The organism is Lacisediminihabitans sp. (assembly GCF_036404185.1).
Taxonomy (GTDB): domain Bacteria; phylum Actinomycetota; class Actinomycetes; order Actinomycetales; family Microbacteriaceae; genus Lacisediminihabitans.
This window is the reverse complement of the sequence record NZ_DASWPB010000172.1, coordinates 1-53,079: the sequence shown is the minus strand read 5'-3', so window position 1 is coordinate 53,079 and position 53,079 is coordinate 1. Positions and strand designations below refer to the sequence as shown.

The 53,079-nt window shown below is 69.2% G+C and carries 62 protein-coding genes, 2 tRNA genes and 1 riboswitch (1 of these 65 only partly in view); of the genes, 38 read left to right on the top strand and 26 right to left on the bottom strand.

Annotation, left to right across the window (positions count from 1 at the left end; genetic code table 11):
* Nucleotides 1–83, top strand: partial view of a cation:proton antiporter gene (locus VGC18_RS12505; RefSeq protein ID WP_331097853.1) — the end only. The gene continues 1,498 nt to the left of window position 1, outside the view; the window shows 83 of its 1,581 coding nt (coding positions 1,499–1,581); its start codon lies beyond the left edge, outside the window; it ends in the stop codon at nt 81–83.
* Between the two features lie 33 nt (nt 84–116).
* Here VGC18_RS12505 and VGC18_RS12500 read toward each other — a convergent pair whose 3' ends face one another.
* Entirely contained in the window at nt 117–1,055 is a 939-nt protein-coding gene (locus VGC18_RS12500; protein ID WP_331097851.1) for a helix-turn-helix domain-containing protein, read from the bottom strand.
* 100 nt (nt 1,056–1,155) lie between these two features.
* Here VGC18_RS12500 and VGC18_RS12495 point away from each other — a divergent pair, with 100 nt between their 5' ends.
* The 3 genes from VGC18_RS12495 to VGC18_RS12485 are packed head-to-tail and all read left to right on the top strand — an operon-like array spanning nt 1,156 to nt 3,481.
* Nucleotides 1,156–1,671 carry a hypothetical protein gene (locus VGC18_RS12495; protein ID WP_331097849.1) on the top strand — a complete coding sequence of 172 codons (516 nt, stop codon included), beginning with the start codon at nt 1,156–1,158 and terminating at the stop codon, nt 1,669–1,671.
* Nucleotides 1,672–1,712: 41 nt separating this feature from the next.
* Complete coding sequence (locus VGC18_RS12490) at nt 1,713–2,855, top strand: sensor histidine kinase (protein WP_331097847.1); 1,143 nt, start codon at nt 1,713–1,715, stop codon at nt 2,853–2,855.
* Nucleotides 2,852–3,481: a response regulator transcription factor gene (locus tag VGC18_RS12485; RefSeq protein WP_331097845.1), complete on the top strand. Its 630-nt coding sequence runs from the start codon at nt 2,852–2,854 to the stop codon at nt 3,479–3,481. Before VGC18_RS12490 ends, VGC18_RS12485 begins: the two co-directional genes overlap by 4 nt.
* A gap of 16 nt (nt 3,482–3,497) precedes the next feature.
* Here the strand turns inward: VGC18_RS12485 and VGC18_RS12480 are convergent, their stop codons facing one another.
* Nucleotides 3,498–4,511 (bottom strand): aldo/keto reductase, encoded by a 1,014-nt coding sequence (locus VGC18_RS12480; RefSeq protein ID WP_331097843.1) that lies wholly within the window; start codon nt 4,509–4,511, stop codon nt 3,498–3,500.
* 142 nt (nt 4,512–4,653) lie between these two features.
* Here VGC18_RS12480 and VGC18_RS12475 point away from each other — a divergent pair, with 142 nt between their 5' ends.
* Nucleotides 4,654–5,571: an AraC family transcriptional regulator gene (locus VGC18_RS12475; protein ID WP_331097841.1), complete on the top strand. Its 918-nt coding sequence runs from the start codon at nt 4,654–4,656 to the stop codon at nt 5,569–5,571.
* Between the two features lie 159 nt (nt 5,572–5,730).
* Here VGC18_RS12475 and VGC18_RS12470 read toward each other — a convergent pair whose 3' ends face one another.
* Together VGC18_RS12470 and VGC18_RS12465 are read right to left on the bottom strand one after the other, a co-directional pair.
* Nucleotides 5,731–6,792 carry a hypothetical protein gene (locus VGC18_RS12470; protein ID WP_331097839.1) on the bottom strand — a complete coding sequence of 354 codons (1,062 nt, stop codon included), beginning with the start codon at nt 6,790–6,792 and terminating at the stop codon, nt 5,731–5,733.
* Nucleotides 6,793–6,795: 3 nt separating this feature from the next.
* On the bottom strand, nt 6,796–7,290 hold the full coding sequence (locus tag VGC18_RS12465; protein WP_331097837.1) for an FBP domain-containing protein: 495 nt from the start codon (nt 7,288–7,290) through the stop codon (nt 6,796–6,798).
* An 84-nt stretch (nt 7,291–7,374) separates the two neighbouring features.
* On the opposite strand from VGC18_RS12465, the gene VGC18_RS12460 reads away from it, so the two are divergent.
* The 13 genes from VGC18_RS12460 (at nt 7,375) to VGC18_RS12400 (ending at nt 17,018) form a co-directional block, all read left to right on the top strand.
* Nucleotides 7,375–8,049: an HAD family hydrolase gene (locus VGC18_RS12460; RefSeq protein WP_331097835.1), complete on the top strand. Its 675-nt coding sequence runs from the start codon at nt 7,375–7,377 to the stop codon at nt 8,047–8,049.
* Between the two features lie 9 nt (nt 8,050–8,058).
* Complete coding sequence (locus VGC18_RS12455; protein WP_331097833.1) at nt 8,059–8,604, top strand: YbaK/EbsC family protein; 546 nt, start codon at nt 8,059–8,061, stop codon at nt 8,602–8,604.
* Between the two features lie 75 nt (nt 8,605–8,679).
* Nucleotides 8,680–9,138 carry a hypothetical protein gene (locus tag VGC18_RS12450; protein WP_331097831.1) on the top strand — a complete coding sequence of 153 codons (459 nt, stop codon included), beginning with the start codon at nt 8,680–8,682 and terminating at the stop codon, nt 9,136–9,138.
* A complete protein-coding gene (locus tag VGC18_RS12445; RefSeq protein WP_331097829.1) occupies nt 9,135–10,364 on the top strand; it encodes an NRAMP family divalent metal transporter in 1,230 nt (409 codons plus the stop codon). Before VGC18_RS12450 ends, VGC18_RS12445 begins: the two co-directional genes overlap by 4 nt.
* A complete protein-coding gene (locus tag VGC18_RS12440) occupies nt 10,361–10,741 on the top strand; it encodes a hypothetical protein (protein ID WP_331097828.1) in 381 nt (126 codons plus the stop codon). Before VGC18_RS12445 ends, VGC18_RS12440 begins: the two co-directional genes overlap by 4 nt.
* Nucleotides 10,728–11,057 carry a PRC-barrel domain containing protein gene (locus VGC18_RS12435; RefSeq protein ID WP_331097826.1) on the top strand — a complete coding sequence of 110 codons (330 nt, stop codon included), beginning with the start codon at nt 10,728–10,730 and terminating at the stop codon, nt 11,055–11,057. Before VGC18_RS12440 ends, VGC18_RS12435 begins: the two co-directional genes overlap by 14 nt.
* Nucleotides 11,058–11,111: 54 nt before the next feature.
* Complete coding sequence (locus VGC18_RS12430; protein WP_331097824.1) at nt 11,112–12,626, top strand: DUF7059 domain-containing protein; 1,515 nt, start codon at nt 11,112–11,114, stop codon at nt 12,624–12,626.
* Between the two features lie 99 nt (nt 12,627–12,725).
* Entirely contained in the window at nt 12,726–13,103 is a 378-nt protein-coding gene (locus VGC18_RS12425) for a VOC family protein (RefSeq protein ID WP_331097822.1), read from the top strand.
* 122 nt (nt 13,104–13,225) lie between these two features.
* The gene (locus tag VGC18_RS12420; protein ID WP_331097820.1) at nt 13,226–14,731 is read left to right on the top strand and encodes an MFS transporter; all 1,506 of its coding nucleotides are present in this window, start codon (nt 13,226–13,228) and stop codon (nt 14,729–14,731) included.
* Nucleotides 14,732–14,782: 51 nt separating this feature from the next.
* Nucleotides 14,783–15,607, top strand: a complete 825-nt coding sequence (locus VGC18_RS12415) for an SDR family oxidoreductase (protein ID WP_331097817.1) — start codon at nt 14,783–14,785, stop codon at nt 15,605–15,607.
* An 89-nt stretch (nt 15,608–15,696) separates the two neighbouring features.
* Nucleotides 15,697–15,864, top strand: a complete 168-nt coding sequence (locus VGC18_RS12410) for a hypothetical protein (protein ID WP_331097815.1) — start codon at nt 15,697–15,699, stop codon at nt 15,862–15,864.
* Between the two features lie 8 nt (nt 15,865–15,872).
* Nucleotides 15,873–16,139, top strand: a complete 267-nt coding sequence (locus tag VGC18_RS12405; RefSeq protein WP_331097813.1) for a hypothetical protein — start codon at nt 15,873–15,875, stop codon at nt 16,137–16,139.
* Nucleotides 16,140–16,184: 45 nt separating this feature from the next.
* Nucleotides 16,185–17,018: a DUF3097 domain-containing protein gene (locus tag VGC18_RS12400; RefSeq protein WP_331097811.1), complete on the top strand. Its 834-nt coding sequence runs from the start codon at nt 16,185–16,187 to the stop codon at nt 17,016–17,018.
* Here the strand turns inward: VGC18_RS12400 and VGC18_RS12395 are convergent.
* Nucleotides 17,015–17,650, bottom strand: a complete 636-nt coding sequence (locus tag VGC18_RS12395) for a DUF1345 domain-containing protein (RefSeq protein WP_331097809.1) — start codon at nt 17,648–17,650, stop codon at nt 17,015–17,017. The genes VGC18_RS12400 and VGC18_RS12395 overlap by 4 nt on opposite strands.
* 145 nt (nt 17,651–17,795) lie before the next feature.
* Between VGC18_RS12395 and VGC18_RS12390 the strand changes: the two genes are divergently transcribed.
* Together VGC18_RS12390 and VGC18_RS12385 are read left to right on the top strand one after the other, a co-directional pair.
* Nucleotides 17,796–18,374 (top strand): hypothetical protein, encoded by a 579-nt coding sequence (locus VGC18_RS12390; protein ID WP_331097807.1) that lies wholly within the window; start codon nt 17,796–17,798, stop codon nt 18,372–18,374.
* Complete coding sequence (locus tag VGC18_RS12385; protein WP_331097805.1) at nt 18,371–19,276, top strand: nucleotidyl transferase AbiEii/AbiGii toxin family protein; 906 nt, start codon at nt 18,371–18,373, stop codon at nt 19,274–19,276. Before VGC18_RS12390 ends, VGC18_RS12385 begins: the two co-directional genes overlap by 4 nt.
* Here VGC18_RS12385 and VGC18_RS12380 read toward each other — a convergent pair.
* Nucleotides 19,229–19,795 (bottom strand): hypothetical protein, encoded by a 567-nt coding sequence (locus VGC18_RS12380; RefSeq protein WP_331097803.1) that lies wholly within the window; start codon nt 19,793–19,795, stop codon nt 19,229–19,231. The two genes, VGC18_RS12385 and VGC18_RS12380, sit on opposite strands and share 48 nt — an antisense overlap.
* Nucleotides 19,796–19,994: 199 nt before the next feature.
* Between VGC18_RS12380 and VGC18_RS12375 the strand changes: the two genes are divergently transcribed.
* Together VGC18_RS12375 and VGC18_RS12370 are read left to right on the top strand one after the other, a co-directional pair.
* Nucleotides 19,995–20,177 (top strand): PspC domain-containing protein, encoded by a 183-nt coding sequence (locus VGC18_RS12375; RefSeq protein WP_331097801.1) that lies wholly within the window; start codon nt 19,995–19,997, stop codon nt 20,175–20,177.
* A 293-nt stretch (nt 20,178–20,470) separates the two neighbouring features.
* Nucleotides 20,471–20,959 (top strand): GNAT family N-acetyltransferase, encoded by a 489-nt coding sequence (locus VGC18_RS12370; protein WP_331097799.1) that lies wholly within the window; start codon nt 20,471–20,473, stop codon nt 20,957–20,959.
* On the opposite strand, the gene VGC18_RS12365 is transcribed toward VGC18_RS12370, so the two are convergent.
* Nucleotides 20,956–21,432, bottom strand: a complete 477-nt coding sequence (locus VGC18_RS12365; protein WP_331097797.1) for a DNA starvation/stationary phase protection protein — start codon at nt 21,430–21,432, stop codon at nt 20,956–20,958. The genes VGC18_RS12370 and VGC18_RS12365 overlap by 4 nt on opposite strands.
* Nucleotides 21,433–21,567: 135 nt before the next feature.
* On the opposite strand from VGC18_RS12365, the gene VGC18_RS12360 reads away from it, so the two are divergent.
* Nucleotides 21,568–22,545 (top strand): aldo/keto reductase, encoded by a 978-nt coding sequence (locus tag VGC18_RS12360; protein WP_331097795.1) that lies wholly within the window; start codon nt 21,568–21,570, stop codon nt 22,543–22,545.
* Here the strand turns inward: VGC18_RS12360 and VGC18_RS12355 are convergent.
* A complete protein-coding gene (locus tag VGC18_RS12355; protein ID WP_331097793.1) occupies nt 22,542–23,123 on the bottom strand; it encodes a TIGR03086 family metal-binding protein in 582 nt (193 codons plus the stop codon). The two genes, VGC18_RS12360 and VGC18_RS12355, sit on opposite strands and share 4 nt — an antisense overlap.
* Before the next feature lie 232 nt (nt 23,124–23,355).
* On the opposite strand from VGC18_RS12355, the gene VGC18_RS12350 reads away from it, so the two are divergent.
* Complete coding sequence (locus VGC18_RS12350) at nt 23,356–24,297, top strand: cation diffusion facilitator family transporter (protein WP_331097791.1); 942 nt, start codon at nt 23,356–23,358, stop codon at nt 24,295–24,297.
* A 93-nt stretch (nt 24,298–24,390) separates the two neighbouring features.
* Here the strand turns inward: VGC18_RS12350 and VGC18_RS12345 are convergent, their stop codons facing one another.
* The gene (locus tag VGC18_RS12345) at nt 24,391–24,948 is read right to left on the bottom strand and encodes a YceI family protein (protein WP_331097789.1); all 558 of its coding nucleotides are present in this window, start codon (nt 24,946–24,948) and stop codon (nt 24,391–24,393) included.
* Between the two features lie 88 nt (nt 24,949–25,036).
* Nucleotides 25,037–26,044, bottom strand: coding sequence for an aldo/keto reductase family protein (locus VGC18_RS12340; protein ID WP_331097787.1), 1,008 nt, complete (start codon nt 26,042–26,044; stop codon nt 25,037–25,039).
* A 102-nt stretch (nt 26,045–26,146) separates the two neighbouring features.
* On the opposite strand from VGC18_RS12340, the gene VGC18_RS12335 reads away from it, so the two are divergent.
* Together VGC18_RS12335 and dinB are read left to right on the top strand one after the other, a co-directional pair.
* Nucleotides 26,147–26,701: a DUF1697 domain-containing protein gene (locus VGC18_RS12335; RefSeq protein ID WP_331097785.1), complete on the top strand. Its 555-nt coding sequence runs from the start codon at nt 26,147–26,149 to the stop codon at nt 26,699–26,701.
* 26 nt (nt 26,702–26,727) lie between these two features.
* Nucleotides 26,728–28,062 carry a DNA polymerase IV gene (dinB, locus tag VGC18_RS12330; RefSeq protein WP_331097783.1) on the top strand — a complete coding sequence of 445 codons (1,335 nt, stop codon included), beginning with the start codon at nt 26,728–26,730 and terminating at the stop codon, nt 28,060–28,062.
* Here the strand turns inward: dinB and VGC18_RS12325 are convergent.
* The 4 genes from VGC18_RS12325 to glgX all read right to left on the bottom strand — a co-directional run bounded on the left by VGC18_RS12325 (nt 28,052) and on the right by glgX (nt 35,053).
* A complete protein-coding gene (locus VGC18_RS12325) occupies nt 28,052–28,615 on the bottom strand; it encodes a hypothetical protein (protein ID WP_331097781.1) in 564 nt (187 codons plus the stop codon). The two genes, dinB and VGC18_RS12325, sit on opposite strands and share 11 nt — an antisense overlap.
* A 176-nt stretch (nt 28,616–28,791) precedes the next feature.
* On the bottom strand, nt 28,792–30,540 hold the full coding sequence (treZ, locus tag VGC18_RS12320; protein WP_331097779.1) for a malto-oligosyltrehalose trehalohydrolase: 1,749 nt from the start codon (nt 30,538–30,540) through the stop codon (nt 28,792–28,794).
* Complete coding sequence (gene treY / locus VGC18_RS12315) at nt 30,537–32,855, bottom strand: malto-oligosyltrehalose synthase (protein ID WP_331097777.1); 2,319 nt, start codon at nt 32,853–32,855, stop codon at nt 30,537–30,539. Before treY ends, treZ begins: the two co-directional genes overlap by 4 nt.
* Nucleotides 32,855–35,053 carry a glycogen debranching protein GlgX gene (gene glgX / locus VGC18_RS12310; RefSeq protein ID WP_331097775.1) on the bottom strand — a complete coding sequence of 733 codons (2,199 nt, stop codon included), beginning with the start codon at nt 35,051–35,053 and terminating at the stop codon, nt 32,855–32,857. The genes treY and glgX overlap by 1 nt, the downstream gene beginning before the upstream one ends.
* A 129-nt stretch (nt 35,054–35,182) precedes the next feature.
* On the opposite strand from glgX, the gene VGC18_RS12305 reads away from it, so the two are divergent.
* A complete protein-coding gene (locus tag VGC18_RS12305) occupies nt 35,183–35,638 on the top strand; it encodes a nitroreductase family deazaflavin-dependent oxidoreductase (protein ID WP_331097773.1) in 456 nt (151 codons plus the stop codon).
* Between the two features lie 27 nt (nt 35,639–35,665).
* Here VGC18_RS12305 and VGC18_RS12300 read toward each other — a convergent pair whose 3' ends face one another.
* Both VGC18_RS12300 and VGC18_RS12295 read right to left on the bottom strand, forming a co-directional pair.
* Nucleotides 35,666–38,149 (bottom strand): glycoside hydrolase family 2 protein, encoded by a 2,484-nt coding sequence (locus tag VGC18_RS12300; RefSeq protein WP_331097771.1) that lies wholly within the window; start codon nt 38,147–38,149, stop codon nt 35,666–35,668.
* Between the two features lie 28 nt (nt 38,150–38,177).
* Nucleotides 38,178–39,221 (bottom strand): LacI family DNA-binding transcriptional regulator, encoded by a 1,044-nt coding sequence (locus VGC18_RS12295; protein WP_331097769.1) that lies wholly within the window; start codon nt 39,219–39,221, stop codon nt 38,178–38,180.
* 81 nt (nt 39,222–39,302) lie between these two features.
* Nucleotides 39,303–39,414: riboswitch (TPP riboswitch) on the top strand.
* 64 nt (nt 39,415–39,478) lie between these two features.
* On the opposite strand from VGC18_RS12295, the gene VGC18_RS12290 reads away from it, so the two are divergent.
* From VGC18_RS12290 to VGC18_RS12270, 5 genes are read left to right on the top strand one after another with little or no spacing between them, the layout of a single operon-like run.
* The gene (locus tag VGC18_RS12290; protein WP_331097767.1) at nt 39,479–40,099 is read left to right on the top strand and encodes an ECF transporter S component; all 621 of its coding nucleotides are present in this window, start codon (nt 39,479–39,481) and stop codon (nt 40,097–40,099) included.
* An 8-nt stretch (nt 40,100–40,107) separates the two neighbouring features.
* Complete coding sequence (locus VGC18_RS12285) at nt 40,108–41,604, top strand: ABC transporter ATP-binding protein (RefSeq protein ID WP_331097899.1); 1,497 nt, start codon at nt 40,108–40,110, stop codon at nt 41,602–41,604.
* Nucleotides 41,601–42,383 carry an energy-coupling factor transporter transmembrane component T gene (locus VGC18_RS12280; protein WP_331097765.1) on the top strand — a complete coding sequence of 261 codons (783 nt, stop codon included), beginning with the start codon at nt 41,601–41,603 and terminating at the stop codon, nt 42,381–42,383. The genes VGC18_RS12285 and VGC18_RS12280 overlap by 4 nt, the downstream gene beginning before the upstream one ends.
* Nucleotides 42,380–42,910, top strand: coding sequence for an ATP-binding protein (locus VGC18_RS12275; RefSeq protein ID WP_331097762.1), 531 nt, complete (start codon nt 42,380–42,382; stop codon nt 42,908–42,910). Before VGC18_RS12280 ends, VGC18_RS12275 begins: the two co-directional genes overlap by 4 nt.
* A gap of 10 nt (nt 42,911–42,920) precedes the next feature.
* Entirely contained in the window at nt 42,921–43,784 is an 864-nt protein-coding gene (locus tag VGC18_RS12270; protein WP_331097760.1) for a sulfurtransferase, read from the top strand.
* A gap of 8 nt (nt 43,785–43,792) precedes the next feature.
* Here the strand turns inward: VGC18_RS12270 and VGC18_RS12265 are convergent, their stop codons facing one another.
* The 7 genes from VGC18_RS12265 to VGC18_RS12235 all read right to left on the bottom strand — a co-directional run bounded on the left by VGC18_RS12265 (nt 43,793) and on the right by VGC18_RS12235 (nt 47,453).
* Entirely contained in the window at nt 43,793–44,143 is a 351-nt protein-coding gene (locus VGC18_RS12265; protein WP_331097758.1) for a metallopeptidase family protein, read from the bottom strand.
* A complete protein-coding gene (locus tag VGC18_RS12260; protein WP_331097756.1) occupies nt 44,143–44,616 on the bottom strand; it encodes a DUF2017 family protein in 474 nt (157 codons plus the stop codon). The genes VGC18_RS12265 and VGC18_RS12260 overlap by 1 nt, the downstream gene beginning before the upstream one ends.
* Nucleotides 44,613–44,906, bottom strand: a complete 294-nt coding sequence (clpS, locus tag VGC18_RS12255; protein ID WP_414672885.1) for an ATP-dependent Clp protease adapter ClpS — start codon at nt 44,904–44,906, stop codon at nt 44,613–44,615. Before clpS ends, VGC18_RS12260 begins: the two co-directional genes overlap by 4 nt.
* A gap of 49 nt (nt 44,907–44,955) precedes the next feature.
* Nucleotides 44,956–45,031 (bottom strand) — tRNA-His (locus VGC18_RS12250).
* 51 nt (nt 45,032–45,082) lie between these two features.
* Nucleotides 45,083–45,724 (bottom strand): oligoribonuclease, encoded by a 642-nt coding sequence (orn, locus tag VGC18_RS12245; RefSeq protein ID WP_331097752.1) that lies wholly within the window; start codon nt 45,722–45,724, stop codon nt 45,083–45,085.
* A 44-nt stretch (nt 45,725–45,768) separates the two neighbouring features.
* Nucleotides 45,769–47,016: an MFS transporter gene (locus tag VGC18_RS12240; protein ID WP_331097750.1), complete on the bottom strand. Its 1,248-nt coding sequence runs from the start codon at nt 47,014–47,016 to the stop codon at nt 45,769–45,771.
* Complete coding sequence (locus VGC18_RS12235) at nt 47,016–47,453, bottom strand: MarR family winged helix-turn-helix transcriptional regulator (RefSeq protein WP_331097748.1); 438 nt, start codon at nt 47,451–47,453, stop codon at nt 47,016–47,018. The genes VGC18_RS12240 and VGC18_RS12235 overlap by 1 nt, the downstream gene beginning before the upstream one ends.
* Nucleotides 47,454–47,517: 64 nt before the next feature.
* Here VGC18_RS12235 and VGC18_RS12230 point away from each other — a divergent pair, with 64 nt between their 5' ends.
* The 3 genes from VGC18_RS12230 to VGC18_RS12220 are packed head-to-tail and all read left to right on the top strand — an operon-like array spanning nt 47,518 to nt 48,323.
* A complete protein-coding gene (locus VGC18_RS12230; protein ID WP_331097746.1) occupies nt 47,518–47,739 on the top strand; it encodes an SCO4848 family membrane protein in 222 nt (73 codons plus the stop codon).
* A gap of 9 nt (nt 47,740–47,748) precedes the next feature.
* Nucleotides 47,749–48,027, top strand: coding sequence for an oligoribonuclease (locus VGC18_RS12225; RefSeq protein WP_331097745.1), 279 nt, complete (start codon nt 47,749–47,751; stop codon nt 48,025–48,027).
* 20 nt (nt 48,028–48,047) lie between these two features.
* On the top strand, nt 48,048–48,323 hold the full coding sequence (locus tag VGC18_RS12220; RefSeq protein ID WP_331097743.1) for a thioredoxin family protein: 276 nt from the start codon (nt 48,048–48,050) through the stop codon (nt 48,321–48,323).
* Between the two features lie 103 nt (nt 48,324–48,426).
* Here VGC18_RS12220 and VGC18_RS12215 read toward each other — a convergent pair whose 3' ends face one another.
* Nucleotides 48,427–48,999: a DoxX family protein gene (locus tag VGC18_RS12215; RefSeq protein WP_331097741.1), complete on the bottom strand. Its 573-nt coding sequence runs from the start codon at nt 48,997–48,999 to the stop codon at nt 48,427–48,429.
* 198 nt (nt 49,000–49,197) lie between these two features.
* Here VGC18_RS12215 and VGC18_RS12210 point away from each other — a divergent pair.
* Nucleotides 49,198–49,270 (top strand) — tRNA-Arg (locus VGC18_RS12210).
* A 557-nt stretch (nt 49,271–49,827) separates the two neighbouring features.
* Here VGC18_RS12210 and VGC18_RS12205 read toward each other — a convergent pair.
* Nucleotides 49,828–50,718, bottom strand: a complete 891-nt coding sequence (locus VGC18_RS12205) for an oxidoreductase (RefSeq protein ID WP_331097739.1) — start codon at nt 50,716–50,718, stop codon at nt 49,828–49,830.
* A gap of 63 nt (nt 50,719–50,781) precedes the next feature.
* Between VGC18_RS12205 and VGC18_RS12200 the strand changes: the two genes are divergently transcribed.
* Together VGC18_RS12200 and VGC18_RS12195 are read left to right on the top strand one after the other, a co-directional pair.
* A complete protein-coding gene (locus VGC18_RS12200; RefSeq protein WP_331097737.1) occupies nt 50,782–51,363 on the top strand; it encodes a TetR/AcrR family transcriptional regulator in 582 nt (193 codons plus the stop codon).
* On the top strand, nt 51,360–52,277 hold the full coding sequence (locus VGC18_RS12195; RefSeq protein ID WP_331097735.1) for an NADP-dependent oxidoreductase: 918 nt from the start codon (nt 51,360–51,362) through the stop codon (nt 52,275–52,277). Before VGC18_RS12200 ends, VGC18_RS12195 begins: the two co-directional genes overlap by 4 nt.
* Nucleotides 52,278–52,468: 191 nt before the next feature.
* On the opposite strand, the gene VGC18_RS12190 is transcribed toward VGC18_RS12195, so the two are convergent.
* Nucleotides 52,469–52,942 carry a hypothetical protein gene (locus VGC18_RS12190; protein ID WP_331097733.1) on the bottom strand — a complete coding sequence of 158 codons (474 nt, stop codon included), beginning with the start codon at nt 52,940–52,942 and terminating at the stop codon, nt 52,469–52,471.
* Nucleotides 52,943–53,079 lie beyond the last annotated feature (137 nt).

Genomic DNA, 53,079 nt, shown 5'->3' with positions numbered 1-53,079 from the left:
GCGCGGTGAGGGCCATCCTCGCGTCGATCGACGCGGAGGAGATCGCCGTCAGGGCGCTCTGGCGCCGCTCCGGCGGCACCTAGCCGTTGGCCGGCCGGGAGCCGACCGGCGCCTCGTCACCGTCCGGTGTGACGTCGCGAATCGATCGGGATGGGCTCGACGAGCGACCGGTGGGAATCCTGATGTGTCTCGCCGCGCGCGATCGCCGAGAGCCGGCGCATGGCCGCATCGGACGGGGTCCCCGGCTCGGCGTGGAACACCACGAGCACCTGCCCCGCCGTCGCCTCGACCCCGAACTTCTCATAACGCAGGTCGAGCTCGCCGACCAGCGGATGGCGCAGCAGGGCGGTCCCGCCTCCCGTCGGACGCACATCCGGTGACGCCCAGAGCTGCCGGAACCGCTCGCTGCGCAGGGACAGGTCGCCGACCAGCTGGGCCAGGCGCGGATCGTCGAGCTCCGGTCCGGCGATGGCGCGCAACCCCGCGATGCTCCTCGCCGCCAGCTCCTCCCAGTCGCGGTGGAGCGTGGGCGAGGCCGGGTCGAGGAAGAGCGTGCGGAGCAGGTTCTCCCCGGGCGAATAACCGGGGCCGAGGGCGCGGGCCAGGGCGTTCGAGGCGAGCACGTCCATGAGCCCGTCCCGCACGACGGCCGCCTGCCCGCTCCAGGCCTCGATCAGGGCGACCAGGCTCTCGCCGACCGGTCCACGTCCGATTCCGCTCGATTCGACCGCGTCGGTCCCGGCCAGGTCAGGGGCGGATCCCGCGCGCCGACGGCCGCTGGCCGGATGGGCGATCCGGTGCAGGTGGGCGGTGGCATCCGCGTCGAGCCGAAGCGCCGCGGCGAGCCTGTCGAGGACCTCGTCCGACGGACTCCGATCGAGGCCCTGCTCGATCCGCAGATAGTCTTCGACGCTGATCCCGGCGAGAAGGGCGGTCTCCTCCCGGCGCAGGCCGCGCACCCGCCTGCGGCCGCTGCTGGGCAGTCCGACGTCGTCCGGCGTGAGAAGCTCGCGCCGGGATCGCAGGTACTCTCCCAGCTGGTTGCTCGATTCCATTGGACCACCCTACGCATCCGACCGCTTGACCGCCCTGGGAGTCTCGATCTCCACCCTGGGGTGGTTCCTCCCGTCGCGGGCGCCACGGGAGGCTGGGGTCATGACACTCCAGACCGTCGCCAACGTCCTCCTTCTCCTCGTCCTCGTGGGGTGGATCGCCAGTCGCCAGCTGAGATGGCAGCCGGTCGTGGTCTCCCGCATGTGGCGCCTGCCGATCGCGCTCGGGATCGTCGGGCTGATCACCCTGTCCGGCCAGTCCGCCTCCGCGATGTCGAGCCTCGACGTGGCGGTGCTGGTGATCGAGCTCGTCGTGGCCCTCGGCCTCGGCGCGCTCATGGGGTCGATCGCCCGGTTCCGCCGTCTGCCGGAGGGCCGGCCGGTGAAGGGCAATGGGGCGGATGCGCCGGAGTTCGAGAGCCGCACGGGCTGGCTGGGGGCGGTGCTCTGGGTGCTGCTCATCGCCGTGCGACTCGGCATCGAGGTCTGGGCGACCCAGGCAGGGTCGGCGATCGCCGCCTCCACCGGTGTCATCCTCATCGTGATCGCCGCGAATCGGATCGCGCGCACCGCCGTCTTCGCCGCCCGGATCGCCGCACTCGAGTCGGTCGCCGCCTGAGCCCCATGGCGGCCCGGCCCGATCGAGCGGATGATGGTCAGGTGAACCCCGTCGCACGACGCCCGCTGGGCCTTGGCGACTGGCTCGGCCTCTTCGGCGTCGCCATCGTCACCTTCTACCTGACGACGGAGTTCGCGACCGTCCTCCCGGCCTGGGTCGTCGTTGCCGCCTACCTGGCCGTCGCCGCCTGGCTCGGGCTCGCCGTCGTGCCGCGGAAGTGGACGGCGCTCGTCGGTGCCCTGCTGCTGACGGCTGCCGTCTGCGGGGCGCTCGCCGCGACCGCCACGGCCGGTCTGCTGATCGTGCCCGTCGCCGTGGCCGTCATGCGGGCGGTCTCCGATCTGGCGAGGCCGATCCGGCACGGCGTGGCCCTCGCCCTCCTGGCCGTCGCGCTGGTCGCCGTCGGGGCGACGATCCTCGTGCTCCCCGTGCTCGGCCTGCTGTCGATCGAGGGCGGCATCGTCATCGCCCTGTTCGCCGGCGTGAGCAGGCGTCAGTTCCGTGCTGCGGAGCGGCAGTCCCGCAGGCTGCTCGAGGAACGTGTGGCCATCCGGGAGGAGCAGGCGAGGGCGCGGGTGCTCGCCGAGCGCCAGGCGGTCGCGCGGGACATCCACGACGTCCTCGCGCACAGCCTCGGCGGGCTCGTCATCCAGCTGGACGCGGTCGAGGCGCTTCTCGAGGCAGACAGGATCGCGGATGCCGCACGGCGCGTCCACGACGCCCGCGCCCTCGCGGTCGACGGCCTGGTCGAGGCACGGAGGGCGGTGGACGCGTTGCGCGACGGCGGTCCGCTCCAGGGGCCGCAGGATGTGATGGAGACCATCGAGCAGCTCGTCCGCTCCCATCGCTCGCTCGGCAGCGCCGTCGAGCTCGGGGTGTCGGGGGAGCCCTGGCCACTGCCGCCCGCCACCGCCACCGCGGTGGCCAGGACAGTCCAAGAGTCGCTCACCAACGCCCGCAGACACGCGCCTGGCAAGCCGGTGACCCTGCGGCTCCGTTGGCGGCCAGACGGGATGGACCTCGAGGTGGTCAATCGGATCTCTTCCCCGTCGTCGGCGACCCCCGGCGGTGGCCACGGCCTCACCGGCATGGCCGAGCGGTTCCGCGCCCTGCCGGACTCCCGGTTCTCGGCGGGAGAGCGCGACGGCCGCTTTGTCGTCTCGGCCTCCGTGGGCGCGCCGTGACCGGCATCCGGATCCTGGTCGCCGACGATCAGGCGACCGTGCGCGACGGCCTGGTGACCGTGCTCTCCCTCGTTGACGGCTTCGAGGTCGTCGGGGTCGCTTCCGACGGCGCGGAAGCCGTCCGTCTCGTCGGAGACGAGGCGCCGGACGTCGTCCTCATGGACCTGAGGATGCCCGTGCTCGACGGCGCCGCGGCGACCGCCGGCATCCTCTCGGTGTCTCCCTCGACGGCGGTGCTCGTCCTGACGACCTATGCGGACGACGAGTCCATCCTCGGCGCCCTCCGTGCGGGCGCCCGCGGCTATCTGACGAAGGACGCCGGGCGGGCGGAGCTGGAGTCGGCCATCCGATCGGTCGCCCGCGGCCAGGCGACCTTCGCCCCCGAGGTCGGGGCGAGGCTCGTCGATCGGTTGACCGGGCCGCCAGCACCCCTCGGCGAGCGGTTTCCGCAGCTCACGCCGCGGGAGGCCGAGGTGTTCTCGCTCGTCGCACGGGGGCTGAGCAACTCGGAGATCGCCGCCAGGGCCTTCATCTCCGTTGCCACCGTCAAGACGCACATCAACTCGCTCTTCGCCAAGCTCGGGGTGCGCGACCGCGCCCAGGCGATCGCGCTGGCCCGTGACTGAGAGCGGGCCCCGCCGGTCACCGGCGACGGAGCGCCGAATCGAGCAGGGCGGGGGAGTCCGCGTTGTAGTTGTCGGCGGGATCGACGTCCGTGCCGGGCGGGACGACCGCATCGATGGCGTCGAGCTGGTCGTCGTCGAGGGTCAGGTCCGCCGCGGTGAGCAAACCATCCAGCTGCTCCCGGGTCCGCGGCCCGATGAGCACGGAGGTCACCGCGCGGTGCGACAGGACGAAGGCCAGCGCGAGCTGCGGGAGGGTCAGACCGCCCTCCTCGGCGATGGCGGTCAGTCGCGCGACCGCATCGGCCTTGGCGCGTCCGCTCGGCGTGGAGGGATCGTACCGGGACGGCAGGCCGGATGCCCGATGGCTCGAGGAGATGCCGCTGCGGCCGGAGAGCCAGCCGCCGGCGAGGGGACTGTAGGTGAGGACACCCATGGTGTACTTCTCCGTCGTCGGGAGGACGGCGCCCTCCAGCCGCCGGGTGAGGATCGAGTATCGGGGCTGCTCGGTGAGGAAACGCTGGTACCCGTGCCTGTCCGCCGCCCACTGCGCCTCGACGATCTTCTCGGCGGGGAAGGTCGAGGATCCGATCGCGCGGACCTTGCCGCTCCGCACGAGGTCGGTCAGCGCCGAGAGCGTCTCGCCGACGTCCGTCCGGTAGTCGAACCGGTGGAGCTGGTAGAGGTCGATGTAGTCGGTCCCGAGGCGGCGCAGGCTGTCCTCGACCGCGCGGGTCATCCACCGGCGCGAGCCGCCCGACCGGTTCGGATCCTCGCCCATCGGCAGGCCGAACTTCGTGGCGAGCACGACCTCGTCGCGGCGTCCCTTCAGCGCGGCCCCGACGATCTCCTCCGACTCGCCCGCCGAGTAGACGTCCGCGGTGTCGATGACGTTGATGCCGGCATCCAGGGCGCGGTGGATGATGCGGATCGACTCATCGTGATCGGGGTTGCCCATCGGGCCGAACATCATCGCCCCCAGGGCGAACTGGCTCACCGACAGGCCGGTGGCACCGAGGATAACGCGTTTCATCGTGTCTCTCTCCGATTTCTCATGGTGTCTCCATGCCATCACGGGGCTGTGGTTCCTCCTAGACCGATGGTGCCCCGGCCTTGCACGATCCGGTCAAGGTCGCCGGATCGTGGCAGCCGCGGCTTGCCAGGCGACGCCCGGAGTGCTTCAGTGGGGTATGGACGCGATCGACGACCTGCGGATGCTCATCGAACGTCACGCGGGCGGAGGGGTGAAACGCACGATCCTCCCCGGCGTCAGCATCGCCTCCGCGATCGAGCCGACGGAGACGATGAGCGGGATGTCGGAGCCGTCGCTCGCGGTGGTCGCGCAGGGCATCAAGGAGACCTCCGTCAACGGAAGGCCCTATCGGTACCGGGCGGGCGAGTTCCTGGTCGTCTCGGTCGACCTGCCCGTGACCGGGCACATCGTCAGTGCGAGCGCCGACGAGCCCTTCTCCGTATTCAGCATGTCCCTGAGGCCGGCCATGATCGCCGAGCTGCTGCTCGAGTCGAACACCGTCCGCGATCGGCCGCCCGCCTTCTCAGGCCTCGCCGTCAGCGCCGCCGCCCCCGACCTCCTCGACCCGATCGCGCGGCTGCTGCGGCTGCTCGATCGGCCCGACGACATCCCGGTGCTCTGGCCGGCCTACGAGCGGGAGATCGTCTGGCGACTGCTCACCGGTGAGCAGGGGGGCATCGTGCGGCAGATCGGGCTCGCGGACGGACGTCTGGCCCAGATCTCGAGGTCGATCCGCTGGATCAGGCAGCACTCCACCGAGACCATCCGCATCGACGACCTTGCGGCCATGGCTGGGTTGAGTGTGTCGTCGTTCCACCGTCATTTCCGGGCGGTGACCTCGATGACCCCGATCCAGTTCCACAAGCAGATCCGCCTGCAGGAGGCGAGGACCCTGCTCATGACGAGGCCGCACGACGTCGCGGAGATCGGCTACCTCGTGGGCTACGACAGCCCGTCGCAGTTCAGCCGGGAGTACCGACGGGCCTTCGGCGAGCCGCCCGGGCGGGATGCGGCGCGGCTCGCCTCCGCCGAGGATGCGGCTTCCCGGCTAACCGCGTAGTGTCATGGCTCACGGGGAGCCGTCCGAGCTCCCGCCCAGAGGAGCCCCCCCCATGGCCGACAAGTCACCGAAAAAATCCAGTGCGAAGACCGTCGCCTCGAAGTCCCTCAAGGAGAAGCGCGCGGACAAGAAGACCAAGGCCGCCTCGAAGTCGCGCGACTAGGCAGCGCTGACGACCGCCTCGTGCAGGTCGAGTAGCAGCTCGGTTCGATCGCGCGGCCCGCGGCCGAAACCGCACTCCGTCGCGACGCCGAACGGCGGGACGAAGGCCGCCGCCGTCGCCGCCCGACGCAGTGCGCCCGCGACGCCGTCCTCGTGGTGCAGCAGGCCGAGGTAGATCTCCGTCCCGTCCGGCCAGTCGACAGTCGCCAGCGGTGCGAAGTAGGCCTCGTCGTGCCTGTCGATCGGCACGGGCAGGTGGACCCAGGTGATCGGGCGTGCGGCGCCCGCGAAGAGCCCGGTCAGCACCTCGGCGAGCCGCCCGGCATCGGTGGGCTCCGTGAAATGCTGTTCCTCGACGTCGCCGTAGCAGAGGTGGTAACCCACCTCGACGTCGGCGGGGACGGCGGCGGCCTGGCGCAGCCCCCGTTCGATCACCCCGGCCAGGATCTCCTCGTGGCTGTCGCCGAACCAGGAGGTGAGGCGGAAGCCACGGATCTCGGCCGAGTCGAGCAAGCCGAACTCCAGGGCCGTGTCCCACTGGATGGCGAGCTGGTCGTGGGGGATCGCCTCGAGGATGCGGTCGAGCTCGCCGAAGAGCGCGCGCTCGTACACCGGTTCGACCGCCGCGCGGCTGGACTGGATGAAGAAGCTGCCGACGACGCCCGCCGGGGTCGGCAGGCTGACCTGGAATCGCACGGCGGAGGGGATGATCCCCTCCGACTTCAGCCGCGCGAAGGTCGCATAGGAGTCGATCGCCGCCTCCGCGTACCCGAGAGTCGGGAAGACGAGCCTTTCTGGCTCGAATCCCTCGTCGAGGCTCAGCGGTCTGGCATCGAAGCGGTCCCTGATGTAGAAGGGTCGCTCGCCGACGCGGCTGAGCCCCGCCGTGCGGTCGAAGTAGTCCTTCTGGAACTGGATCCAGTAGTAGCGATCGCCGACCTCGCCGTCCGGCAGCCGGTGGAGGCGGGGGCCGAGACGCTCGCTGACCGTGCGGAACGTGGTCTCCGCGTCGGGAAGGTTGATGCTGCCGACGAGATGGGCGGCGGGGAGGATGGTCATGGTTCAGGCCGTTTTCATGATGTCGGCGGTGAACGACTGCACGCGGCCCAGGAGGCCCTCTGCTCTGCGTGCGACGATCTCCGCCGGGTCGGGCTGCATGGGCAGCTTGGGCGGGGTGATCCGGATGATGAGGGAGCAGGCGAGGTCGGCGCAGATGTACATGCCGACGGTGTTCCCGTCGCGGCCGGCCTGACCGGCGCGCGGCGCGGAGAACAGGGCCACCTGGTCGGAGGGCTGCGGGGTGTGGCAGAGGGAGCACATCGCGGAGATCCCCGGGCGCATGCCGGCGCCGGATGCGCGGAGCACGACCCCGACGGGCCGGTCGTCCAACCAGTGGACGAGATATCCGCGCAGGGGGGCCTGATGATCTCTCCAGCCCAGGTACTCGCGCTCGTCCCAGAGCACCTCGTGCAGGCCGGGAAGGGGCATCCTGTCGATCTCGCCACGCGTGGCGTTGACGATGCTGGAACGGATGTCGGTTTCGCTGAGCGGTTTCACGATCTCCTCGACGGGGCGGTAGTCGTTAAAGCGTAGTCGCGCATCCCCCTTGTCATGGTCCCATCGCCGCCTACCCTGGCGGACATGACGGAAGACAAGGCACCAGCCGTGCTGTTCGACATCGACGGCACGCTCGTCGACTCCAACTACGCCCACATCGCTGCGTGGAGCCGTGCGCTCGCGGACGTCGGGGCTCCGGTGGACTCCTGGCGCATCCATCGAGCCATCGGCATGGACTCCCAGAAGCTGCTCGGCACCCTGCTCGGGGATCGGGCGGAGGAGCTCGGCGAGCGGGCCTCCGCGCTGCACGGCGAGCACTACGCGGCGGCGGCCGGCGCTCTGCGGGCCTTCGCCGGGGCGCGGGAGCTCGTGGCCGCCGTCGCGGACCACGGCCTCCAGGCGGTGCTGGCGAGTTCGGCCCCCGAGGACGAACTGGCGATGCTGCGCGCGGTGCTGGACATCGAGGGCGAGGTGACGACCGTCACCTCCGCCGGCGACGTCGGTGAGGCGAAACCGGCGCCGGACATCGTCGAGGTCGCCCTCCGTAGGGCCGGCGTCCGACCGGAGCGGGCGCTCATGATCGGCGATTCGGTGTGGGACATCGAGGCGGCAGCGCGTGCGGGGGTCCGGTGCATCGCCCTGCTCAGCGGGGGGACCGGAGCGGGTGAGCTGACCGATGCCGGCGCGGTCGCGATCTACGACGATGCGGCCGATCTCCTCGGCCGCTTCGAGAGCAGCCCCCTGGTCTCGCTCGAATAGGCTGGTCGGGTGTTCACCCTGGGAACCCTGACCAGCGTCCCCGCGTCAACGCGGCCCGACCTGTTCGCCGCCCCGACGGGTGCGATGCTCACCGCCCTCGGCCTGCTCGACGAGGTCGGGGTCGCCGACATCGACCCCGCCGTCTCCGACACCGCGGCGACCAGGGACGAGTTCGGGCTGGATCCCAGCACGCTGGCCAACTGCGTCGTGGTGGGCGGCAGGCGGGACGGCATCGAGAAGATCGCGGCCTGTGTCGTGCTGGCGAGCACCAGGGCCGATGTGAACGGGACGGTCAAGCGGCTGCTCGACGTGCGGAAGGCATCCTTCCTCCCGATGGAACGGGCGGTCGAGCTCACGGGGATGGAATACGGGGGGATCACCCCCATCGGCCTGCCGGCGGACTGGCCCGTCTACGTGGACGGCCGCGTGATCGAGGAGCCTGTCGTGATCGTCGGCTCCGGCGTGCGCCGATCGAAGATCCTGCTGCCGGGGGCGCTCCTGGCGAGGATTCCCGGGGTGAGGGTCATCGAGGGCCTGGCGAGGGAGATCGCCTGACCGGCGACCGTTACTCCTCATTCGCCCGTGTGCAAGGCGTTGCAGCCGAAATGACGGCCATGGCATCGTGAGGGCATGACCCGGGACACGAGGTGGATCGCCATGGCCGGGCTGGTCCTCCTGGCCGGATGCCTCGCCGGCTGCGTGCCCACGGAGGGCGGCACGCTCGGGGACCTGACTCGCACGGCCCAGAGCGCGACCTCGGGGCTTCAGTCCGCGCGGCTCGCCTTCGAGTCCTGGGCAGACGGGAGATCGACGTATGCCGTCGCCGACACCGCGCTGTCCGACAGCCTCACGGAGCTGACCGGGGCGCAATCGAGCGTCGAGGAGATCGACGTCACCACCGGCACGGAGCGGCGATCGCGGGCGGAGGCCATCGGGGAGCTGGCTGCAGGCGCCTCGGCGATCGTCTCCGCGCGAGAGACCATCGCCCACACGGCGGGCGCCCCGGCGGAGGCCGCCGTCCGTTCTGCCCTGAAGGCCTCGGCGGGGCGGCTGCAGAGACTGTCGACGACGTTGGGACGGCTCTGGTGAAGAAGATCCTCGGGCTCGCGCTCGGCGTGCTGACCGCCATCGGCGGCTTTCTCGACATCGGCGACCTGGTGACCAACGCCGTCGTCGGCTCCCGGTTCGGCCTGTCCCTGGCCTGGGTGGTCCTCGTCGGCGTCGTGGGCATCTGCCTCTTCGCCCAGATGTCCGGGCGGGTCGCCGCGGTGAGCGGAAGGGCGACGTTCGAGATCATCCGCGAGCGCCTCGGGCCGCGAGCCGGGGTCGCCAACCTCGGCGCATCCTTCCTCATCAACCTCATGACGCTGACGGCGGAGATCGGCGGGGTCGCCCTCGCCCTCCAGCTCGCCTCCAGCGTCGGGCCGCTGCTGTGGATGCCGGTGGCCGCCTTCGCGGTCTGGCTCGTCGTCTGGCGGGTGAAGTTCAGCGTCATGGAGAACGTCACCGGGCTGCTCGGCCTCACCCTGATCGTGTTCGCGGTCGCCCTGTTCCTGCTCCACCCCCACTGGGCGGCGCTCGGATCGCAGGCGATCCACCCGGCCGTGCCCTCCTCCGAACACGCATCCACCTACTGGTACTACGCCATCGCCCTCTTCGGCGCGGCCATGACGCCGTACGAGGTGTTCTTCTTCTCTTCCGGGGCGGTGGAGGAGAAGTGGTCGGTCAAGGACCTGTCCCAGTCCAGGGTCAACGTGCTGGTCGGCTTCCCGCTCGGCGGCTTCCTCTCCGTCGCGATCGCCGCCTGCGCCGCCGTCGTGCTGCTGCCTCGCGGCATCGAGGTGGACTCGCTCTCCCAAGTGGTGCTGCCCGTCGCGGAGGCGGGTGGCAAGCTCGCCCTCGCCTTCGTGGTCGTGGGGATGGTCGCCGCCACCTTCGGCGCGGCGCTGGAGACCACGCTGTCGAGCGGCTACACGCTCGCCCAGTTCTTCGGCTGGTCCTGGGGCAAGTTCCGCAGACCCGCGGAGGCGGCCCGATTCCACGTCGCCATGATCGTCTGCCTCCTGATCGGGATCGGGGTGCTGATGACCGGCGTCGACCCGGTGCTGGTTACCGAGTACTCCGTGGTGTTCTCCGCGATCGCCCTCCCGCTGACCTACCTGCCGATCCTCATCGTCGCCAACGATCCGCAGTACATGGGCGACCACGTCAACGGGAAGGCGACCAACGCGATGGCGATGGTCTATCTGGTCATCATCGTGGTGGCCTCCGTCGCCGCCATCCCGCTCATGATCATCACCGGGGCGGGCGAATGAGCCGGGCGCCGGAGGAGAGGATCGTCGACGCGGGACTGAACCTGCTCGACCGGCAGGTCCTCGACGTCGATGGAGTGCCGGTCGTCGTGGTGAGCGACCTCGAGCTGAGCGACGTGCCGACGGGGCCTATCCCGGCCGGGACGACCGCCCCGGTCATCACCTCCCTGCTCAGCGGGCCGGTGCTGGCGACGCGGATCTTCGGCGGGAGGCCGCCGGCCTCGCGGCTGCATCGCATCGCCTGGGGCGACGTGCGAGCCGTGGACATCGTCGTCTCCCTGCGGGTGTCCGCGGACACCCTCGACGTGACCTGGGCGGAGCGCTGGCTCGGCGAGCACGTGATCGGACGGATCCCCGGGGGCAGACATGATCCTGAGTGACCTGCTCTCCGTTCCGGTGCGCGACGTCCAGGGCCATCGGATCGGCGAGGTCATCGACGCCAGGTTCGCCATCCCGGCAGACATCGCCGATCGCCCCGCGGATGCGCGCCTCGTCGGGTTCATCGTCGGGCGGCACACCCGCTCGTCCTTCGGCGGCTACGAGCGGACGAAGGTCAACTCGCCGTGGCTCATCGCCCGGTTCCTGGCCTGGCGGCACCGGGGATCGTTCCTCGTGCTCTGGGAGGACGTCGAGCGGCTCTCGCCGGAGGCCGTCCGGCTCCGTCGCGGCTACCATCGGCACCCGTCCGACCTCTGAGCCCGCCGCGGCCGTCCCTTCACCTCGATCGTTGCGTGGGAGGATGGGCCAGCCATGCAGACAGCATCAGACGAGCAGCAGTCCTCCCTCACGGCGGCCCTCCGCCTGGATCTGACCCGCGCCTCCTACGGCGTCGAGACGCTCGGCCGGCTGTGGGGCGACGAGGCGGATGCCGCGCTGCACCGGGCGCAACGGGTGCCGGCCATCCGGGCGCTGCGTGCGCATCCGGTCGTGCCCGCCTCGACGCTCGCGACCGCCTTCGTGCTCGGGCTGCCCGTGCCCCGGACGGACCTCGCCGCCGCGCTGCCGAGGCTCGGCGTCGACGGGGCGGTGGCGCTCGGGCTGGTCGAGGCGGGAGAGACCGTCGTCCGCCCGCTGCTCGACCTGCGGCCGTACAGCTTCGTGGATGCGCAGGGGGTCGGCAGCTGGTGGATCGCCAGCGACCTCGGCGAGCTGTCGACCGGCGGGGCGCTGCGCGAGGACCACGTGCTCGGGGTGGGTGGTGCGTCGATGACGCTCAGCGGGCTCATGATCGGCGCCCCCGTCGACCGGGCGCTCGATCTCGGCACCGGCTGCGGCATCCAGGCCATGCATGCGGCGAGACACGCCGGCCTCGTCGTCGCGACGGACATCTCGCGGCGCGCACTCGACATCGCCCGGCTCAACGCGCAGCTGAACGGCATCGAGAACATCCGGTTCCGGCTCGGCAGCCTGTTCGAGCCGGTCGCGGGGGAGACCTTCGGCCACATCGTCTCGAATCCGCCCTTTGTGATCACCCCGCGCGGCGGCGACGTGCCCTCCTACGACTATCGCGACGGCGGCCTGGTGGGCGACGCGCTGGTCGCCTCGGTGATCTCGGGACTGTCCGATCACCTCGAGCCGGGCGGGATCGCCCAGCTGCTCGGCAACTGGGAGTACCGCGCGACCGCCGACGGGCTCGACCGCGTGGCCGGCTGGACGGATGGCACCGGACTGGACGCCTGGGTCGTTGAGCGGGAGCGACAGGACCCGGCGCTGTACTCGGAGACCTGGATCCGGGACGGGGGAACCCGGCCGGGCGGGGAGTTCGATCGTCTGTACGGCGCGTGGCTCGACGACTTCGAGGCCCGCGGCGTGACCGGGGTGGGCTTCGGTTATCTCACCCTGCGCAAGCCGAGGGGGACGGTCGCCCTTCGCCGGTTCGAACGGCTCGACGGGCCCATCGGTTCGGGCCTCGGACCCCATCTCGAGGCCTCCATTGCCGCCCACGACCGGCAGGCGGCCCTCACCGACGAAGGCCTCGGCCGCGGGGTGCTCACGGTGGCCGGGGACGTGACCGAGGAGCGGCATTACTGGCCGGGAGCGGAGGACCCGACCGTGATGGTCCTGCATCAGGGCGGCGGATTCGGCCGCTCGATCTCCCTCGATACCGGCCTCGCGGCGCTCGTCGGCGCCTGCGACGGCGAGCTGAGCCTTCGGGCGATCGTCGCCGCCATCGCCCAGCTGCTCGAGGTAGACGAGGCCGCGCTGTCGTCCGAGCTGCTGCCCCGCGTCCGCGAGCTGCTGGTCGCCGGCATCCTGACGTTCTAGGCCGCGCCCTGCGGCGGGTGCCGTGGAAGGAGGCGACGGAGGGGCGCGCCGGCCGATTCCGTGGCATCCTGGGAAGCCACCGAGCTCAGGGAGACAACGATGTTCACACCCGACAACGCGTTCAGCGGCTTTTCGATCGACGACCTGGAGGCGGCCAAGCGGTTCTACGGCGACACCCTCGGACTGACGGTCAGTGAGAACCAGATGGGCTTTCTCAACCTCACGCTCGGCAGCGGGGCGGTCGTGCTGGCCTACGTCAAGCCGGATCACAGACCGGCGAGCTTCACCATCCTCAATTTCCCGGTCGACGACGTCGAGGCGGCGGTCGACGACCTCAACGGGAGGGGAGTGGTGACCAAGATCTACGGCGAGGGATCGCACACGGACGACAAGGGCATCGCCCGCGGCTGGGGGCCGGACATCGCCTGGTTTCGCGACCCGGCGGGCAACGTCCTCTCCGTGCTGAAGGCAGGCTGAGTCCTCCTCTCCTCCCGAATCGCCCGCTGTGCAAGGCCCTCCACCGATCGTTTTCCCGGGAATAGGTTGGATGGCGGTTGCAGTCGACCTCGCGGATGACGTCGGCGGGGAGGAAGAGCATCGTGGCACGCGCGCAGACGGCGGGAACGAACAGGGACGTGGACAGCCTGGTCCCGGCGAGGATGGACCGGCTCCCCTGGACGAGATTCCACTGGTCGGTCGTCGTCGGGCTCGGGGTCGCCTGGATCCTCGACGGCCTCGAGATCGAGATCGTCGCCTCCGCCGGATTCCAGCACACCCTGCAGATGGACTCCGCCCAGGTCGGGCTGGCCGGGACGGTCTACCTCGTCGGCCAGGTGGTCGGAGCGCTCGTCTTCGGCCGGCTCTCTGACAAGCTGGGTCGCCGCAGGCTGTTCATCCTGACCCTGCTCATCTATCTCATCGGCAGCGGGATCGCGGGCTTCTCCCCGACCATGACGTTCCTCTTCGTGTTCCGGTTCATCGCGGGCATGGGCATCGGAGGGGAGTACGCCGCGATCAACTCGGCGATCGACGAGCTCATCCCCTCGCACTATCGGGGCAGGGTCGATATCGCCATCAACGGCACCTACTGGGGCGGGGCGGCGATCGGCGCCGGCGCGAACCTGTTCCTGCTCAACCACGCGCTCATCGCCGAGAACTGGGGATGGCGGATCGGCTTCTTCATCGGCCCGGTGCTCGGCCTCATCATCATCTATCTGCGCCGGCACATCCCGGAGAGCCCGCGATGGCTGATGACCCACGGGCGCGAGGAGGAGGCGGAGAAGACCGTCGACGGCATCGAGCGACGGATCGAAAGCGAGGGCACCACCCTCGAGGAGGTCGACCAGAGCAAGTCACTGAGGGTCTCGGCGAGCGGCAGCCTGCCGTTCCGCACCATCGCCAGGGTCTTCTTCAGGAAGTATCCGAAACGGACCTTCGTCGGCGCGACGATGATGATCACCCAGTCGTTCCTCTACAACGCGATCTTCTTCACCTACGCCCTCGTGCTGCAGAACTTCTATCACACCGACTCGAGCTCCACGCAGTACTACTTCTTCCCGTTCGCGATCGGCAACCTGGTCGGTCCGCTCGTCCTCGGGCACCTGTTCGACGTGTGGGGCCGGCGCAAGATGATCTTCCTCACCTATGCGCTGTCCGGCGCCGTGCTCGCCGTCTCGGCCGTGCTCTTCGACGCCGGTGCCCTGACCGCGACGACACAGACGATCTTCTGGTGCGTCTCGTTCTTCTTCGCCTCCGCGGGGGCGTCATCCGCCTACCTCACGGTCAGCGAGATCTTCCCGCTCGAGCTGCGCAGCCAGGCGATCTCGTACTTCTTCGCGCTCGGTCAGATCGCCGGGGCGGTCGCCCCGCTCGTCTACGGCATCCTCGTCGGGGATGGCAGCGACCGCGGGCCGCTCACCGCCGGCTACTTCCTCGGTGCGGGGATCATGATCCTGGGAGGGGTCATCGCGCTGATCTTCGGGGTGGATGCCGAGCGCAAGTCCCTCGAGGACGTCGCCGAGCCGCTCTCCGCGGTGGGGGCCACGGAGACGGGCGGGGAGACGGAGAGGGGAAGCGCAGAGCGGGACGGCCGGACGGGCATATAGTCGCCCCGGCGGGGCTTAACCCCGACAACAGGATTCTTTGAAGGAGGCCGAATGGCTGGCAAGGTGTGGTTCATCACGGGCACGTCCCGGGGTTTCGGGCGGGAATGGGCGATCGCGGCCCTGGAGCGCGGCGACCGGGTTGCGGCGACGGCGCGGGACACGTCCACCCTGGACGATCTGGTGCAGAAGTACGGCGAGGCGCTCCTGCCGATCGCCCTCGATGTCACCGACCGGACCGCCGATTTCGACGCGGTGAAGAAGGCGCACGAGACCTTCGGCCGGCTCGACGTCGTCATCAACAACGCCGGCTACGGCCAGTTCGGCATGATCGAGGAGCTCAGCGAGGCCGAGGCCCGCGACCAGATCGAGACCAACGTCTTCGGGGCCCTTTGGATCACGCAGGCCGCCCTGCCCTATCTGCGCGCCCAGGGCAGCGGGCACATCATTCAGGTGTCGTCGATCGGCGGCATCAGCGCATTCCCCAACATCGGCGCCTATCACGCCTCCAAGTGGGCGCTCGAGGGCTTCTCGCAGGCGCTGTCGCAGGAGGTGAAGGGCTTCGGCATCAACGTCACCCTCGTCGAGCCTGCCGCCTTCTCGACCGACTGGGCCGGCGCATCCGCCAAGCACGCGACCCAGCTGGATGCCTACCAGCCGGCACGCGAGGCGGCCGCCGAGGCGCGCAAGTCGCGCCAGAGCTCGCCGGGCAACCCCGGGGCGACGGCCGCGGCGCTGCTCAAGGTCGTCGACGCGGAGGAGCCGCCGCTGCGGATCTTCTTCGGCGAGGCCCCGCTTCGGATCGCCAAGGCCGACTACGCCGGCCGCATCGCCCTCTGGGAGAAGTGGAACGACGTGTCGATCGAGGCGCAGGGCTAGCGGGATCGTTGCCGTCACCGGACGCGCCTGTCCCTAGAACCTGTCCCTAGAATGGGATGACCGCCGCCGACCCGCCTGGAGGATTTCCCGTGAAGATCGTCGCCTTTGTCATCTCGATGGTGTTGTTCCTCGGCGGATTCCTCCTGCTCGGGTACGCCTTCGTGCCGGACAGCGGGTGGATGTTCTTCGCCGGGATCCTCGCCATCGCCCTGGCGATCCTGGTGCCGGTCCAGATCCTCAAGCGCCTCGATCGCTAGGGGTCGCGGTGAGCGCGGGGTTCGGCATCGGCGCTCAGGTCGTCGTCCGCGACGTGTCGGAGGACGACCGATCGCCCTGGCCGGACGAGCCGTCAGGCGTGATCGTTCGAGCCGGCGGGTCGGCGATCGCCGGCGTCTGGGGACGGGCGGCCAGGAGCCGGATGTGGTGGGTAGAGTTTGACGAGCCGCAGACGGACGCGGCGGGCGACGGTCCGTTTCCCTCCGCCCAGGTGCCGGAGCGATACCTGGAGCTCGCACCGGTCGTCGCGGACTGAGCGAGTCGGCGGGCCCCGCCGTCCGAGAGCCGGTACCCTCGCCGGGTGACATTCGATCGTTACGACTCCGACCCGCTGGCCGGTGACTGGCGTGCCGTCGGCCGCACGGTGGTCCCGACCGTCGCCGCGGAGCGGGACCTCGTCATCGAGGAGGTCGCCACCGGCTTCTGCGGTGCGGTGCTTCGGGTCCAGGGCAAGCTCGTCGAGCTCGAGGACTATCGCGGGCGGGTGCGGGTGTTCCCGCTCGGAGCCGGATTCCTGCTCGAGGGGAAACCGATCCTGCTCGCGGCACCGGCGGCCCGTCCGACCGGCACGGCCCGCACGGCATCCGGGTCCTTCGCCGTCGCCGACCAGAGGGCCAGGGTCGCCCTGCCGAGCCGGATCTTCGTCGAGGGGCGCCACGACGCCGAGCTCGTCGAGAAGGTGTGGGGCGCCGATCTGCGGGTCGAGGGGGTCGTCGTCGAGTACCTCGAGGGCGTCGACAACCTGGAGACCGTTCTGGCCGAGTTCTCTCCGGCCCCGACCCGCAGGGTCGGGGTGCTCGTCGATCATCTTGTGCCCGGCTCGAAGGAGAGCCGTTTCGCCGACGCCGTCGCCCGCGGGCCGTTCGGCGCCCACGTGCTGGTCGTCGGGCATCCGTTCATCGACGTCTGGCAGGGGGTCAAGCCGGCGAGGGTCGGACTGGATGCCTGGCCGGCCATCCCGAGGGACATCGAGTGGAAGCACGGCATCTGCGAGGCGCTCGGCTGGCCGCACGAGGACCAGGCGGACATCGCGCGGGCCTGGCAGCGCATCCTCGGCCGGGTGCGGACCTACGCCGACCTCGAACCGGTGCTGCTCGGCCGGGTGGAGCAGCTGATCGACTTCGTGACGGCCTAGCTGGTGCCCAGCTGCACCACGAGGTTGATCGTGGAGGCGAGGATGATCGAGCCGAACACGAACGACAGCAGGGTGTGCCTGAGCGCGGTCACCCGGATCGCGTGGTTCGTGATGTCGGTGTCGGAGACCTGATAGGTCATGCCGAGCGTGAACGACAGGTAGGCGAAGTCGGTGTACTGCGGCTGCGTCTCCTGGTTGAAGTCGATGCCGCCCTCCGTTCCGGTGTAATACTCCCTGGCGTAGCGCAGGGTGTAGAGGGTGTGCAGCAGGATCCAGGACAGCGCGACGCTCACGAGCGCGAGCGTGGCGAGCACCCCCTTGGCGGCGCCGTTGGCGTTCGCGGCGTGGACGAGCACGAAGGCCACCGAGAACAGGCTCGCGATGCTCAGCAGCAGCACGAGCAGGTCGGCGATGCCCCGAGCCGGTTCCTCCCTGCTCGCGTGGGTCCTCGTCTCCGCCGGGTCGAGACGGGAGATGGAAATCCACACCCAGACCGAGTAGAGCAGGGAGGCGAAGCACCAGCCGACCGTCGGGGCGTACGCCCAGGCGCCGAGGACCCCCGTGACGATGGCGGAGACCACGCCGACGACGAGCATGAGCAGAAGACGGAGGGTGGTGTGGCGACGGCGCATGAGCCGATTAGATCACCTTTGCGGCACCGATCGTCTCTGAACCGATCAGGAACGGTCGTCGATCGGTGCTGAGCGTGTCCTGGTCAACAGAAATAGCACCAGCTATGCTTGACCTGTAGCGATTTCTGTCGGGACGGAAGGCATGATGACCATCGCACTGCCTGACCTCCTGCGCTACCACGATCTTGAGGAGTGGGGGCTGAGCCGTCATCGGCTCGATCGTTTGCTTGAAGCCGGCGATTACGAGCGCATCGCTCCAGGATTTTTTGTTCGGGCCCACTCGATCGATGACACAACGGCTGCGTGGATGGCGGTCGCCGCAAAGAAACCGGACGCGACGCTCTGCCTGTTGTCCGCTCTCGCTCTGCATGACCTGACCGATGAGATCCCACGCGCGAGCGATATTGCGATTCCCCGAGGGGCTCATCCGATCGTGATCCATTACGCGCCGATCACCTGGCATCGCTTTGCGAGGGACACGTTTGCTATCGGTCGCACCGAACACGTCCTGCCCGGAGGACTGACAATCGGTCTGTATTCGCCAGAGCGCACGCTCGTTGATTTGTTTCGTTTACGACACGACTGGGGGAGCGACCTCGCAATCGTCGCGTTGAGGCGGTGGCTTCGTGAGAAAAGAAACAGCCCTGCGCAGCTGCTCGACATGGCCGCCCACTTTCCAGAGGCACGTCCCGCCGTGCGGAATGCTCTGGAAATCCTGCTATGAGCCCTGCCATTGAGCGTGGAACGCCGGCAGGCGATGCACACCTGGCAATCCAACGGCTTGCCCGGCAAACCGGTGGGGATGTGCAGGAACTGCAAACGTTGTATGTCCTCGAGTCGTGGCTCGCCCGCCTGGCCGTGTCTGCCTATCGAGATGACTTCGTTGTGAAAGGTGGTGTTCTGCTTGCGGCCTTCGCGACCCGGCGCCCTACCAGGGACATCGATCTGCGAGCCTCTGGTCTTCCCAATGACGTTGACGAAGTGGCCGCGCGAGCGCGGGCAATCGCCGACCATGAGCTGCCGGACGGGGTCGTATTCGAGTCGGATAGCGTCACAGCCTCGTCGATCCGCGACGATGACCTGTACGCCGGAGTTCGTGTGAAGCTTGTCGGGAGGCTCGGTCGCTCACGATTGACTATCGGCATCGACGTCAATTTTGGCGATCCGATCTGGCCCCAGCTGTCCCTCGTCAAACTCCCGCGCGTCGTCCAGCTGGTGGGACAGCAATCAGTTGTCGTGCTCGGCTACCCGTTGACAATGGTGCTCGCAGAGAAGGTCGCGACCGCCATCTCTCGCGGCGAGGCCAACACCCGTTGGCGAGATTTCGCCGACCTTTACACGCTTATCCGGGGTCATAGCGTCCGAGCCGAGGAACTTGCAGGGTCGCTGGAGACGGTCGCCACGTATCGCGGAGTCGAGCTATTGCCGTTGGCTCCGGCATTGGCCCAGATGCCGCAGAGCGCCCAGTCCAAATGGCGCGCATGGCGCTCCCGCGTGCGTCGAGAGCATGATCTTCCTCTCGAATTCACTGACGTGCTTAGGTCGGTCGCCGGCTTCACCGATCCGATACTCACGGGGCTAGCGGAGGCGACGTGGGATGTCCGGTCGGCGACCTGGATTCGCTAGTTTTTCGGCGCGTCGTCGGTTGTCGTCGAGCATGATCTTGTGCTGAACACAAGCCAGGCAGTCGCAGCTCATGAGCGGGTGCGGCCCGGGAAGGATCGCGGTTCTGGGTAGATGTTCCAGTTCCGGATAGTCGCGAAAACTATAACGTGGCACGCTCGAGAAGTAACCGTCGGGGTCAAAGACGACCTGGCCGAGCAACTCATGATCGGCTAGAGCGGGGAGATGGTTCAATCGTTCGTCCTCCTGACGGAGCCAGTCGCCCGATTCCCCCTTGTGCGATTGCACGGTCCGGGCCACCACGTAGTACTTTGCCGGCCCGGGATGGCGTGTGAGTGCTTTCGCGATGTCTTCGACATGGCTCTCGATGCGGTCGGCCGCCGTGGGCGCCACCACGCCTATGAAGAGGAGACGAAGCCGCTCATCCATACTGAGCACCCACACGGCCCTCTGACTTTCGGCGTCTTTCATTACCTCAGGGCAGAGCAACTGCAAAATGTCGTAGCCGGCTTCGATGATCATTTTCAAACCATAGGGTCGTCCGGATATTGCCATGAGAATTTCTTGCGCCCTTGTGTGCTGGTATGTGTGGCCGAGGGGTGGAGGAGAGGACAGACAAACATCGGCGGCCGATTCCCCCACCAGCGAAATCAGCGGTTCTGCACAAAAGGTGGGGGATAACCCCCATGTGCTGCTGCGTGGTTCGCGAGAGGGTTGACCCATGGCTCAATTGATACGACCGAGACGGGGCAGGATCATCGCCGGGGTGTGTGCGGGCATCGCCGCGCGCTTCGGCTGGTCGCCGTTCGTGGTTCGCCTGGTGTTCCTCCTGTCCTGCCTGCTGCCGGGGCCCCAGTTCCTGCTCTACATCGTGCTGTGGATCCTGGTGCCCTCGGAGGACTAAGGCGCCTGTCTGTGTCGGCCCGTGTCTGTGTCGGCCCGTGTCTGTGTCGGCCCGGGCCTGTGCCGGCTGTGCCTGGTGACGGCTGTGCTGGTTCCTGCCCCGTGGGCGGGCGGGGGCGCGGGTTCCTCTGCGGCTGGCGGCCACGGCGGAGAAAAATCGTCGTGGCGGGAGACATGCCTCCCGCCGCGAGCTGATTTCTCCACCGCGAAAAGCCGTAGCTCCCGCCGCCAGGTGACTTCTCCCGCCGACCGGAGCAGCAACTCCCGCCGCGGAGCATCCAGCAGAATGGGATGGTGAACCTGCGTCCCCTTCGCCCCACCGACCTCGCACGCCTCGTCGAGCTGAACGATGCCGCCTACCCCGCCGTGCCGATCACCCCTCCGGAGGAGATGACCGCGCTGCTCGGCCAGGCGGACTTCACCTTCGGCGTGGTGGATGAGACGGATTCCCTGCTCGGCTTCCTCATCGGGTTGCGTCCCGGTGCGGACTACGCGAGCGAGAACTATCGGTACTTCGATTCGCGCGGGGCGGACTTCCTCTACGTCGACCGCATCGTCATCGATGCGACCGTGCGTGGCGCCGGCCTCGGGCGGATGCTCTACGACGCCGTCTTCGCCCTGGCCCGCGACGAGGCCAGGGCGGAGATCGACTGCGAGGTCAATCTCGACCCGCCCAACCCGCAGTCGCTGGCCTTCCACGACCGCCTCGGCTTCCGGCGGGTCGGCGAGCAGGAGACGAAGAACGGGACCGTCACCGTCGCCCTGCTCGCCGCGCTGCTCTAGAGCCCGGTCCGCGCGGTGCGCTTGCGGGGCTGCATGTTCTCGGCGCTGACCATCCAGGCGTACTGCTCGAGCGTCTCGATGACCTTGTGCAGGATGTCCGCGGTCGTCGGATCGGCCTCGTCGACGTCGTCGTGCACCCGCCTGCAGGTCGCGGCGGCGGCATCCAGGCGCTCCGTGATGAGCGTGATGACCTCGGTGGTGTCTACCTGATCCTCGGGGAACTTCGGCAGCGTCGTGGTGGCGCTCACCGTCTCCGACCGGCCGTCGGGCAGGCAGTGCAGCGCGCGCATCCTCTCGGCGATCTCGTCGGAGAGCAGGCGCGCCGCGTCGATGATCTCGTCGAGCTGGAGGTGGGTGTCGCGGAAATTGGTGCCGACGACGTTCCAGTGCGCCTGCTTGCCCTGGATGTGCAGCTCGATGAGGTCGACGAGAACGGCCTGCAGGTTGTCGGATAGCTCCTTGTTTGCCTTCATGCTTTCAGCGTACGCCGGGGCCGAAGGGGGTAGACGGGCGGCCGTCCGGCCGCTAAGCGGCCGGTTCCGCGACCGCCGAGCCGGCGGTCTCGGCCGAGCTGGAATGGCCCGGCCACCGGGTGCAGACTGGTGATCATGGACTACAGACGTTTGGGAAACAGCGGCCTCGAGGTATCGGCGATCACCCTTGGCTGCATGAGTTTCGGTGAGCCCTCCCGCGGTGCCCACCCGTGGAGCCTGCCGGAGGAGCAGAGCCGGCCGTTCATCCGCCGGGCGCTCGAACTGGGGGTGACCACCTTCGACACCGCGAACGTGTACTCGGCGGGTTCGAGCGAGGAGATCCTCGGACGTGCCCTCGGGGAGTTCGCGAAGCGCGAGGAGGTCGTCATCGCGACGAAGGTGCACGGGCGGATGTTCGCCGGTCCCAACGGGGCCGGCCTGTCCCGTGCGCACATCATGAACCAGATCGACGCCAGCCTGCGCCGGCTCGGCACCGACTACGTCGATCTGTACCAGATCCACCGCTGGGACCCCGCCGTGCCGATCGAGGAGACGATGGAGGCGCTGCACGACGTGGTCAAGTCGGGCAAGGCGCGCTACATCGGGGCCTCGTCGATGTATGCCTGGCAGTTCGCCCAGGCGCAGTACACCGCCGATCTGAACGGCTGGACGCGCTTCGTGTCCATGCAGGACCACTACAACCTCGTCAACCGCGAGGAGGAGCGCGAGATGCATCCGTTCTGCCTCGACCAGGGGGTCGGCGTCCTTCCCTGGAGCCCCTTGGCCCGCGGTCGGCTCACGAGGGACTGGGACGCGACGACCGATCGCACCTCCACCGACGAGTTCGGGCGAACCCTGTATCGCCAGGCCGAGTCCGCCGACAGGCAGGTCGCCGAAGCGGTCGCCTCGGTCGCGTCACGCCGTGGGGTGCCGCGCGCCCAGATCGCGCTCGCCTGGGTCGCCCAGCAGCCAGCCGTCACCTCGCCGATCGTCGGGGCCACCAAGCTCTCCCACCTCGAGGATGCCGCGGCCGCCGTCGAGCTGAGGCTCACTACCGACGAGCTCGCCGAGCTCGAGGCGCCGTACGTCCCTCACGGGATCGCCGGCTTCTAGGCGGGCGGGCAGGGGATGCGGTCGTCCCGCCCGGTGAGGGCGAGCAGCCGCGACTGCAGCGGGGCGTCGTCGGGCATCCGGACGGGGGAGGCGTAGAGGCCGCTCGCGCTCAGGGTCTCCTCCTGGGGCTCGAACACCGTCCACACCGCCTCGACCAGTTCGGTGTCCAGCTGCTCCGGCGCTCCCGTGGCCCTCGCGAGGTCCCAGGAGTGGATGGTCACGTCGCTGGTCTGCTCGCGCAGATACTCCTCCACCGTGACCGTGTCGTAGGAGAGGTGCACCTGGGCGTCCGGTGCCGCCTCCGCCCAGGCGGCGCTCGCCGCGAGGGAGTACAGCCGCCACTCGGCACGCAGGTCGTCGCCGAGCGATGCGATCTTCGGGCCGGCCTGCTCGGTCGTCTGCCCGTTCAGGAGGTGAGGGACCCACTGCTGCTCTTCGACGACGTGGCGCACCAGGTCGCGAACGGTCCACTCGGTGTCGGGCGTCGGCGCGTCCCAGTCGACGACGGCGTCGAGCCGGGTGGCGAACTCCCGGTGTGCCTGCCGCTGCAGCTTCAGCCAGTCCTGGGTCGTGGTCATGCGTGGTGCTCCCTCTGTGTTGCCGTGTTGCTGTGTTGCCGTGTCAGGCCCAACGTCCGGTTCACGGTCCGGCATTCCTCCGGCGACCCCAAACGGTTTCGCTGACAGCAGACACGGACGTCACCAGTATGCGGTCTGCCGGCCGTGCCGGGTGAGCCTTCCGAGAACGGTCCTCATTCCCGACTAGCGAGAACACTGGCATGCCCCCGCTCCGGTTCCTAGAGTTGAGGTGATGGATACCTCGGCGGAGCACGGACACCACGGCCACGGGGTCGACCCCGGCGCCGGACGGGCCAACCGCTCGCGCCTGCTCATCACGATCGGCATCGTGTCTGCCGTGCTGGTCATCGAGGTCGTCGGCGGTCTGCTCTCCGGTTCGCTCGCGCTCTTCGCGGACGCCGGCCACATGCTCTCGGATCTCGCCGGTCTCCTGGTCGCCCTCGTGGCCGGGGTGATCTCCGCGCGGCCGGCCACGGACTCGCAGACCTTCGGGCGTCGGCGCAGCGAGGTCTTCGCCGCCTTCATCAACGGGGCCATCCTGCTCGTCGTCGTCGCCTTCATCACCGTGGAGGCGATCCAGCGGCTGCTGTCGACGGCCGCTCCGGATGTCCAGGCTCCGCTCATGCTCGCCGTCGCCGTCGTCGGCGCGGTCGCCAACACGGCGGGTGTGCTCATCCTCCGCGGGGGGGCGAAGGACTCCATCAACATGCGCGGCGCCTACCTCGAGGTGCTCGGCGATCTCATCGGTTCGCTCGCCGTCATCGCGGCCGGTGTTGTCATCCTCCTCACCGGTTTCCAGCGGGCCGACTCGATCGCCTCGCTGGCGATCGCGGCCCTCGTGCTGCCCCGCGCGCTCTCCCTGCTGCGGGACGTCCTCCGGGTGCTCAGCCAGGGGACGCCCCGTGGCACGGACGTCGCGATGATCCGTGAGCACGTGCTCCGCCAGGACGGGGTGGTGTCGGTGCACGACGTGCACGTCTGGTCGATGACCCCCGGATCGAACGTCTTCTCCGCGCACGTCGTCGTCGAGCAGGAGGTGTTCGGGCGGGGAGGAACGGATGCGCTGCTCGACTCGCTCGACGAGTGCCTGTCGGAGCATTTCGACGTGGCCCACTCCACCTTCCAGCTCGAGCCGGAGGAGCACGCCGACCACGAGGTGGACCAGCACCGCTGACCGCGGCCCGACGACCCGCCTGTCGGCGAAGGCGGGAACGCCGCGGGCACACAAAAGGGCCCCCACGGCGCGGGGGCCCTTTTGTGGGTGCGGCTACTTCTGCAGGGTCAGCTGCACCTCGACGTTGATGGTGACATCATCGCCGAGCAGGAACCCGCCGCCCTCGAGGGCGGTGTTCCAGTTGACGCCGAAGTCCTTGCGATTGATCTTCGTGCTCACCGTCGCCCCGGCCTTGAGCTGGCCGTAGGCGTCGGTCGCGACGCCGCCCAGCTCACCGGTGAAGGTGACCGACTTGGTGACGCCGCGCAGGGTCAGGTCGCCGACGATGGTCAGGTCCTCGCCCGTGATGGAGACGCTGGTGCTCTTAAAAGTGAACGTCGGGTACTCGTCCGCGAGGAAGAAGTCGTTCGTGCGGAGGTGGTTGTCACGATCCTTCTGGTTCGTGTTGACGGAGGCGACCTCGACGGTCGCCTCGATCGTCGTGTCCTTCGGGTCCTCCGTGGTGACGACAGTCACATCGAAGTTCTCGAACGAGCCGCGGACCTTGCTGATCGCGAGGTGCTTCACCGAGAAGGTGATCTCGGAGTGGGCCGGGTCCAGTTTCCAGGTGCCGGCGACGTAATCGGGGTGGATGTCAGTTGTGTTGGTCATAGTCCCATGCAAGCGCATAAACCCGCGGAGTATTCCGAAATAGGTGACATGTCACAAAAATTTACACAATGTTTCGATCGAATCCGGCTCAGGAGCCGGGACGCGTCTCCGGAGACACCGTCTTGGCCGGATCGCGGTCGGCGAGGTGGCCGATCACGGCGTCGATCTGATCGAGGGTCTCCTGGGGCAGCACGACACCGGAGGCCTTCGCGTTCGACACGACCTGCTCCGGGCGGGAGGCGCCGATGATCGCCGCGGAGACGTTCGGGTTCTGCAGCACCCAGGCGACGGCGAGCTGAGCCAGGTCGAGGCCGACCTCGCTGGCGATCGGGCGGAGATTCTGGACGGCACCGAGCACGTCGTCGGCGAGGAACCGCTTGATGGTGCTCTCCCCGCCCTTCTTGTCCGTCGCCCGGCTGCCCTTCGGCAGCGGGGCTCCCGGCAGATACTTGCCGCTGAGCGCGCCCTGCGCCACCGGCGACCAGACGATCTGGGAGATTCCGAGCTCCTGCGATGCGGGGATCACCTCCGGTTCGATCACCCGCCACAGCATTGAATACTGGGGCTGGTTGGAGATGAGCTGGATGCCGAGCTCCTTGGCGAGGGCGGCACCGGCGCGCAGCTGGGTCGCGTTCCACTCCGAGACGCCGATGTAGAGCGCCTTGCCCTGGCGCACGACGTCGGCGAAGGCCTGCATGGTCTCCTCCAGAGGCGTCTCGAGGTCGTAGCGGTGCGCCTGGTAGAGGTCCACGTAATCGGTCTTGAGCCGGTGCAGGGAACCGTCGATCGACTCGAGGATGTGCTTGCGGGAGAGTCCGGAATCGTTGGGACCCTTCGGCCCGGTCGGCCAGTAGACCTTCGTGAAGATCTCGAGCGATTCGCGACGCTCACCCCTCAGCGCCTTGCCGAGCACCTTCTCCGCGGCCGTGTTGGCGTAGGCATCGGCGGTGTCGAAGCTCGTGATGCCCACATCCAGGGCCGCCTTGACGCATTCGGTGGCCGTCTCGTTCTCGACCTGGCTGCCGTGGGTGAGCCAGTTGCCGTAGGTCAGTTCCGAGATCTTGAGTCCGCTGTTTCCGAGATACCTGAATTCCATGGTGACCAACTTACGCGCGAATGGTGAACGGTTCGGTGTCGACCGGGCGACCACGACGAAATGCCCGTTTTGCCGCGGCCCGCGCGTGGGTAGCCTCGGGAGATGACCAGATACGTCGCCCTGCTGCGGGGGATCAACGTCGGCCCGTCGACGGCGGTGCCGATGGCGCGGCTGGCGGAGGTCTTCGAACGGGAGGGCGCGGAGAACGTCACGACGGTCCTCCGCAGCGGCAACGTCATCTTCGACGCCCCGGACGGGCTGGGGGCGGATGCCGCCGGTCCCTTCGAGGCGGGCATCCTGGCGGAGACCGGCGTGCGCTCCGGTGTGCTGCTGCTGGACGCGGAGACCTTCGTCCGTATCGCCTCCGCGAATCCGCTGCTCAGCGCGGACAGGGACGGCTCGAAGCTCTTCGTGACCTTCCTCTCCCGGAACCCCGAGACCGTGCGGGTGCCGGATCCGGCGGACCTCGCGCCGGAGGCCCTGGTCGTCGGGGACGGGGCGGTCTACCAGTGGATGCCGGACGGCAGCCAGCGGACGGCGGTGCCGAAGTCCTTCTGGGGCCAGTTCCCGGGGACGATCACCGCCCGCAATCAGAACACCGTCGACAGGCTGCTGACTCTGCTCGATCCCCACTCCGATGTCCGCGGTCTCGGGTAGATTGCCGGTGGGATGAGCAGGGCGGGATGAGCAAACAGGACGGCAGCAATCGGCAGGTCAGCGCGACCTCCGTCGACAGCAGCACCGCGACCATCCTGCACGTCGATCTCGATGCCTTCTTCGCCTCGGTCGAGCTGCTCGATCGGCCGGAGATCGCCCATCTTCCGGTGGTGGTCGCCGGTCGTTCCGCCCGCGCCGTCGTGACGGCGGCCAACTATCCGGCGCGCAAGTTCGGGGTGCGGTCGGCGATCCCGCTCTCCCAGGCGATGCGACTGTGTCCCACCGCGATCGTGCTCGAGCCGCACTTCGAGAAGTACCGCCACTATTCGGCCGCGGTGATGTCGATCTTCGACGACATCACCCCGCTCGTCGAGAGGCTCGGCATCGACGAGGCCTTTCTCGACGTCGCCGGCGCGCGCGGGGTGTTCGGGCCGCCGGCCGAGGTCGCCGAGCTGATCCGCCGGCGCGTCTTCGACGAGACCGGGCTGCACTGCTCGGTCGGTGCCGCGTCGACCAAGTTCGTCGCGAAACTGGCCTCCGGGCGGGCGAAGCCCGACGGGCTGCTGGTCGTTCCCGCGGAGGAGACCCTCGATTTCCTGCATCCGCTGCCCGCTGGGGCGCTCTGGGGCGTCGGCGCGGCGACGGAGGAGTCGCTCGGCAAGCGCGGCCTGCGCACGATCGGCGACATCGCCCGCACGCCGCTCGCGGCCCTGCAGCGCGCGGTCGGAGAGGCATCCGGCCGCAAGCTGCACGACCTCGCCAACGGGATCGATCCGCGCCCGGTCACCACCCGGTCGATCGAGAAGAGCGTGGGGCACGAGGTGACCTTCGAGGTGGACACCTCGGACGTGGAGACGCTGCGCCGCGAGCTGCTGCGTCAGTCGAGCGCCGTCGCGGTTCGTCTGCGCGCGGGTGGCTGGACCGGTCGCACGGTCGTGCTCAAGCTCCGCTATGCCGACTTCAGCACCATCACCCGCTCCCGCACGCTCGCGGAGCCGACGGATGTCGGGCGCCGTATCTACGAGGAGGTCCGGTCGATCTACGAGGGTCTCGATTCCCGCCGCGCCGTGCGGTTGATCGGGGTGCGGGTCGAGCAGCTCACGGACGGCGAGGGATGTCAGCCGGGCCTCTGGGACACCGACGAGGGCTGGCGCGACGCGGAGGACACCATGGACGCGGTGACCGCCCGTTTCGGCCGCGGCATGATCCGGCCGGCATCGCTGCTCTCCGCCGGCCCGCCGCGCGGCGACGCGAGCAACGCGCATCGCATCGACTACGAGGAGCGACCGCCGGAGGAGGACCGGCACGAGGGGCCGCCGGACACGGGGCGTGCGCCCGGGGGACGTGCGTCTAGGCGGTAGGGGCAAGCCGCTGCCGGAGGAAGGCGACCACCCGCTCCCGCGCGGCGAGGGCCGGATGCCCGGGCACGTCCCGCACCTCACTCGTCAGCACGGAGTGGGCGCGTGCCGGGAAGCCGCCCGCATTGCCGGGTGAGGAATCGAGCTCGATGATCTCGAAGGCGTCTCCGAGCCGAGCCGCGAGCGCCTCGAACCGGGCGCGTGGCACGGTGCCGTCCTCGCTGAACCGCAGACCGAGTGCGCACACGGCGCCCTCCTCCGCGCGCAGGGCGACCCGGTCGAGCTCGGCCGCGGAGAGGCCGGGGTCGATCCTCCGCGCCCTGCCGAGCGGGAACGGCACGGCGGGCTGGCTGACGACGGAGGCGAGCACCGACTCGTCGACGGCGGTCGCCAGCGCGAAGCCGCCGGTGAAGCACATGCCGATGACGCCGACACCCCGGCCGGGAGTCCGCGAGGCGAGATCGGCGGCGACCGCGCGCAGGAAGTCGGTGATCGGGCGGTGCGCGTTGGTGGCGAACGCGCGGAACTCCGCCGAGACGCAGAGGCGGGAGATCACCCGGAATGAACAGATTGCGGATTCGCAACTGAACGGTTTGCGGTTAGTGGCATGAACACTCATCGACCTGCCTCAGCCTAAGAATGCGACAAGAAGAGCTCTTCCCCAAGGAGTGAGTCGGGCATTCACGGGAGACACGAGAACCGAACTGTCACCAACGTCCCGACCCAGTACACCTAGTCGGTCGGCGGATCCGCCTCGGTCGCCGGAGCGGATCGGGCGAGGATGACCACGCAGTGGCCGGGAAGCACAACCTCCGACTCGGATGCCCCAGCGTCCGCGGAGCTCGCCAGCAGCACGGATCCGCCGACGGGAAGCGCTATCGGGTAGTCCGCGAAATTCACCACGATGCTCGTCAGTCCGCGGTGCACCACGAACCACTTCTGCTCGTCGTCGAACTCGCACGAGACGCGGTCGAACCGCGGATCGGTGAGGTCCGGGCGCTCCCGCCGCAGCGCGGCCAGCCCGCGATAGAAGGCGAGCAGCTCGGAGTGACCGGCGGCCGTCGCCTGGTCCCAGTCGAGCTTGGATCGATGGAAGGTGTCCGGGTCCTGCGGATCGGGGACGATGTCCGGATCCCAGCCCATGCGCTCGAACTCCGCGATGCGGCCCTTCGCCGTCGCCTCGCCGAGCTCCGGCTCCGGATGCGCGGTGAAGAACTGCCATGGCGTGGTCGCTCCCCACTCCTCGCCCATGAAGAGCATGGGGGTGAACGGCCCCGCCAGGGTGAGCGCCGCGGCGATCGCGAGCTGCCCGCGGTCCAGCCGGGAAGACAGGCGGTCGCCGACGGCGCGGTTGCCGATCTGGTCGTGGTTCTGGTTCGCCACGACGAGCCGCCAGGTGGGCATGGTCGCGGTGACGATCGGATGCCCGTGGTCCCGCTCGCGGAACGAGGAGTAGGTGCCGTCGTGGAAGAACCCGCGGGTGAGGACCTTGGCGAGCGCGTCGAGGTGCTCGAAGTCGGCGTAGTAGCCGGTGGTCTCGCCCGTGAGGGCGACGTGCACCGCGTGATGGAAGTCGTCGCTCCACTGGCCGGTGAGGCCGTAGCCGCCGCCCTCGCGGGGCGTGATCAGCCGGGGGTCGTTGAGATCGGACTCCGCGATCAGGCTGAGCGGGCGCCCGAGGAACGCGGAGAGCGCATCCGCCTCCTCCGCCAGCTCCTGCAGGATGTGCTTGGGGGAGTCGTCGACGAGCGCGTGCACCGCGTCGAGCCGGAGGGCGTCGACGTGGTAGTCGCGCAGCCACATGAGGGCGTTGTCCACGATGTAGCGGCGAACGGCGGGCTCGTCCAGATTGATCGAGGCGCCCCAGGTGTTCGCGCTTCCCTCGCGCAGGTATGGCCCGAAGCGCGGCAGGTAGTTGCCGCTCGGCCCCAGGTGGTTGTAGACGACGTCCTGCACGACGGCGAGCCCGCGCCGGTGGCAGGCGTCGACGAAGCGCTGGTAGGCGGCCGGACCGCCGTAGGTCTCGTCGACCGTGTACCAGAGCACCCCGTCGTAACCCCAGTTGTGGTCGCCGTTGAACCCGTTGACCGGCAGCAGCTCCACGAAGTCGACGCCGATCGAGACGAGGTGATCGAGCCTGCCGATCGCCGCCTCGAGCGTCCCCTCCGGGGTGAAGGTGCCGAGGTGGAGTTCGTAGATCACTCCTCCCGGCAGCTGCCGGCCGGTCCAGCGTTCGTCGCTCCAGACGAACGCGCCGGGATCGACGGTGCGCGACAGGCCGTGCACCGACTCCGGCTGCCTCCGGGAGCGCGGGTCGGGCAGCGGCTTCTCGTCGTCGTCGATCAGGTAGCCGTAGTCGGCGCCCGTCAGCCCCTCCGGCGCCGACCACCAGCCGTCGCCGACCGCGACCATCGGATGCCCGGTGCCGTCCAGCAGCAGCCTCACGGTCGCGGCGGCGGGCGCCCACACCTCGAAGCTCATGAGCCCTCCCCGTCCATGACGAGCAGGGCGACCGGGTAGTCCCCGAGCAGCTCGGACAGCGCGGTCTCCCCTCCGTCGAACCGTCGACCGGTGAGGACGTCGGTCACGGGTCGCCCGGGGAGCAGCAGGAGGGTGTCGGCCCATCCGCCGACGCGGTCGAGGCCGATCGGCAGGCGGGTGGCCACCGTGATCGCTCCTCCGCGGTCGAAGGCGACGACGTGCTTCGCGGCGGGGCCGACCGCGGCGAGGGGAACGTAGCGTGTGAACAGCTCCGGACGGTCGCGGCGCAGCCGGAGGGCCCTGGTCGTCACGAGCAGCTTCGCCGTCCCCGTCGCATCGATCGGCGGTCTCGCGCCGGCGTCGATCGCGGCGAGGTAGAGCCGACGCTCGTCGAAGTCGACGGGCCTGCGGTTGTCCGGATCGACGAGGGAGGTCTCCCACAGCTCGCTGCCCTGATAGACGTCGGGAACCCCCGGCGCGGTCAGCTGGATCAGTTTGGCCGACAGTGAGTTGCTCCAGCCGGGCATCCGCACGGTCTCGACCAGGCCGGCGACCAGGGCCGCGACGTTCTCGTCGTCGAAGATCGAATCGACGAGCGCGTGCATCCGCGTCTCGAATTCCTCGTTCGGATCCGTCCACCCGGTGGAGTCGCCCGCCTCCCTGGCGGCCTTCTCCGCGTAGGCGTGCAGTCGCTCCCGGCTCGCGGGCCAGGAGCCGACGACGGCCTGCCAGAGCAGGGACTCGAGCGGTCCGTCGCCGAGGGGGGCCGCCTCCCGCAGCCGGGAGAGCGATTCCTCCCACTGCGCGGCGATCTCGGCGAGCACGCTGATGCGGGCACGGACGTCTTCGCCGCGCTTCGTGTCGTGGGTGGAGAGGGTGGTCAGGGAGAGCGGATGGCCGGCCTGGCGACGCTGCTGACGGCGATGGAACTCGTCGACCCCGATCGAGAACTCCGCCGGATCGGCCCCCACCTCGGTCAGCGAGGTGAGGCGGGTGTAGCGGTAGAACGCGGTGTCCTCGACGCCCTTGGCCATGACCATGCCGGAGGTCTGCTGGAAGCGGATCGCGGCCGGCTGGGTCCTGTCGCTCAGCACGGGCAGGAGCAGGTCGACCGTCTCGGCGAGGTCGGGGCGGCGCATCCTCGCGGTCGCGGCGGCGGCCTCGAGGTGCTCGGCGCCGAGCGGGAGGTAGGAGCGGTAGACGGGAAAGCAGGCCAGCAGCTCGGCGATCGTGTCGGCGACGGGGGCATCCTCGGCGAGGTCCCCCATCGCCGCGCGGGCCTCGCGGTCGAGGCGCAGGACCTCGGAGCGCAGGATCCCGTCGGCGACGGCGCGCTTGGTCTCGTGGATGAGCTCCGGCAGTGACACCGGGCCATCGCTGGCCCGCAACCGCGAGTCCAGGGCGTCGAGCGGCGCCTGGCCGTCCGGATCGACGAACAGCCGGTCGATGTCGGCGAGGGCGTCGTAGCCCGTGGTCCCCTCGCTCGCCCAGGCGGCGGGCAGCGGCTCGTCGCCCTCGAGGATCTTCTCCACGAGCACGTAGGCGCCGCCGGTCGCCGCGGCGAGCCGCTCCAGGTAGCCGCCCGGGTCGGCGAGGCCGTCGGGATGGTCGACCCGCAGGCCGTCGGCGATGCCATTCTCGATCCAGCGGACGATCTCGGCATGCGACTCGGCGAACACGGCGGGCAGCTCGACGCGGACGCCGGCCAGGCTGTTCACGGCGAAGAAGCGGCGGTAGTTGAGCTCGGCGTCCGCCCGTCGCCAGTTCATCAGCTCGTAGTTCTGCCGCGCGTGGACCTCCCGCGCGGAGGCGCCGTCGTCGGCGGTGCCGGGGGCGAGCGGGAACCGGTGGTCGTAGTAGTGCAGCTCGTCGCCGACGATCTCGAGCTCGTCGAGGGAGTCGTCGCCGAGCACGGGCAGGCGGACCTTGCCGCCGCCGAAGTCCCAGTCGACGTCGAAGGCCTCGGCGTATCGCGAGGCGCGGCCGTGCTTCAGCAGGTCCCACCACCACGGGTTCTGCACGGGGGTGGCGACGCCGACGTGGTTCGGCACGATGTCGATCAGCAGGCCGAGGCCGAGGCGGCGGGCGGCCGCGGAGACCGCATCCAGCCCCTGGGCTCCTCCGCGGGCGGGGTCAACGAGGGAATGGTCGGTGACGTCGTAGCCGTGATCCGACCCATCCTCCGCCTTGAGCAGGGGGGAGAGGTAGAGCCAGTCGGCGCCGAGCTCGTGCACGTAGTCGGCGAGGGCCGCGGCCGCCTGCAGGTCGAACGACGGCGTGATCTGCAGCCGGTAGGTGGACAGCGGGACTCTCATCAGCCCACGTCCGGTCGTTGGGTCTGGGTGGGAGCCGCTCCCGCGAGGGAGCTCAGCGACGCGGCGACGGAGTGGTCGGTGTCGACCTCGGGACTGGTCCACTCCCGCATGACGACGAGGGACTTCGCGACGACCGGGATCACATCCCCGGCGCGACGGACGGCCGAGTCGGCCTCCGCCCCCGCGGTGTCAACGACGATCTCCCAGGCCCCGGAGAACTCGGCGCTCGGAAGGGTGAAGTCGACGGCGTCGTCGTGGGCGTTGAAGAAGATCGCGAAGTGACGGTCGCTGATGCGCTGCCCGCGCGCGTCCCTGCTCGGGATGCCGTTGCCGTTGAGGAAGACGCCGATCGAGCGCCCGAAGCTCGAGTCCCAGTTCTCCTCGGCCATCTCCGTCCCCGCCGGGGTCAGCCAGACGATGTCCGGCATGGGCTCGCCCTCGCCGCGCTTGACCGGCCGGCCGTCGAAGAAGCCGCGGCGGCGGAAGGTCGGGTGCTCCTTTCGCAGTCGGCTGAGCGCGGAGACGAACTCGATCAGCGGGGTGTCCGCCGTGTCCCAGTGCACCCAGGAGATCTCGGAGTCCTGGGCGTAGGTGTTGTTGTTGCCCCGCTGGGTGCGGCCGAGCTCGTCGCCGTGCAGGATCATCGGGACGCCCTGCGAGAGCAGCAGCGTCGCGAGGAAGTTGCGCTGCTGGCGCGCCCGCAGCGCAAGGATCGCGACATCCGTCGTCGGCCCCTCGACACCGCAGTTCCAGGAGCGGTTGTGGGATTCCCCGTCGTTGTTGTTCTCGCCGTTCGCCTCGTTGTGCTTCTCGTTGTAGGAGACCAGATCGGCGATGGTGAAGCCGTCGTGGGCGGTGACGAAGTTGATCGAGGCGACGGGACGACGACCGTCGTCCTCGTAGAGGTCGGCCGAGCCGGTGAGGCGCGAGGCGAACTCCCCGAGGGTCGACGGCTCCCCCCGCCAGAAGTCCCGAACCGTGTCGCGGTACTTCCCGTTCCATTCCGTCCACTGCGGCGGGAAGTTGCCCACCTGGTATCCGCCCGGTCCGACGTCCCACGGTTCCGCGATGAGCTTCACCTGGGAGACGATCGGGTCCTGCTGCACGAGCTCGAAGAAGGTCGACAGCTTATCGACGTCGTAGAACTCGCGGGCCAGGGTGGAGGCCAGATCGAAGCGGAAGCCGTCGACGTGCATCTCGGTGACCCAGTAGCGCAGGCTGTCCATGATGAGCTGCAGGGAGTGCGGGTGACGCACGTTGAACGAGTTGCCGGTGCCGGTGTAGTCCATGTAGAACCGCTCGTCGTCCTCGACGAGACGGTAGTAGGCCTCGTTGTCGATGCCGCGGAACGAGATGGTCGGCCCGAGATGGTTGCCCTCCGCCGTGTGGTTGTAGACCACGTCGAGGATCACCTCGATGCCGGCGTCGTGCATGGTGCGGACCATGCCCTTGAACTCCTGCACCTGCTGGCCCTCGTCCCCCGTGGAGGAGTAGCCGTTGTGCGGCGCGAAGAAGCCGATGGTGTTGTACCCCCAGTAGTTGCGCAGTCCCTTGTCGAGAAGCGTCGAGTCCTGGACGAACTGGTGCACGGGCATGAGTTCGAGCGCGGTCACACCGAGCTTCTGCAGGTGCTCGATGATCGCGGGATGGGCGAGGCCCGCGTAGGTCCCGCGCTGGTCCTCCGGCACCTCGGGGTGGAGGTTGGTGAGGCCCTTGACGTGGGCCTCGTAGATCACGGTCTCGTGATACGGGACCCGCGGATGCCTGTCGCCGGCCCAGTCGAAGAAGGGGTTGATGACGATCCCCATCATCATGTGACCGGCGGAGTCGTCGTCGTTGCGCGAGTCTGGATCGCCGAAGTTGTAGGAGAACAGCGACTGGTCCCAGTCGAGGTCGCCGCAGGTGGCCTTGGCATAGGGATCGAGCAGCAGCTTGTTGGGATTGCAGCGCTTGCCCGTGGCCGGATCGTATTCGCCGGTGACCCGGTAGCCGTAGCGCTGACCCGGCTGCACGAGCGGCAGGTAGGCGTGCCACACGTGGGCGTCGACCTCGACGAGCTCGACGCGGGTCTCGACGTTGTCGTCGCCGAAGAGACAGAGCTCCACCTTGTCGGCGACCTCGCTGAACAGCGCGAAATTCGTTCCGCTCCCGTCGAAGGTCGCTCCGAGCGGGTAGGCCGATCCTGGCCAGGTTTCCATGCTTCTCCCTCGCGTGACTGGTGTCTCACCGTAACCCGAAAGGGCGTTCGCGATCAGCGCAACACCATTCGGCGCGCGCCGCTCCGCGCCGAGGCGGCCCGGTTCTCGGGCGCGGAGTAGCCTCAGATGGTGAGCATAGAGCCGGGGACAGACCCCCTCAACCCCATTGACAACGACACCGCCTGGGTCGCGACTCAGATCGCGGAGTACGTGGCGACCGACGGCGCGAGCCCGCAGTTCCGTCCCGGTGTTCCCCTCCTGCTGCTGACCGTCAAGGGGCGGCAGTCCGGCGCCTGGCGCAGGACGGCGCTCATCTATGGCGAGGACGAGGGGCGGTTCGTCGTCGTCGCCTCCCGCGGAGGCGCACCGAGGCATCCGGTCTGGTACCTCAATCTGCGGGAGAACTCCGAGGTGTACGTGCAGGTGGGGGCACGTCGGTTCCGGGCCACGGCGAGGACCGCGAGCCAGGAGGAGAAGCCGGACCTCTGGGCCAAGCTGGTGGCCATCTACCCCGAGTATGCCGACTATCAGACGAAGACCGATCGGGAGATCCCCGTCGTCATCCTGGATCCGCTCGACGACTGATCAGCCGTTCCCTCGTGCCCCCGGCGCTCAGCTGAGCCTTGTCCCCTCTGCTGTCAGCACGTCGCCGAGACTTCGCAGCACGGGTGACCTCGTCAGCAGTTCCGCGTCCGCCGCGTCCACGCCGGTCACCGTGATGATCCGCGTCTCGCCGGGCAGCAGGGTCACGAGCATGTCGCTCGCCACGGCGTCCGGAGCCACGCGGTCCGCGAACACACACAGATCCTTGACGAGGGTGGCCGCGCGAATTGTCAGCTCGACACCGTCGTCCAGGCGACGCACGGAGATCTCCGTCCGCGGCGCGGGCAGTGCGAGGTCCTTGTCCTCCGCGAAGAACCACAGGGCGCGGACGCCCGTTGTGCTCGTGGCGACGATGAGCTCGCGTGCCGGATCTCCGGGGGTCACGACGTCCGCGGGGAGCGACAGCTCGGCGGAGCCGAACCGGTCCACGACGCTGCGCGATCCGAACTCCGCGAGGACGGTCCCGTCGAGGTCCATCCGGCGCACCACCACGGGCTCGCGCCAGCTCTCGCCCCCGTCGTTGACGGCGACGAGGGACAGTCCGTCGCCTCGGGGCTGGATGGTGAGCAGGCGGGTGGCGTAGGAAGACCGCAGCGCGTACCAGAGCGGCTTGAGGCGCCCGTAGCCGTCGACCGCCGCCCAGGAGGTGACCGGCCAGCAGTCGTTGAGCTGCCAGACGATGGTGCCCATGCAGCGCGGACGCTCCGAACGGAAGTGCTCGATTCCCACGCTCACGGCTCTCGCCTGGTTCACCTGGGTGAGGAAGTGCCAGTCCTGCATGTCCCGCGGCTCCGGGAGGTGCGGGGCCAGACCCCTGGCCAGCTTTCCGTTGCCGTCGTTGGCCTTCTGGTGGTGCAGCACGCCGGGGGAGTCGGGCAGGAGCGGATCGTCGTGCACGGACTCGGTGAGGGTCGCCCAGGTGGGCGGTCCCTGCCAGCCGAACTCGGAGACGAAGCGGGGGTGCACGTCGCGATAGGCGGTGTAGTCCTTCTCGTTCCAGACGTCCCAGACGTGGCGCAGCCCGTGGTCGTCGGCGTTCGGGGCGATGTCCATGCTGCCGGAGTACGGACTGCCCGGCCAGTACGGCCTGGTGGGGTCGATCCGCGAGACGACCGCGGGCAGCAGGTCGAGGTAGTAGCCGAGACCCCAGGTGCGTCCCCGAAGGTGCTGCTGCCAGTCCCAGTCGAACCAGCCCCAGATGTTCTCGTTGTTGCCGTTCCAGAGCACCAGGCTCGGGTGGCTCATGAGCCGCTCGACGTTGTCCTCCGCCTCGGCGACGACCTCGTCCCTGAGCGGGTTCTCCTCCGGGTAGGCGGCGCAGGCGAAGAGGAAGTCCTGCCAGACCATGATCCCGAGCTCGTCGCAGACGTCGTAGAACTCGTCGCTCTCGTAGACGCCGCCGCCCCAGACCCTGAGCAGGTTGATGTTCGCCCCGACGGCCTGGCCGAGCCGTCGCTCCAGGCGTGCCCGGTCCACGCGGTGCGGGAAGGCGTCGTCCGGGATCCAGTTCGCCCCGCGGACCGGTACGGCGACGTTGTTGACGACGACCGTGAATGGCGAGCCATCGGCATCCGGTGCGACGTCGAGCGAGACGGTGCGGAAGCCGAGGCGGCGCGTCCAGCGGTCCAACTCACGCCCATCCCCGTCGCTGAGAACGAGCTGCGCCTCGTAGAGCGGCTGGTCGCCGAGACCGAGCGGCCACCACAGCCTGGCCTGTGGCACGGCGATCTCGAGGGCGGCGCTCGACTCCGAGCGGTCAACGGTGACCGTCGTGGTCTGCCCGCCGATGGTCGCCGTCAGCGTGAGATCGCCCTCGTTCGATGGCGAGGACACCAGATCGACCCCGAATCGGACGGTGCCGGTGTCGCCGGAGACCCCGACCTCCGGTCGAACGCCGCCCAGGCGCGCGCCGCTCCACTCCGCGATGCCGATGGGGCGCCAGATGCCGCTCGTGACCGTGGTCGGTCCCCAGTCCCAGCCGAAGCTGCAGGCCATCTTGCGGATGAAGTTGAACGGCGCCGGATAGGCGTTGGGGAGCGCGCCCTGCTCCTCCCTCGCCGCCTCGGCGAAGTCCCAGGCCGAGGCGAAGGTCACCTCGAGGGCGTTCGTCCCCTCGACGAGCGCCGCCCCGAGCGGGAACCGGTACCGGCGGTGCATGTTCGCCGTGGTGGCGATGGTCCTGCCGTTGAGGGTGATGGTGGCGATGGTGTCGAGACCGTCGCAGACGAGCTCCACGACGGCGCCCTCGGTGAGGTGCCAGTCGAAGGTCGTGCTGTATGCCCAGCTGCGGCGACCGACCCAGTCGACCACGAGCTCGTTGAGGTCGAGGTAGGGGTCGGGGATGAGGCCGGCGGCCAGCAGGTCGGTGTGCACGCTGCCCGGCACGGTGGCCGGGATCGGCTGCGCCGCGACGACCTCGGCGGCGGCGGGGACGTCCGTGTCGACGAGCCTCAGGCTCCAGCCGTCGGTGAGGGGTCGGTACGTGGCCTGCATGGTGGTCCTCCTGTGGTCCGGGTTCCAACTATACCGGTAAAGCTATCGCCGGGGAGCTCTCGCCGGCGATCTCAGGGGGAGGCGGTCCCGAACTCCCGCGGACGCGCAGATGCGGTGCGGAGTAGTCGGTGTCGTCCGGCGCATCCAGCCCGCCGTCGGCCACCCTGACCAGCTCGGTCGCGGCCCTCCTGCCGAGGGCGAAGACGTCGCGTTTGAGCGAGGTGAGCGGCGGGTCGATGACGTCGACGAGCAGGGAGCCGTCCCAGGCGACGATCGAGACGTCGTGAGGGACCGCGAAGCCGGCGGCGCGGATCGCGGCCGTCCCGGTGACGGCCAGCAGATCGGTGTCGAAGACGATCGCGGTGGGGCGCTTCGGCGAACGCATCAGGTCGACGACCGACGAGGTCGACGCCTCGATGATCGTTCCGGTGAGCCCGCGAGCCGCGAGGCCCCCGACGAAGGCCTCCCCACGACGCTGGGTGTACTGGAACTCGTGCGGCCCGGTGACCCGCGCGATCCGGACGTGCCCGAGTCCGGTCAGGTGGTCGAGCACCCGGTCCATCGCCCCGGCGTCGTCGCTGCGCAGCCCGGCGGGCGCGTCGTCGGCACCGGGCACCACCGCGGGAAGGCCGAGGGAGGCCAGGTGCGCCGGGCGCGGATCGTCCACCCTGAGGTCGGTGACGAGCACGGCGTCGACGCGTCGCTGCGCCGCCCAGGCCGTGTAGATCTCCAGCTCCCGGTCGAGGTCGGCCGCAACCTGCAGCACAAACGCCGTCGAGTGGTCGGAGAGCTCCGAGGCGAGGCCGGCGAGCAGCTGCATGTAGAACGTGTCCGTGCCGAGGTCGGTGGCGGGGCGCGCGAGCACGAGGCCGACGGCGCCCGCCCTGGCTGCGGACAGCGACCTGGCGGCGGAGTTCGGCTGCCAGCCCAGGCGGTCGGCGATGGCCCGGATGCGTTCGCGGGTGTCCTCGGAGACCCCCGGTCGCCCGCCGAGTGCGAACGACACCGCCATCTTCGACACGCCGGCCTCCGCGGCGATGTCGGCGATCGTCGGACGTCTCTGTCTCGGCATCCGGCCCCTCCCGCTCGTTCGGTCGTCCGGGCATCACTCTAGGACGACCGGGCTGCAAACGCGCGCCGCTGACTCTATAGTTGTCTCTGAACACGGGAGTCCGGTGAGCCGGGCTGAGAGGAAGCTTCTCCAAGCTTCGACCGTCGAACCTGATCTGGATCATGCCAGCGCAGGGAGGCAGATATTCTCTCCGGGTTGCGGCCGCCGGCCGCGATCTTCACCCGTGCCCTCTTTCACCAAGCGGAAGGGCACGACACGTGCAGTCAACAATCGCCGACAAGGCAACAACAACCAGGCGCGTCATCCGATGGCGCGTCGTCGACATCGTCGTGGCGAGCGTCATCGGCGTCGCCAGCGGCGTCATCTTCTGGGCCTGGGGCCTGGCCTGGACGCCGCTCAGCACCCTCCTCGCCTTCGCGCCGGGGCTCGCCGGCCTGCTCGCCGGCGGCTGGCTGTTCGCCGGGGTGCTCGGCGGGATCGTCATCCGCAAGCCGGGTGCCGCCCTCTACACGGAGGTGATCGCCGCGGTCGTCTCCATGCTCGTCGGAACGCAGTGGGGCTTCTCCACCCTCATCTGGGGCATCGTCGAGGGGCTCGGGGCCGAGATCGTTCTCGCGGCCTTCCTCTACGCCAACTGGCGGCTGGGGGTCGTGCTGCTCTCCGGAGCCGCCGCGGGCGCGACGACAGGCCTGCTCGACACGAACTTCACCGATTACGCCGCGCTCGATTTCGGGTTCAAGGCGCTCTACTTCGTCTCTGCAGTGATCTCCGGGGCGGTCATCGCCGGCCTGCTGTCCTGGCTGGCGGCGAGGGGGCTCGCGCGAACGGGTGCGCTCAACCGATTCGCCGCCGGGCGTGGGGCCGTGCCCAGGGCGTGAGCGGTCCGATGCCGGGAGGGAGGTCGGGCGGCGCGCACGTGACCGCGCGGGGCTGGGGATGGCGCCACGCCTCCCGTCGCGCCCCCGCGATCAGCGACCTCGACCTCGACATCTCTCCCGGCGAGCGGGTGCTCCTGCTCGGACGCTCGGGAGCGGGGAAGTCCACCCTGATCCAGGCGCTCGCCGGCGTGCTCGGCGGCGACGAGGAGGGGGACGGCGTCGGTGAGCTGCTCATCGACGGACATCGCCCGGAGAGCGCGCGCGGCGAGGCGGGTCTGGTCCTGCAGGATCCCGATTCGCAGGTCGTGCTCGCGCGGGTGGGCGACGACGTCGCCTTCGCCTGCGAGAACCTCGGTGTGCCCCGTGAGGAGATCTGGCGCCGGGTTCCGGAGGCGCTGGCCGAGGTCGGCCTCGACCTTCCCCTCGATCACCCGACCTCGACGCTCTCCGGGGGACAGAAGCAGAGGCTCGCACTGGCCGGAGTGATCGCCATGCGGCCGAGGCTGCTCCTGCTCGACGAGCCGACGGCGAACCTCGATCCGGAGGGGGTCGGCGAGGTGCGGGACGCGGTCGGCCGGGTGCTCGAGACCTCCGGTGCGACGCTCGTCGTGATCGAGCACCGGGTCGCGGTCTGGCTGGACCTGGTCGACCGGGTGATCGTGCTGGATGCCGGGGGCGGCCTGCTCGCCGACGGCTCGCCGACCGAGGTCCTCCGCGACCGCGGCGGGCAGTTGGCCGCGGCGGGCGTCTGGGTTCCCGACTTCCCTCCCCATCGCCCCCGTCGCGCCCCGATGCCGGACGGGGACCGCGTGCCGCTGCTCGCGGCATCCGGGCTCGCCATCGGCCGGGTGGAGTTCGGGCGCCGGGTGCCGACGGTGGTCAACTCCGGCATCGATCTGCTCGTGCGCTCCGGGGACGCCGTGGCGATCACCGGGGAGAACGGCGTCGGGAAGTCGACGCTCGCGCTCACCCTCTCCGGTCTGCTCAAGCCGGCCGGCGGCCGGCTCTCCGCGGAGGCCCCGCTCGCCGCGGGCCTCGGCGACTCGCCGCACCGCTGGCGATCGAAGCAGCTGCTGACCCGGGTCGGAATGGTCTTCCAGGACCCGGAACACCAGTTCCTGGCGTCGGATGTCCGGGCGGAGCTGGCCGTCGGCCTCCGTGCCCTCGGGCTGCCGCCCGGTGAGGTGACGGAGCGGGTGGACGAGCTGCTCGCACGCCTCGATCTCGGCCGTCTCGCCGGCGCGAATCCGTTCACGCTCTCCGGCGGGGAGAAGCGGCGCCTCTCGGTGGCGACGGCCCTGGCCACCCGGCCGCGGCTGCTCCTCCTGGACGAGCCGACCTTCGGCCAGGACTCCCGCACCTGGCAGCAGCTCGTCGACCTGCTCGCCGAGCTCCTCGACGAGGGGATAGCGCTGCTCGCCGTGACCCATGACGCCGACTTCGTCGAGGCGGTCGCCGAGCGCGAGCTCAGGCTGACCGCCCCCGTCGTCGAGGTGCTGCGATGAGCCTCATCGTGCCGGACATCCGTCCGAGCGTCATCGCGCGGATCAATCCGGTCGCCAAGCTGGTCGGCTCGATCCTCATCGCCATCGCCCTTCTGCTCTCCATCGACTGGGTCTCCGCCCTCGTCGCCCTCGCCCTGGAGGCGGTGCTCCTGCCCTTCTCCGGCCTGTCGTCGCGTCAGTTCTGGCTCCGCACGGCGACGCTCTGGTTCGCCGCGCCGCTTGCCTGTCTGACCACGGTGCTCTACGGGGAGGACTCCGGGTCGACGCTCTGGCAGTGGGGGTTCGTGTCGGTCACCGACGGCTCCCTGTCGCTCGGGCTGGCGATCGCGTTGCGCATCCTCGCCATCGGTCTGCCCGGCATCGTGCTGTTCGCCACCACCGATCCGACCGATCTCGCCGACGGCCTCGGCCAGGTGCTGCGACTGCCGGCGCGGTTTGTCCTCGGCGGTCTTGCCGGCCTCCGGCTGGTCGGCCTGTTCATCGAGGACTGGCGGTTCCTCGCCCTCGCCCGTAGGGCGCGCGGGGTCGGTGACAGCAATCTGATCGTCCGGATCGCGCGCCAGGGCTTCTCGCTGCTCGTGCTGTCGGTGCGACGGGGGAGCAAGCTGGCGACGGCGATGGAGGCGAAGGGCTTCGGCTCCGATCGCCCAAGGACCTGGGCGCGGGCATCCGTCTTCGGGTGGCGCGAATGGGCCTTCGTGACGCTCGCGGCGGTCATCCCGGCACTCGCGGTGGTCGCGGCCGTCGTCGCCGGCACCTGGAAGTTCGTGCTGTCGTGACCGTCGACCTCGGCGGGCTGATCGACCGGGTGGCGGTGGCCGACCGGCCGGTCGTGCTCATCGACGGGGGTTCCGGCTCCGGCAAGACCACCCTCGCGCCGCTCATCGCCGCGGCGATCGGCGCCCAGCTCGTCCGGCTCGATGACATCTATCCCGGCTGGGACGGCCTCGACGCCGGCAGCGACCACGTCCACGACCACGTGCTGTCTGCGGAGTCCCGCTGGCGGCGCTGGGACTGGATCGCGGATCGTCCGGCCGAGTGGCACGACCTCGACCCGCGGCGGCCACTCGTCGTCGAGGGGTCAGGCAGCCTGAGCGCACGCAACCGGGAGCTGGCGACCTTCGGCATCTGGGTGGACCTCGACGCCCCGACGCGCAAGGCCCGCGCCCTCGACCGGGACGGCGACGCCTATGCCCCGCACTGGGACCGCTGGGCAGCCCAGGAGAGGCGGTTCTTCGATCGCGAGCATCCCCGGGATCTGGCCGATGCGATCGTCGACGGTCACGAGCTGCCCGCGCTGGGTTAGCGTTTTAACCATGCCTTCACCGTTCGTCACCGTCACAGAACTCACCGCGGCCCTGAGCTCCTCGCGCCCGCCGGCCGTCCTCGATGCGAGCCTCGTGCTGCATCCGGCCCGCTTCGACGGCGACTACCGTCGCGAATCCGGGCGTCCGCTCTGGCTGGAGGGTCACATCCCGACCTCGCAGCACGTGGATGTCTCGACCCAGTTCTCTGACCCGACCGCGGCCTTCCACTACACGCATCCGGAGCCGCAGGCGATCGCCGACGAGCTCGCCAGGATCGGCGTCGGCGAGCACACCGAGGTCGTGATCTACGACGCGACGGGCGGCCTCTGGGCGGCCAGGCTCTGGTATCTGCTGACCTGGATCGGGGTTGATGCCCGGGTGCTCGACGGCGGTCTCGACGCCTGGAAGGGGTCGGGGCGGCCCGTCGAGGCGGGGGAGCAGCCCCTGCCCGCCTCCGTTTCGGCATGGCGGGCGAGCGCGGTGCGGGAGGCGTGGATCACCAAGGAGAAGCTCACCGGCCGCGCGGAATCGGACGGGCGCCCCCTGGTCTGCGGCCTGCCGTCCGGCATCTTCACCGGCGCGGAGCCGACCCGGTACTCCCGGCGCGGCCATATCCCGGGGAGTGTCAACGTGTCCTCGCGCGACCTGTACGCGGCAGACGGAACCGTCAGGGGCGAGAACGAGCTGCGCGAGGCGTACATCGCCCAGGGGGTCACCGGCGAGGAGGAGGTGCTGCTGTACTGCGGCGGAGGCATCTCCGCGTCCGGCAACGCGATCACCCTCGCCGAGCTCGGAGTGACCGCCGTGCGCATCTACGACGGCTCGCTCGAGGAGTGGTCCGCCGACGAGTCGCTGCCCCTCGTGGTCGGCTAGGGCGGCGCTCAGCCCCAGCCGAGGTCGTGCAGCTCCGCGTCGTCGATGCCGAAGTAGTGGCCGATCTCGTGCACGAGGGTCACGTGGATCTGCTCCTTGAGATCCTCGAGCCCCGTGCAGTGGGCGAGCAGCGGCTCGCGGTAGAGCACGATGCGGTCGGGCAGCTCACCGAAGCCGTAGTCGGCCCGTCTGGTGATGTCGACGCCGTCGTATTCGCCGAGCAGGCCGAGCGATCCGTCCGCCGGCCGGTCCTCCGTGACGAAGCCGACGTTGACGAGCCTGTTCATCACGTCGTCGGGGAGCAGGTCGAGCTGCTCGACGACGAGTCGTTCGAACTCCGCGGCATCCACGCCATGCATCAGCGGTCCACCGCGTCCACGAGGGAGCCCTGCACGAACCCGAGCCAGTCGTACACGAGACGCAAGGCCGGATCGTCGCCCTCGTCCTCGTCGTGTTCGATGCCCAGTCTGGCCGCCAGGGTGAGCCGGATGTCGGTGAGCGCGCGCATCCAGGCCTGTGCGGTCTCCTCGTCCAGGCGCACCCGGGTCGGCGCCGAGGCCGCGGCCGCCTCGGCGAGGGAGCCCGCGAGGATGCCGGCGTTGACGATCTTGCGCGAGGCCAGGTCGTCGTCGGTGAAGCGGCGGAACTCGGCGGAGGCCTCCGGGTCCTCCGGGTAGGCGTCGGGGAGCAGCCGCAGCAGCGCGGGGTCCAGCCGTCCGGAGCGCGATTCGACGAGGCCAGCGACCTGCCGGGCGAGATCGGCGAGCATCGCCGCCTCCTCCGGCGCGAAGTCCGCGCGATACCCACCGCGCTCCCTGGTGAACCCCCTCATTCGTCCGCCTTCGCGAGGGTGGCCCAGAGGCCGAAGTCGTGCATGGCCTCGACGTGACGTTCCATCTCTTCCCGTGGCCCCGCCGCGACCACGGCCCTGCCCTCGTTGTGGACCTGCAGCATGCGCCGATCGGCCTCCTGCCTGGAGAAGCCGAAGTAGCTGCGGAACACGTAGGAGACGTAGTTCATGAGGTTGACGGGATCGTTCCAGACGATCGTCACCCAGGGCGAGTCGAGCGCGGTCTGCTCGACCCTCTCCGGTCGCTCCAGCACCTCGGCCACCAGCCCCACCCTTCCACAACGGCAAAAGGCTCCGCATGATGCGAAGCCTTTTGTCTATTGGGGTGATCGACGGGGCTCGAACCCGCGACATCCGGCTCCACAAGCCAGCGCTCTACCAACTGAGCTACGACCACCATGCGTGCCGCCCACGATATTTCGTGACCGACACAACCCGGACAATACTATTACAGGTGCGGAAGCTCCGTTTGCAATCGGGGCAGAAACTCGGCCACGACGTCGGCCGAGATGGCCTGGACCTCTTCCGTCGTCGGGCCGGGAGGTGCGACGAAGACGGCCTTGCGGTAGTAGTGCAGCTCCCTGATGGACTCGAGGATGTCCGCGAGGGCGCGGTGCCCGCCGTCCTTGGCCGGGGCGTTGAAGTACACCCGCGGGAACCAGCGCCGGGACAGCTCCTTGATCGAGGAGACGTCGACGTTGCGGTAGTGCAGGTGCTTGTCCACGCGCGGCATGTACTTGGCGAGGAAGGTGCGGTCGGTGCCGATCGTGTTGCCTGCCAGGGGGGCGTGCTGCTCGGTCGGGACGAACTTGAGGATGTACTCGAGGACGGCGAACTCGGCGTCCGCGAGGCTCACCCCGTCCGGGATCGCCTCGAGCAGCCCGGAGCTCGTGTGCATCTGGGTGACGAAGTCGTTCATGTGATCGAGCGCGCTCTGGTCGGGCTTGATGACGATGTCGAAGCCAGGGTCGAGGACGTTGAGATCGAAGTCGGTGACCACGACGGCGACCTCGACGAGCTCGTCGATCTCGACGTCGAGTCCCGTCATTTCGCAGTCGATCCAGACAAGGCGGTCGGAACTAGAAGGCATTCCCGAATTCTACCGTCGTGCGCCGACGTCCACGGTGGGGCTCGCTAGGCGGGCTCACCCGTGCCGATGGCCTCGGCCTCCTCCAGTGGCCCCTCGGCCGCCTCGTTGATCCGTCCCAGCCGCCTGACGCCCGCCGCGATGAGGATCGAGGCGAGCAGCACGGAGCCGGCGGCGAAGAAGTAGGGGGTCGCCTCGTTGCCGAACCAGAGGGCGAGCTGCGCGGCGAGCGGGGGAGCGACGGCCCCGCCGAGGAAGCGGACGCCGGAGTACGCCGACGACGCCACCGAGCGCGGCAGGTCGGTGGCCTCCATGACGGACTCGGTCAGCACCGTGTTGAGGATGCCGAGCAGCAGTCCGCCGACGATCACACAGACGATCAGCCCGGTCGCGGTCCCGGCGATGAGCCCCGCCGCGACGAGGTCGATGGCGAGCAGGGGCAGCATGACGATGAGCACCGTCGTGCGGTTGAGCCTGGCGGTCAGCAGCGGGGCGATCCAGACCGAGGTGACGGCGACCGCCAGGCCCCAGCCGAAGAAGATGAGGCCGAGCTGAATGGCGGTCGTGCCCTCCGGCAGGGCGAAGGGCGTCCACGCGAGCAGGGTGAAGAACCCGATGTTGTAGAACAGGGCCGCGGCCGCGAGGATCGCCAGGGCCGGGTTGCCGAGGGCTCTGAAGGGCGCGGAGAAGGACGTCGGCACCCGATCGGCCCTGTCCGTCTTGCCGAGCAGGACGAGGATCGCGATGAAGGCGATGGCCATGAGCGCCGAGGTGCCGAAGAACGGACCGCGCCAGCTCAGGCTGCCGAGCAGCCCGCCGAGCAGGGGGCCGATGGCGATGCCGAGGCCCAGTGCGGCCTCGTAGAGCACGATGGCGGACGAGGTGCCGCCGCTCGCGGCCCCGACGATGGTGGACAGCGCGGTGGAGATGAACAGGGCGTTGCCGAGTCCCCATCCGGCCCTGAATCCGATCACGGCCCCCACACTGCCGCTCAGGGCGGCCAGCAGCGCGAAGACGACGATGAACCCGAGACCGATCATGAGCGTCTTCTTGGCGCCGATCCTGCTCGAGATCCAGCTCGTGAAGAACATCATTACGCCGGTGATGAGCAGATAGCTCGTGAAGAGCAGCTCCGTCTGGGCGGCGGTGGCCTTCAGCTCGCTGGCGATGGCGGGCAGGATGGGGTCGACGAGTCCGATGCCCATGAAGGCGACGACACAGGCGAAGGCGACCGCCCACACCTCCTTGGACTGTCTGAGGATGCTCGTTCCCGCGTTCGTGCCGTGCTGCGCCATCAGGCCGCCTTCCATTTCGTGTCGGTCCGTTCCTGCAGGATGCCGACGGCTCGCTCGAGAACGGCGGTCTCCTCCTCGGAGAGGTCGGAGAAGAGCGGGCTCAGTGCCTCGGCGAGCTGGGAACGCCACTCCTCGAGGGCCCGAGTTCCCTTCGGGGTGATCGCGATCAGCCAGGCCCTGGAGTCCTCGACGTCGGCGATGCGGTAGACGAGCTCCTCTTCGACGAGGTGCTGCTGCACCTTCGTCATCGACGGCTGGCTGATGCGGCTGGCCCTGGCGAGGTCGCCGATCCGCATCGGCCCGTCGGTGACGAGGATCGACAGTGTGCGCCAGACGGATGCCGGCGTGGTGGTCCCCGTCGACTGCGCGGCGATGCGCGTCAGCCGGTTGGCGGAGACGATGAGGCCTTGGAGGAGGGTTCCCGGATTGTTCGACATCACCCCAGTATATAGCGCAGCTATATAGCAAGGCTAAGTAATCGGGATGTCCTAGGCTCGTGGCGTGAACGTCGTCGTGGGTCTGCTCCTTCTCCTCAATGCCGTGTTCAACGCCCTCACCTGGCCGACCTTCTACCGGAGGGTGGCGAAGGATCCACGGGCCAGGGATGCCGCGGGTCGGCCGACGCGGTTCCTCACCGTGCACCTCGTCCTCGTGGTCGCCGCGCTCGTGATCGCTCTGGCCTCCGCCGTGGCGGGAGTCGCTTCCCTCATCGTTGTCTGGTAGTAATGCAGGATGACTGACGCAGAACCGACCATCACCCGCGGCGACGAGTACATCGTCATCTTCCAGGGCGGCCCGAACGACGGCCAGACCGATACCCGCATCAGCACCGACGGCGGTTTCGACGCCGAGATCACCGTCCTCACCGCCGTCGACGGCAAGGAGACGCTGATCGACTACACCCGGGCATCCGTCGCCGAGGTAGGCGGCCAGTACCACGTCACCTACGTCTACGACCCGAAGGACAGCGAGCCCATCGAGGCCCCGGAAGACCGCGGCGACCGCCAGTAGGGAATCCTCCCCCGCCCGCGATGGTTAGCGCCTCTGTGCAGCTGATCTTCTTCTCCTCGTCGTTCTGCGATCCCTGTATCCAGACGAGGGCCGTGCTCGACCAGGCGTCCAGGCTCGTCCCTGCCCTGAGGATCGCGGAGCTCGACGTCGCGAGCAATCTCGAGGAGGCGGAGCGGGCGGGCATCCGTTCCACCCCGACCGTCGTCGTGCTCGACGGCGAGGGCTCCGAGGTCTTCCGCGCGGAGGGCGCGCCGACCCTCAACCAGGTGCTCGTCGCCCTCGCCAAGGCGGTCTGAACCGCCCGTCCGAGCGGTCGGCTCTTCCTTGCGGTTCTGCTCGTTAACGACGGATGCCCCGCGCCACCCTGACGGGTGAGGCGGGGCATCCGGTTTTGGCGGACTAGATCAGCCAGCGGTTGTTCTTGACGATTGGCAGGGACTTCCAGGTCTTGCCGAAGCCCCAGGTGTCACCCGCGGAGAGAATCGCGATGACGATGAGGGAGAGGGCGAAGATGATGTGGTAGTCGACGATCGGGTTGGTCGAGGCCGCGTTGGCGCCGAAGGGCCACTCGGCCAGGTACATGAGCAGCAGGATGAAGCTGCCGATGACCGCGCTGACGCGGACACCGATGCCGAGCATCACGGCTGCACCGACGCCGAGCATGCCGAGCATGAACAGGATGTCGACGGGAACGCTGGCGAGGGAGGCGAAGAAGCCCTTGAGCGGTCCGACGGTTCCGAACTTCAGGAAGCCTGAACTCGGGGATCCGCCGTGGATCCAGGCGCCCTTGGACAGGGTCGAGAATCCCAGGCCGAAGGTCTTGTCAAAGAATGCCCACAGGAAGATGAACCCGACGGCGTAACGGAGCACCGCGAGCATGCGGCGCCCGGCGACGCTGGTAACCAGGGTGGCCTCGGCGACGACGGGGGTAGCGGTTGCGACCCTCTGTGCGGGTGCGGCGGTGGTAGTCATATCGATCCTCGATCTCTTTATTTCTGAAAGTTTGATTGGGAGGTTTGTTTCTCTATGGCTAAAGTTTGGTCTCTCGGCGAATCCCCAGACAGTGCCGAAGGTCCCTACGCGTGACAAGTTTTTTCGTGCCGCCTCGGCGATGCCCTTCGCCCGTATTCCTGGGCTCCCGTGGCCCTGCGGTATCGTTAATCCCTCCCCGCCTCCGTAGCTCAGGGGATAGAGCAGGAGCCTTCTAATCTCTTGGTCGCAGGTTCGAATCCTGCCGGGGGCACAAAAAGTTCGAGCCTTGTGCGTCGGGATGACCTGTCGCGTGAGCTCTCGAACCTTCTCCCTAGGGATGTCGGCTGGTCGGGCTGATGACGGTGGACTCAGGCGTGCAGCGGGCCGCCCTTCCGGCGACGTTGATCCCATCCTGTAGGCAGTGGGGGCCGCGCATGTCAGCTTCCGAGGATGTTGTCATGCCGGAGCAGGTCGACGTGCTGCGCGCGGTGCACGAGCTGCCAGTATCGCTCGGCGATCCGGTCGGGGCCTGAGTCGGGGTCGCTTTTTCCAACTCACGCGGCCAGCGCCACGTGGGCGTCTTCGTCGCGGACGGCCTCGTGGAGGCTCAGCACCCGGTTCCGCGGGTGCGTCGGATGCTGCGGCGATGTTGGCGAACGGCGGGTGGATGACCGGCCCCGAGCTGAGGTTGCATCGCGGCGAGGGTTAGCTCGGTCGCCGTGTCGGGGCGAGTGCGTCGGCTGCCTGACCGACCGGGGCCTGCGATCGCTCGAGCCATCCCGGGACACAGCCCCACCGGCTTCCCGAACGAGACGCCGATACCGTGCGCTACGGCCGTGCGACCAACGGGAATGACGTGTCCGTGAGCGCTTCGGAGGCCGTCCAGAGCCGCCGAGCGACGTCGAGATCGCGCGCCGCCCGCGAGGGTTCAGTGACGGTGGCCGGTCCGCGGACTCCGAAGCGGCTTGGCCCGGCGAGGCTTCCGCCAGGGATGTCTCCCGTGGCGGCGAGGAGGGTAGGGAGAGCGCCTTTCTCGGGCCCGTGGGCCATCAGGCGGGTGCCGATGGCGCTGAGGGCGTCGAGTGCCCGGTTTCCGCTGGTGATCGTGAAGCCGGTGGATGCCCAGCCTGGGTGGGCCGCCGTCGAGCGCACCGCGGAGCCGGCGGCCTCGAGGCGTCGCTGGAGTTCCGTGGTGAAGAGCAGGTTGGCGAGCTTGGACTGCCCATAGGCGCCGAACGGGCTGTACGGGCGGCGTTCCCATTGCAGGTCGTCGAAGTCGATCTTCGCGGAGCTGTGGGCACTGGAGGTCACGGTCACGACGCGGTCGGTGATGCGGTCGAGCAGGAGGTTCGTCAGCGCGAAATGCCCGAGGTGGTTCACGCCGAACTGGCTCTCGAAGCCGTCTGCAGTGACCCGTCTCACGTCGCTCATCGCGCCGGCGTTGTTGATCAGGTAGTCGACGGGTCCGGAGAGGGCGTCGGCGAACTCGTGCACCGAGGACAGCGATGACAGGTCGAGGCGCCGCGTCTCGGCCCGCGCTCCGATCGCATCAACCGCGGCCCGGCCCCTGTTCGGATCCCGAACGGCGAGGATCACCCGAGCACCTTTGGACGCGAGTGCTTTGGCGGCAGCGAATCCGATGCCGCTGTTGGCGCCGGTGACCACGGCGACGCGGCTGGACTGATCGGGGATTTGAGAGCTGGAGGAAAGGCGAGGCATGCGCTCACTGTAGGCATTGACAGCTTTGTTGTCAATGCCTACTCGGCACGATATGATGTTCTCGTGGCTGAGGGTGTTCAATACCGGCGCGGCAATCTCCGCGAAGCGCTGCTCGACCGCGCGATCGCCGTGCTCAGAGAGCGGGGGGCCGACGCGCTGTCGTTGCGCGAGCTCGCCCGCGACGTCGGCGTCTCGCACGCAGCGCCCGCGCGGCACTTCGCGGACCGGGGTCAGCTTCTGGACGCGCTCTCCGTCGCGGGGTTCGCCGTGCTGGCCGAGCGGATCCGCGATGCCGTCGCGTCCGACGATGAGCCGGGAGTCCGGGCCAGACGGGCGGCGGACGCCTATCTCGATTTCGCTATCGGCGAGGCCAAGCTGGTCGAGGTGATGTTCCGGCACGAGGACGGCCGGGACGCGGAGGCAATCGGTCGCAGTGCGACGGCCGCCTTCGCGCCGATCCAGGATCTGTTCCCCCATGACGAAGAGGGGCGCGCGGCGACCGTCTTCCTCGCCACACTCCAGGGGATCGCCGGACTCGTGAACTGCGGCGTCGTGCCGGCCGAGAGCGTCCCGGGTCTCGCCGACGACGCGATCGCCCGGTTCTTCGCGCCGGGCGCGGACGACGAACAGGGAGGAGGCCGGTGAGCCGCGTCGTCATGGTCGACCGGTTCGGCGGTCCGGAGGTGCTGTCGCTGCGCTCGACGCCCGAGCCGCACGCCGGCCCCGGCGAGGTGCGCGTGCACGTCCGGGCGATCGGCCTGAACCCGATGGACTGGATGGTCGCGGCGAGCCCCCGGCTGGCCGCCGCCTTCGGGGTCTCGCTGCCTGCGGGATTCGCTCATGACTTCGCCGGGACCGTCGACGAGGTCGGCGACGGGTCCCTCGGCTACACCCTCGGCGACCGGGTGTTCGGCAGCGTGCCGAGCCGGGCCGCCGCCGACCATCTCCTCATCGGCGCGGGTGATCTGGTCTTCCGCACCCCGGCCGCGATCTCGGACGAGATCGCCAGCACGCTGCCCGTCGCCGGGCTGACGGCCGTGGCGGCCGTGGCGGCCGTTCGTCCCGGTGCGGGCGACACGCTGCTCGTCGGGGGCGCCGCCGGCGGTGTTGGAGTGTTCGCTGTCCAGCTGGCACGGCTGCGCGGTGCGCAGGTCCTCGGTACCGGCTCTCCCTCGACGGAGTCGTTTCTGCGGGATCTGGGCGCGGAGCCGATCGCGTACGGTCCCGGCCTGGAGCAGCGCCTCGCGGCGTCCGGCTTCGCGCCGGTGACCGCTGCGATCGACCTGTACGGGACGGAGGTCGTGCACGCCGCGCTCGAGCTCGGGGTCGCGCCGGCGCGAATCGCCGCCGTGGCCGCAGGAGGCGCGGTCCCGGCCGGCGTCCGCGTCACGGGTGCCGCAGGCGTCGAGCCGGGTGCGATGGACACGATCGTCGACGCGCTGCTCACCGGGCGGCTCCGCGTGCCGATCGCCGCGAGCTTCCCGATCGAGCGGATCCACGACGCCGTGCGCCTGCAGGCGACCAGGCACGTCCACGGCAAGGTTGTCGTGACCATATAAGCCCCCACCGGCCCTCTCGCCGCGTGGCTGCGACGACTCCATTCCAGCCCGGTCTTGCCGGGTGCCCAGCAACGACGGCTGGCGCGGCTTCGCGCGCCGCCCCCTGGTGACGATGGCTCGATCACAGGGTCAGGCCCGTCGTGGCCACGGAACTGAATGTGGCCGATCCGACTGCCGTCACATGCCGGCGCTCACGGTGTGAGTTGAGGGCGGCGGCCGCGGGGGCGAATCTCAACGCCTTCCGCGGCTACTGCCCTTCTTACTGCCTGCTGGCTGACGCCGAACCGTAGCCCGACCTCCACGAGCGTCAGTCCGCTCTCGTACAGACGCACAGCTTCGGGAGTGTCCGCCGCTGCGAGGCCTCTCTGGCGGAGCGGGACCGAGCGACGAATAAGGTGCGCAGCCGCCGTCCTGGTGTAGATGCCGAACTTCCTGCTGACCTCGGCGATGCTCAGTCCCTCGCCGTACAGGGCCACGAGTTCGTCGATCTGGACGGCGCTCAGAAAAGTTTGAGTCTTCCCAACTGAACGGATCAGCCGGCCCCGGTCATCGGTGATCGAGGGCTCCGAAGGCCGCTCGCTACGCTTGTAGGCACCGCGAGACAGGCGGGAAGCCAAGGTTTTCAGGGCCGGGGAAAAGTTCTCAAACTCTCTACGAACGTGCACGGCGGTTTGAGCCTTGTGCGCGGGCTCGACCTGGCGGGTTGGTTCTCAAACCTCGCCGTAGAGCGTTGCCAGCCGTCGTTTCGCTTGGCCCGTGTCGGAGCGGGGGAAAGCAGTCTCGTTTCAGCACGTCGTGGCCG

Excerpts from the sequence above, each read along its gene's own strand:
- treZ (WP_331097779.1), bottom strand. The coding sequence starts at position 30,540 with ATGAGCTTCGAGGTGTGGGCGCCCGCCGCCGCGACCGTGAGGCTGCTG.
- VGC18_RS12225 (WP_331097745.1), top strand. The coding sequence starts at position 47,749 with ATGACTGACGCAGAACCGACCATCACCCGCGGCGACGAGTACATCGTC.
- VGC18_RS12235 (WP_331097748.1), bottom strand. The coding sequence starts at position 47,453 with ATGTCGAACAATCCGGGAACCCTCCTCCAAGGCCTCATCGTCTCCGCC.
- treY (WP_331097777.1), bottom strand. The coding sequence starts at position 32,855 with ATGAGAGTCCCGCTGTCCACCTACCGGCTGCAGATCACGCCGTCGTTC.
- VGC18_RS12335 (WP_331097785.1), top strand. The coding sequence starts at position 26,147 with ATGACCAGATACGTCGCCCTGCTGCGGGGGATCAACGTCGGCCCGTCG.
- VGC18_RS12280 (WP_331097765.1), top strand. The coding sequence starts at position 41,601 with ATGAGCCTCATCGTGCCGGACATCCGTCCGAGCGTCATCGCGCGGATC.
- VGC18_RS12450 (WP_331097831.1), top strand. The coding sequence starts at position 8,680 with ATGACCCGGGACACGAGGTGGATCGCCATGGCCGGGCTGGTCCTCCTG.
- VGC18_RS12350 (WP_331097791.1), top strand. The coding sequence starts at position 23,356 with ATGGATACCTCGGCGGAGCACGGACACCACGGCCACGGGGTCGACCCC.
- VGC18_RS12440 (WP_331097828.1), top strand. The coding sequence starts at position 10,361 with ATGAGCCGGGCGCCGGAGGAGAGGATCGTCGACGCGGGACTGAACCTG.
- VGC18_RS12295 (WP_331097769.1), bottom strand. The coding sequence starts at position 39,221 with ATGCCGAGACAGAGACGTCCGACGATCGCCGACATCGCCGCGGAGGCC.
- VGC18_RS12380 (WP_331097803.1), bottom strand. The coding sequence starts at position 19,795 with ATGATCATCGAAGCCGGCTACGACATTTTGCAGTTGCTCTGCCCTGAG.
- VGC18_RS12215 (WP_331097741.1), bottom strand. The coding sequence starts at position 48,999 with ATGACTACCACCGCCGCACCCGCACAGAGGGTCGCAACCGCTACCCCC.
- VGC18_RS12375 (WP_331097801.1), top strand. The coding sequence starts at position 19,995 with ATGGCTCAATTGATACGACCGAGACGGGGCAGGATCATCGCCGGGGTG.
- VGC18_RS12365 (WP_331097797.1), bottom strand. The coding sequence starts at position 21,432 with ATGAAGGCAAACAAGGAGCTATCCGACAACCTGCAGGCCGTTCTCGTC.
- VGC18_RS12265 (WP_331097758.1), bottom strand. The coding sequence starts at position 44,143 with ATGCATGGCGTGGATGCCGCGGAGTTCGAACGACTCGTCGTCGAGCAG.
- VGC18_RS12300 (WP_331097771.1), bottom strand. The coding sequence starts at position 38,149 with ATGCAGGCCACGTACCGACCCCTCACCGACGGCTGGAGCCTGAGGCTC.
- VGC18_RS12390 (WP_331097807.1), top strand. The coding sequence starts at position 17,796 with ATGACCATCGCACTGCCTGACCTCCTGCGCTACCACGATCTTGAGGAG.
- VGC18_RS12500 (WP_331097851.1), bottom strand. The coding sequence starts at position 1,055 with ATGGAATCGAGCAACCAGCTGGGAGAGTACCTGCGATCCCGGCGCGAG.
- VGC18_RS12345 (WP_331097789.1), bottom strand. The coding sequence starts at position 24,948 with ATGACCAACACAACTGACATCCACCCCGATTACGTCGCCGGCACCTGG.
- VGC18_RS12385 (WP_331097805.1), top strand. The coding sequence starts at position 18,371 with ATGAGCCCTGCCATTGAGCGTGGAACGCCGGCAGGCGATGCACACCTG.
- VGC18_RS12460 (WP_331097835.1), top strand. The coding sequence starts at position 7,375 with ATGACGGAAGACAAGGCACCAGCCGTGCTGTTCGACATCGACGGCACG.
- glgX (WP_331097775.1), bottom strand. The coding sequence starts at position 35,053 with ATGGAAACCTGGCCAGGATCGGCCTACCCGCTCGGAGCGACCTTCGAC.
- VGC18_RS12205 (WP_331097739.1), bottom strand. The coding sequence starts at position 50,718 with ATGCCTCGCCTTTCCTCCAGCTCTCAAATCCCCGATCAGTCCAGCCGC.
- VGC18_RS12340 (WP_331097787.1), bottom strand. The coding sequence starts at position 26,044 with ATGGAATTCAGGTATCTCGGAAACAGCGGACTCAAGATCTCGGAACTG.
- VGC18_RS12425 (WP_331097822.1), top strand. The coding sequence starts at position 12,726 with ATGTTCACACCCGACAACGCGTTCAGCGGCTTTTCGATCGACGACCTG.
- VGC18_RS12435 (WP_331097826.1), top strand. The coding sequence starts at position 10,728 with ATGATCCTGAGTGACCTGCTCTCCGTTCCGGTGCGCGACGTCCAGGGC.
- VGC18_RS12360 (WP_331097795.1), top strand. The coding sequence starts at position 21,568 with ATGGACTACAGACGTTTGGGAAACAGCGGCCTCGAGGTATCGGCGATC.
- dinB (WP_331097783.1), top strand. The coding sequence starts at position 26,728 with ATGAGCAAACAGGACGGCAGCAATCGGCAGGTCAGCGCGACCTCCGTC.
- VGC18_RS12480 (WP_331097843.1), bottom strand. The coding sequence starts at position 4,511 with ATGAAACGCGTTATCCTCGGTGCCACCGGCCTGTCGGTGAGCCAGTTC.
- VGC18_RS12430 (WP_331097824.1), top strand. The coding sequence starts at position 11,112 with ATGCAGACAGCATCAGACGAGCAGCAGTCCTCCCTCACGGCGGCCCTC.
- VGC18_RS12470 (WP_331097839.1), bottom strand. The coding sequence starts at position 6,792 with ATGACCATCCTCCCCGCCGCCCATCTCGTCGGCAGCATCAACCTTCCC.
- VGC18_RS12220 (WP_331097743.1), top strand. The coding sequence starts at position 48,048 with ATGGTTAGCGCCTCTGTGCAGCTGATCTTCTTCTCCTCGTCGTTCTGC.
- VGC18_RS12355 (WP_331097793.1), bottom strand. The coding sequence starts at position 23,123 with ATGACCACGACCCAGGACTGGCTGAAGCTGCAGCGGCAGGCACACCGG.
- VGC18_RS12285 (WP_331097899.1), top strand. The coding sequence starts at position 40,108 with ATGCCGGGAGGGAGGTCGGGCGGCGCGCACGTGACCGCGCGGGGCTGG.
- VGC18_RS12395 (WP_331097809.1), bottom strand. The coding sequence starts at position 17,650 with ATGCGCCGTCGCCACACCACCCTCCGTCTTCTGCTCATGCTCGTCGTC.
- VGC18_RS12495 (WP_331097849.1), top strand. The coding sequence starts at position 1,156 with ATGACACTCCAGACCGTCGCCAACGTCCTCCTTCTCCTCGTCCTCGTG.
- orn (WP_331097752.1), bottom strand. The coding sequence starts at position 45,724 with ATGCCTTCTAGTTCCGACCGCCTTGTCTGGATCGACTGCGAAATGACG.
- VGC18_RS12240 (WP_331097750.1), bottom strand. The coding sequence starts at position 47,016 with ATGGCGCAGCACGGCACGAACGCGGGAACGAGCATCCTCAGACAGTCC.
- VGC18_RS12260 (WP_331097756.1), bottom strand. The coding sequence starts at position 44,616 with ATGAGGGGGTTCACCAGGGAGCGCGGTGGGTATCGCGCGGACTTCGCG.
- VGC18_RS12415 (WP_331097817.1), top strand. The coding sequence starts at position 14,783 with ATGGCTGGCAAGGTGTGGTTCATCACGGGCACGTCCCGGGGTTTCGGG.
- VGC18_RS12270 (WP_331097760.1), top strand. The coding sequence starts at position 42,921 with ATGCCTTCACCGTTCGTCACCGTCACAGAACTCACCGCGGCCCTGAGC.